Here is a 55896-nt window from a genome sequence, read left to right on the forward strand (position 1 = left end):
GCCGCATGGGCGGAGACGCGACCGCACCTGTTCGACGTACGGAGGGCGGTGCGGGATGCAGTTCGACGACGACGCCAGACTCGACAGCTCCGAGGTCGAGGACAGGCGCGGCGGCGGCCGCATCCCGGGCGGGAAGGCCACCGTCGGCGGCGGCATCGTCGGTCTCATCGCGCTGGTCATCGGGCTGCTGTTCGGGGTGGGGCCGGAGCAGCTGGGGCTGTCCTCCGGGGAGGAGGAGCCGGCGCCGGTCTCCTCGTCGCTCACCGAGGTGGATCGGGCCTGCAAGACGGGGCGGGACGCGAACACGCGGGAGGACTGCCGGCTGCTGGCGGTCACCCGGAGCACCCAGGCCTTCTGGAGGCAGGAGTTCGCCAGGCGCGGCGGCCGGTACAGCCCGACGACGACCGTGTTCTTCGAGAACCGGACGAGCACCGCGTGCGGGACCGCCAGCTCGGCGGTGGGCCCCTTCTACTGCCCCGCGGACCGGAAGGTCTATCTGGACCTGGGCTTCTTCAACGAACTGCGGACGAAGTTCGGCGCGGCCGGCGGCCCCTTCGCCCAGGCCTACGTCGTCGCCCACGAGTACGGGCACCACATCCAGAACCTGACCGGAACCCTCCAGCGGGCCCAGGACGGACGGCAGGGCCCGAACAGCAACGCGGTCAAGGTCGAGCTGCAGGCCGACTGCTACGCCGGGGTGTGGGCGCACAACGCGACGAACGTCACGGACGCCTCCATCGGGCGGCCGCTGATGAAGCTCTTGACCGAGGCGGACATCAGGGAAGGGCTGGACGCGGCGGCCGCGGTCGGCGACGACCGGATCCAGGAGAAGTTCCAGGGCCGGGTGTCCCCGGAGGCCTGGACCCACGGCTCGGCCGAGCAGCGTCAGCAGTGGTTCCACCAGGGCTACCGGACCGGTGACATGGCCCAGTGCAACACCTTCCGCTGACTGTCGGTGACGCCTGCCATGCTGGTGTGACGCGGGTCACCGTCACGAGAGGGAGTGATCGTCATGGCAGGCGTTCCGTCCATCTGTCCCACACTGGTCTACCGCGACGCGAAGGCGGCCATCAGGCTGCTGACCGAGGCCTTCGGCTTCAGCCAGGTCGCCGTCTACGAGGGTGAGGACGGTTCGGTGACGCACGCCGAGCTGGCGTACGGCAACGGCATGGTGATGCTGGGCAGTTCGGGCAGGGGCGGGGTCTTCGACAAGGCCATGGAGGGCGCCGGCCCCTCGGGGGTCTATGTCGTGGTCGACGACGTGGACGCCCACCACCGGCGGGCGGTGGAGCACGGCGCGGAGATCGTGATGGAGCCCACCGACCAGGACTACGGCTCCCGGGACTACATGGCCCGCGACGCCGAGGGCAACGTCTGGAGCTTCGGGACGTACGCGCCGCAGGTCTGACCCCGGCGGCGCGCCCGTCCCCGACCTCGTTCTCCTACGGAGTCACTCGCCGCCGGTGTGGACCTGGAAGGCGGCCCGGCGGACCGCCTTGGCCAGCGTCGGGTCGGGGTGGGCCGCGGCGAGCGCGACCAGCACCTGCACCGTGCGCGGATGGCCGACCGCACGGACCTCGTCCAGCAGCCGCGGGACGGTGGTCCGGACTGCGGAGTCGAGGTGGCGGGCCAGCAGCTCGGCCTCGCCGTGGTCGGCGATGGCGGCCGCGGTGTCCACCCAGAGCCAGGTCGACTCCTCGGCGGTCAGGACGTCCTGCGCCTCGTCGGGGTCGACTCCGTCGTGCTCGGCGAGCCACAGCAGGGCGTAGGGACGCAGGGCGGGCTCCCGCACGGTGGCGCGCACCTCGGGCTCGGCGGGGGCGCCGACCACGCGCAGCGCCTCGAAGGCGAGGCCGCGCAGCAGGGCGTCCTCGCCCCGGGCGGCCTGCAGCAGCTCGGCCACAGCATGGCCGACGGGCCGGGCGGCGAGCCAAGCCTGGTACTCGGCGCGGGCCGGGCCGGGGGTGAGCCGCGCGCAGCCGTGCAGCATGGCGGCGGCGGACTGCTCGATGTTCCCGGCGGGGCTCTGCGCCGCGACGCAGATCTGCTCCAGCTTGACCCAGACGGCCCAGCTGCCGAGCGGGGTGAGCGTGGCCCGGGCGGGGCCGAGGGTGACGGCGTCCACGGCGGCGAGTCCGCCGAGCGCCCAGCGCAGCAGCCGGGCGAGCGGGACGGGGCGGGTCTCCGCGGAGCCGGCGGCGGACGTCTGCGCCGCGGCGGGCTCGGCCTCGTAGGGGATCTCGCACCGCTCGTCGCGCAGTTCGGTGACGCGCTGCCCGAGCAGGTCGAGCAGGTCCGGGACGGTCACCGGGCCGGCGGACAGCTGGAGCAGGGAGAGGAGTTGGGGCATGGCCTCGACGACCTCGGCGACGGCCGAGGGGGCGATGTCGGCGGGTGCCGGATGGACCAGCGACCAGGCGTCGAAGAGGGCGACCCAGCCGCGCAGTACGGCGGTGTCGTCGCGGTCCCAGGCGCGCAGCCGCCAGCCGGGCCGGGCGTGGCCGCCGTGCACCTCGACCAGTCCGGCGAGCCGGGCGCGGTCCCAGCCGACCTGGATCTGGCCGTGCGTCAGGCCCAGTTCCGTGGCCGCGCGTTCGACGTCGGCCGCGGACAGGGCGCCCGTGGGGGCGGGCCGGCCGCCGTCTCCGGCGCCGAGATTGCGCTCGGCCCAGCGGGTCAGGCGTACGGCGTCGGCGAGCGAGGCCCGGGCCCGGTTCGCGAGGTCGGCCGTGGCGGGTGTACCCGCCGGGGGCCGGGGCGCGGGCCGGGTGCGTCGGTCGGTCACCGCCTTGCGGGCCGCGGCGACGGAGCGCGGCGAGACGAGTCGGAGTCTGGAGTCGCGAGCCAACTGCTCATCAGGCTTTCGGGACGTCACGGAAGCAGTCTCGCCCGTCACTGGCCGAAAGCCCAAACGGAACCGCTCGTTATCGCCGTTCACCGCAGCGCAGACCGGGACAAGCCGCCCGTGGGGGCCTGTCCGTCACAGGGCCTTCACATGACGACGCTTCACACAGGCCTTCACACCGGCCTTCACACGGGCGCTCACACTGCGCACGGGCCCCTCACGCCGGCCTTCACACGGGTCTTCACATGAGGGGGGTGAGGAAGCGGCGCAGGGCCTCCTCGTAGCCGGCCGGGTCGGCGTTCCACATCGCGCCGTGCCCGGCCCCGCCCACGGTGTGCAGCGTGGCGAGGTCGGGGCGGGCGGCGGCGAGTCTGCGCGAGGGCCCCCAGGGGGCGAGCGCGTCGTCCGGGCCGTGGAAGATCAGTACGGGGACGCGCAGCGCGCCGGGGTCGGAACCCGCCGGCCGGCGGTCGGCGCGCAGGCCCGTGAGGCCCTCGGCGGCCCGGACCGCCAGCGGCAGCACCACGCCGGGGACGCCGCGGGCCGCGGCGAGCCCGCGCAGGGTGGTGTGCCAGTCGAGCACCGGGGAGTCCAGGACCAGCCCGGAGATCCGGTGGGCGAGCGGCGAGCGCTCGTAGGCGTGCAGGGCCATGGTGGCGCCGGTGGACCAGCCGTACAGGACCACGCGGCGGGCTCCGTAGCGCAGGGCGTAGCGGATGGCGGCGTCCAGGTCGCGCCACTCCGATTCACCGAGGTGGCCGAGGCCGTCCGGGGAGGCGGGGGCGCCCAGGTCGCCCCGGTAGCCGAGGTCCAGGACGGGCAGCTGGTGGCGGTGCAGGAAGGGCATGACCACCATCGGGTGCTCGCGGCTGCTGCCGAGCCCGTGCACGGTGATCACCCAGGTGTCCCGGGCGGCGGGCACGAACCAGGCGGGCAGGGCGCCGAGCTCCCCGGGGACGTCCACGTCGGCGTGGTCGAGCCCGAGGGCGGTGCGCGGGTTGCCGACGTACACCTGGGGGGTGAGGGTGACCCGGGTGCCGGGGGCGAGGGTGCCGTGGGTGACGGAGACGAGCTGCCGCACGACGGCGTCCGGGCCGGGGTCGGCGTCGGGGAGCACGGGCCCGACGACGGCGTGCACGCCGGGTGCGACCAGGCCGTACGTGCCGGGTCGCAGGGAGGCGAGCGAGCGGGTCAGCGTGATCCGGCCGTCGACGGCGGAGTGGACGCCGAGCTTCGGTCCGCCGGGGAGCGGGCGGCCCGGTTCGGACCGCAGGGCCGCGTCGGCGGCGTGCCGGGCGACGGCGACGGCGGCCGCGCCGGCACCGATGAGGGTCGTCGTGACGGCCGCAGCCGTCGCTGTCGCGGTACGCACTGCTCCAGTGTCGGGTCGGGGCCTCGGGCGGGCCACCGGAGCGGATCGCTCCACGGTGGGCACGGAGCGAGTGATCTAGGTCTCATTCGAGGCCCGGGGGGCGGGATCGCACGCGCGGCGAGCCGCCTCCGGAGGGGTTCATTCACCCGACTTTGACGTGCATTAATAGCACTATCAACGTAAGAATCAGGACGAATGGCCCGATCGCACCCCGGGGCAGTACACCGCTCCGACCAAGTCAGTTCATCTTCCGTTCACCCAGGTTGCCTACGGTCGCCGAGCCACTGACGTCAAACAGAAGCCTGGGTAAATGGAGCACATAACGCTTCTCCTCGGGATCGTGATCATTACCGCTCTCGTGTTCGACTTCACGAACGGTTTCCACGACACAGCCAACGCGATGGCTACCACCATCTCGACCGGCGCCCTCAAGCCCAAGACGGCGGTGGCCATGTCCGCCGTGCTCAACCTCGTCGGCGCGTTCATGTCCGTGGAGGTCGCCAAGACGATCTCCAAGGGGCTCGTCAACGAGGAGGGCATCCAGCCAGAGGTGATCTTCGCCGCCCTGGTCGGAGCGATCCTCTGGAACCTCGTCACCTGGCTGGTCGGTCTCCCCTCCAGCTCCTCGCACGCCCTGATGGGTGGCCTCATCGGTGCCGCGGTCGCCTCCGCCGGCATCGGCGCGGTCAACGGCAGCGTCGTCGTCACCAAGGTCCTCATCCCCGCGATCGCCGCCCCGCTGGTGGCCGGCATCGCCGCGTACCTGGCCGCCAAGGTCACGTACAAGCTGGGGGACAAGGTCGGCGAGAAGACCTCCGCCAAGGGGTACCGCGCCGGTCAGATCGCCTCGGCCGGTCTCGTCTCCCTCGCGCACGGCACCAACGACGCGCAGAAGACGATGGGCATCATCACCCTGGCCCTCATCGCCGGCGGTGCGATCGCGCCCGACGCGAACCCGCCGGTCTGGGTCATCGTCTCCGCCGGTATGGCCATCGCGATGGGCACCTACCTGGGCGGCTGGCGCATCATCCGCACCATGGGCAGCGGCCTGACCGACCTGCACCCGCAGCAGGGCTTCGCCGCCCAGACCTCGGCCGCGTCCGTCATCCTGGCCTCCTCGAACCTGGGCTTCTCGCTCTCCACCACCCACTCGTGCTCCGGTGCGGTCATGGGTGCGGGCCTGGGCCGCAGGGGCGGTGTGGTCCGCTGGTCCACCGCGACCCGCATGTTCGTCGCCTGGGGCCTGACCCTGCCGGCCGCCGCGCTGGTCTCGGCCGGTGCCGAGCTGGTCATGCGCATCGGTGACGTCGGCATCGCCGCGGTCACGCTCTTCCTGATCGGCTCCTGCCTGGCCATCTGGTTCATCTCGCGCCGCCAGGTCGTCGACCACAACAACGTCAACGAGGTGGAGCCGGCCCGCGCCGAAGAGCCGGGTGTCGTCACCACGGCGATCGCCGCGGTCACCGTCCCGCCGACCGTCGCCGCCGCCGGTACCAACGCCGCGGCAACGACCGCCGAGGTTACGGACGAAGCCCTCAAGGCCACCATCCCGGCCGCGACGCAGACCCCGGCGGCTCCGGCCGCCGCGGTCTGACCGAGACAGAGACACAAGAGGAAACGGCAGTATGAAGATCGACTGGGAAGCACTCGGCTCCGTCTTCGGGGTCAGCCTCTTCGCCACCGTCGCCCTCGTGGCCCTCTTCACCCTGGGCCTGGTGGGCCTGTCCAAGCACGAGACCGCCACCGAGCAGGGCGGCACCGCCGCCCTCGCCCGCAGCGGCGCGTACGCCTGCTTCGCCGTCATCGCGGCGGCCGTTGGCTACGGGATCTACCTGATCGTCGCCTGATCCGCCGCCCCGCGGCCGACCGGGCGTGAAGGCTCCCTCCGGGTTTGTCCCGGAGGGAGCTTTTCGCATCCCCCGCCCCCTCCCGCGCTCCTGCCGCGTCCCGGCCGTGCCGCGACCGCGCCGCAGGTCAACGGCGAGTTGACGGGCCTTCGACGTGCGTGGTGGACTGCCCGAGCCAATACGGCGGCATGGAGAGGAAGTCCGGTGCGAATCCGGCGCGGTCCCGCCACTGTCACCGGAAGCGCACGCCGCGCGTGCGTCCCGGGAGCCAGGAACTCTCGCCGCCGGACACGTCGAACCAGGGCGCGGACCCTGAGTGAGGACATACCTGCCACCATGCGTGCCGATCGCGTCTTCGCGTACGGCGCCACGGCGGGCCTGATCGGCGACCGGATCCTCGGGGATCCGCGCCGAGGGCACCCCGTGGCCGCCTTCGGACGGGCCGCCGCCGCCGTCGAGCGCTCCCTGTGGCGCGACGACCGCGGCCGGGGCCTCCTGCACACCCTGGTGTGCGCCGGGGGCGCGACCGCCGTCGGAGCGCTGGGCGCCCGAGCCGTGCGTTCCCGGCCCGCGGCCGCCCGTATCGCCCTGACCGCCGCCGCCACCTGGGCCGTCGTGGGCGGCACCTCCCTGGGCCGTGAGGCCCGCGCCATCGGCGGCGCGCTCGCCGCCGGGGACATCGAGGTGGCCCGGGAGCGGCTGCCCCACCTGTGCGGACGCGACCCGCAGGCCCTGGACGGACAGCAGATGGCCCGCGCCGTCGTGGAGTCCGTCGCCGAGAACACCTCCGACGCGGTGGTCGGGGCACTCGTGTGGGGCGCCGTCGCCGGCGTCCCCGGACTGCTGGCCTTCCGCGCCGTGAACACCCTGGACGCGATGGTCGGCCACAAGTCCCCCCGCTACCTGCGCTACGGCTGGGCCTCCGCCCGGCTCGACGACCTGGCCGGCTGGCCGGGGGCCCGGCTGACGGCGGTCGCCGCCGTACTGGCCGGCCCCGACCGGCGGGGCGCCGTACGGGCCTGGCGCGCGGACGCCGCCGCGCACCCGAGCCCGAACGCCGGACCCGTCGAGGCCTCCTTCGCCGGGGCGCTGGGCGTCAGACTGGGCGGAACCCTCGCGTACGGCGGCCGGGTCGAGCACCGGGCCGTACTGAACGGCGCGGCGGGGCGGCCGGTGGAGGTCGATGACATCGAGCGGGCGGTCCGGCTGTCGCGGCAGGTGACCTGGCTGGCCCTGGGCGCCTGCGTGGCCGCCCGGCTGCTGGTCTCCCGTACGGCACGGAGAGGGCGGCGCGGATGAGCGGCGCGAAGCGCGGCGGCGGTCTGCTGGTCGCGGGCACGACGTCGGACGCGGGCAAGAGCGTGGTCACGGCGGGCATCTGCCGGTGGCTGGCCCGGCAGGGCGTGAAGGTGGCGCCCTTCAAGGCGCAGAACATGTCGCTGAACTCCTTCGTGACGCGGGAGGGCGCCGAGATCGGGCGCGCCCAGGCGATGCAGGCCCAGGCGGCCCGCGTGGAGCCGACCGCGCTGATGAACCCGGTGCTGCTCAAGCCGGGCAGCGACCGCAGCAGCCAGGTGGTGCTGCTGGGCAAGCCGGTGGGCGAGATGAGCGCCCGCGGCTACCACGGCGGGCGTCAGGAGCAGCTGCTCGGCATCGTCACGGACTGTCTGGAGCAGCTTCGGGGCACGTATGACGCCGTGATCTGCGAGGGGGCGGGGAGTCCGGCCGAGATCAACCTGCGCCGGACCGACATCGTGAACATGGGGATCGCGCGGGCCGCGCGGTTCCCGGTGGTCGTGGTCGGGGACATCGACCGCGGCGGGGTCTTCGCGTCCTTCTTCGGGACGACGGCGCTGCTCTCCCCCGAGGACCAGTCCCTGATCGCGGGATACCTGGTCAACAAGTTCCGCGGTGACGTGTCGCTGCTGGAGCCGGGCATGGAGATGCTCCGCGGCCTGACGGGCCGGGCCACGTACGGGGTGCTGCCGTTCCAGCACGGCCTGGGCATCGACGAGGAGGACGGCCTGCGGGTCTCCCTGCGCGGGGCGGTGCGCGAGTCGGTGGTCGCGCCGCCGGTGGGCGAGGACGTGCTGCGGGTCGCCGTGTGCGCGGTGCCGCTGATGTCGAACTTCACGGACGTGGACGCGCTCGCGGCGGAGCCGGGGGTCGTGGTGCGGTTCGTGGACCGGGCCGAGGAACTGGCCGACGCGGACCTGGTCGTCGTACCCGGCACCCGGGGCACGGTGAAGGCCCTGCAGTGGCTGCGGGAGCGCGGGCTCGCGGACGCGCTGGCGCGGCGGGCCGCCGAGGGACGGCCGGTGCTGGGCATCTGCGGCGGGTTCCAGGTGCTGGGCGAGCGGATCTCGGACGAGGTCGAATCGAAGGCGGGCGAGGTCGACGGCCTCGGCCTGCTCCCCGTACGGGTCCGCTTCGAGCGGGAGAAGACCCTGGCCCGACCGGTGGGCTCGGCGCTGGGCGAGGAGGTCGCGGGCTACGAGATCCACCACGGCGTGGCCGAGGTGCTCGGCGGCGAGGCCTTCCTGGACGGCTGCCGGGTCGGGTCGGTGTGGGGCACCCACTGGCACGGCTCGCTGGAGTCGGACGGCTTCCGCCGGGCGTTCCTGCGGGAGGTGGCCGCGGCCGCCGGTCGCCGCTTCGTCCCGGCGCCGGACACCTCGTTCGCCGCGCTGCGGGAGGAGCAGCTGGACCTGCTCGGCGACCTGATCGAAGAACACGCCGATACGCGTGCGCTGCTGCAGCTGATCGAGGACGGAGCCCCGGCCGCCCTCCCCTTCCTCCCACCGGGCGCCCCGTGACGGGCGCGGCCCCGCACCTTCAGCCCCGCCGGCGTTCGAGGCGCGGGGTCCGGGGCGGAGCCCCGGCAACGGCGCCGCACCCGCAGACCTCGTCCAGGCCCCCGGCACGGGCCCGCACTTTCCAAGGAGTGAGCAACGCATGAGCACCCCGTATCCGTTCACCGCAGTGGTCGGCCAGACCGACCTGCGGCTGGCGCTCCTGCTCAACGCCGTGAGCCCAGCGGTCGGCGGGGTGCTCGTGCGCGGTGAGAAGGGGACCGCCAAGTCCACCGCCGTCCGCGCGCTGTCCGCGCTGCTGCCGCAGGTCGACGTCGTGTCGGGCTGCCGGTTCAGCTGCGCGCCCACCGCGCCGGACCCGGCCTGCCCGGACGGCCCGCACGAGCCCGGCCCCGGCGGCCTGCGGCCCGCCCGCATGGTGGAGCTGCCCGTCGGCGCCTCCGAGGACCGCCTCGTCGGCGCCCTCGACATCGAACGGGCCCTCGCCGAGGGGGTGAAGGCCTTCGAGCCCGGACTGCTCGCCGACGCCCACCGCGGGATCCTCTACGTCGACGAGGTCAACCTCCTCCACGACCACCTGATCGACCTGCTGCTGGACGCCGCCGCGATGGGCGCCTCGTACGTGGAGCGCGAGGGCGTCTCCGTCCGGCACGCCGCCCGCTTCCTGCTCGTCGGCACGATGAACCCCGAGGAGGGCGAGCTGCGGCCGCAGCTCCTGGACCGGTTCGGGCTCACCGTCGAGGTGGCCGCCTCCCGCGAGCCCGCCCAGCGCGTCGAGGTGGTCCGCCGCCGGCTCGCCTACGAGGACGACCCCGCGGGCTTCGCGACCCGCTGGGCCGGGGACGAGCACGAGGTCCGCGCCCGGGTGGTGGCCGCCCGGGCGCTGCTCCCGAAGGTCTCCCTCGGCGACACCGCGCTCCTGCAGATCGCGGCGACCTGCGCCGGGTTCGAGGTCGACGGCATGCGCGCCGACATCGTGATGGCCCGGACCGCGACCGCGCTGGCCGCCTGGGCCGGGCGGACCGACGTACGCAAGGAGGACGTCCGGCAGGCCGCCCTGCTGGCGCTCCCCCACCGGCGGCGCCGCAACCCCTTCGACGCGCCGGGGCTGGACGAGGACATGCTCGACCGGATCCTGGACGGGTTCCCCGACGAGGAGCCGGAGCCCGACCCGGAGCCGGAGCCCGAGGGCCCCGACGACGGTGGACCCGGGGACGGCGGTCCCGACGGCGGCCCGGGCGGCACGCCCCCGCAGGACGGCGGCTCCGAGGACCCGGGCCCCCCGGCCGAGGCCCCCGAGGCCCCGGAGAGTCCCGGATGCGGCGAGGCCCCCGCGGAAGCCCCCGAGACCCCGCAGCCCGCCGCCCAGGAGAACGCCGGGCCCGAGCAGGCCGCGGTTCGCGCCGCCGAGCCGTTCCGGACCAAGATGCTCAGCGTGCCGGGCCTCGGCGAGGGCGCGTCCGGCCGCCGGTCCCGCGCCCGTACCGCCCACGGCCGCACCACCGGCGCCCAGCGCCCGCGCGGGCACCTGACGAAGCTGCACCTGACCGCCACCATCCAGGCCGCCGCCCCGCACCAGAAGGCGCGGGGCCGGGACGGGCGCGGTCTCGTGATCCGCAAGGACGACCTGCGGCAGGCCACGCGGGAGGGGCGCGAGGGCAACCTCGTCCTGTTCGTCGTCGACGCCTCCGGCTCCATGGCCGCCCGGCAGCGCATGAGCGCGGTCAAGGGCGCCGTGCTGTCCCTGCTCCTGGACGCCTACCAGCGCCGGGACAAGGTGGGTCTGATCACCTTCCGGGGGGCCACGGCCGAGCTGGCCCTGCCGCCGACCTCGTCGGTGGACGCGGCGGCGGCCCGGCTGGAGCAGCTGCCGACGGGCGGCCGCACCCCGCTGGCCGCCGGGCTGCTGAAGGCCCACGAGGTGCTGCGGATCGAGCGGCTGCGGGATCCTTCGCGCCGGCCGCTGCTCGTCGTCGTCACCGACGGGCGGGCCACCTCGGCCGGCAACGCCGGGGGCCGTACGGACAGCAGCCCGCGGGAGCTCGCGGGGCACAGCGCGCGGCTGCTGCAGGCCGGGGGCGTCGCCTCGGTGGTCGTGGACTGCGAGTCCGGGCCGGTCCGGCTGGGGCTGGCCGACGTACTGGCCCGTGACCTCGGCGGGCCCGCCGTCACGCTCGACGGCCTGCGGGCCGACTCGCTGGCCGGGCTCGTGAAGAACGTGCGTACCGCGGTGGCATCCACCGCTTCACCCCACAGCAGCAGCAACAGCAACAGGAGGGTCGCGTAATGCCTCAGGGACAGCCGTCCGTCGTTCCGGACGACGGGCTCACGACGCGCCAGCGCCGCAACCGTCCGCTGGTCTTCGTCCACACCGGCCCCGGCAAGGGCAAGTCCACGGCGGCCTTCGGGCTGGCGCTGCGCGCCTGGAACCAGGGCTGGCCGATCGGGGTGTTCCAGTTCGTCAAGTCGGCGAAGTGGAAGGTCGGCGAGGAGAACGCGCTCAAGGTGCTCGGCGCCTCCGGCGAGGGCGGCTCCGTCGTCTGGCACAAGATGGGCGAGGGCTGGTCCTGGGTCCAGCGGGACGCGCAGCTGGACAACGAGCAGGCGGCCAAGGAGGGCTGGGAGCAGGTCAAGCGCGATCTGGCCGCCGAGACGCACAAGCTGTACGTGCTCGACGAGTTCGCCTACCCGATGCACTGGGGCTGGATCGACGTCGACGAGGTCATCGAGGTGCTCCGCAACCGTCCCGGCACGCAGCACGTGGTGATCACGGGCCGCAATGCGCCGGAGAAGCTGGTGGAGTTCGCGGACCTCGTCACCGAGATGACCAAGGTCAAGCACCCGATGGACACGGGACAGAAGGGCCAGAAGGGCATCGAGTGGTGACTTCGTACCCGTTCAACGTGCCTCGGCTGGTCATCGCCGCTCCGTCGTCCGGCAGCGGCAAGACCACCGTGGCCACGGGCCTGATGGCGGCCTTCTCGGAGCGCGGCCTCGCCGTGTCCCCGCACAAGGCCGGGCCCGACTACATCGACCCCGGCTACCACGCGCTGGCCACCGGCCGGCCGGGGCGCAACCTCGACGCCTTCATGTGCGGGCCGGAGCTGGTCGCTCCGCTGTTCGCGCACGGGGCGGCCGGATGCGATCTGGCCGTGGTCGAGGGCGTCATGGGGCTCTACGACGGCGCCGCGGGCCGGGGTGAGCTGGCGTCGACGGCGCAGGTCGCGAAGTTGCTGCGGGCGCCGGTGGTGCTGGTGGTCGACGCCTCTTCGCAGTCGCGGTCGGTGGCGGCGCTGGTGCACGGCTTCGCGTCCTTCGACCCACAGGTGCGCCTCGGCGGGGTGATCCTGAACAAGGTCGGCTCCGACCGGCACGAGGTGATGCTGCGGGAGGCCTTGGAGGAGGCCGGGATGCCGGTCCTCGGCGTCCTGCGGCGGGCTCCGCAGGTGGCCACGCCCTCGCGCCACCTGGGCCTGGTCCCGGTGGCCGAACGGCACACCGACGCGCTGGCCTCGGTGTCGGCACTGGCCGCGCAGGTCCGGGCGGGCTGCGACCTGGACGCCCTGATGACGCTGGCCCGCACGGCTCCGCCGCTGGACTGCGAGGCGTGGTCGCCGGCTGCTGCGCTGACGCGCAGCGCGGGCCTCACTTCAGCCTCACCGGCGTTCGAGGCGCAGGGGTCCGGGGGCGGCGCCCCCGCCGACGGCGCCGCACCGGCAGACCTCGGCGGAGCCCCCGGCAGGCGGCCGGTGGTCGCCGTCGCGGGCGGACCGGCGTTCACGTTCTCGTACGCCGAGCACGCGGAGCTGCTCACCGCCGCCGGTGCGGAGGTCGTCACCTTCGACCCCCTCCGGGACGAGGCGCTCCCGCCCGGCACCACCGGCCTGGTGATCGGCGGCGGCTTCCCGGAGATGTACGCGCCCGAACTGTCCGCCAACGAACCGCTGCGGGCGGCCGTCGCCGCCTTCGCCGCGTCCGGCGGCCCGGTCGCCGCCGAGTGCGCCGGGCTGCTGTACCTCGGCCGGTCGCTGGACGGGAAGCCCATGTGCGGGGTGCTCGACGCCGATGCGCGGATGTCGGAGCGCCTCACCCTCGGCTACCGCGAGGCGGTGGCGGTGTCCGACAGCGCGCTCGCGCGGGCCGGGACCCGGCTGCGCGGGCACGAGTTCCACCGGACGGTGGTCGAGCCGGGCGCCGGGGCGGCCCCGGCGTGGGGGTTCACTCACCCGGAGCGCCGGGTCGAGGGCTTCGTGCAGCAGGGTGTGCACGCGAGCTATCTGCACACGCACTGGGCGGCCGAGCCGTCCGTCGCGCGCCGTTTCGCGGAAGCCGCGGCAGCACGGCGGTGACCTCCGTCCCCGGCCGGCGCTCAGTCCGCGATGCCCACCACGAGCCAGATCCCGGCCACCCCGCCCACCGTGCACATCAGCGTGGACAGGGCGGGGTGCTTGTGGTGCGCCTCGGGCAGGATCTCGGCGGACGCGAGGTACAGCAGGACGCCTCCGAAGAAGCCGAGGTACGCGCCGAGGGGTTCCTCCGGAAGGGTGAACAGCAAGGTGGACGCCGCGCCCACGACGGGGGCGACGGCGTCCGCGAAGAGCATCATCAGGGCCTTGCGGCGGTCGTTCCCGTAGAGGCTGGTGAGCGTGTACGTGTTGAACCCGTCGGCGAAGTCGTGGGTGATGACGGCCAGCGCCACGGCCACGCCCATCCCCCCGCCGACCTGGAAGGCGGCGCCCAGGGCCACCCCGTCGGCGAGGCTGTGGCCGACCATGGCCGCGGCCGCGGTGAGCCCGACCTGGGGGACGCGGGCGCCGTTCTCGGCGCCGTGCGCGGCCTGGCGGACCGCCAGCAGGCGTTCCACGACGTGCGCGACCAGGAACCCGGCCACGAAGAGCAGCAGGGCGAGCGGGACGCCGAACACCTCGTCGCCCGCCGCGTGGAGGGCCTCCGGGAGCAGGTCGAGGCCCACGACGCCGAGCATCAGCCCGCCGGCCAGGCCCAGCACGAGGTGGCGGCGGTCGGTGACGCGCTGCGCCGCCCATCCGCCCGCCAGGGTCATCAGGAACGCGCCCAACGCCACGATCACGGCCATGCGCCCCTGAATACAGACTCCTCGCCCCGCGCGCACGTCCGCGCGCGCGGGGCGGGCGGCGGAGTGTTGACGGCCGACCGGCCGGGCATGTGCCGGTGATGTGCCGGTGACGGTGACGGTGACGGTGACTACGGAGGGAAGGCCCCCGGTGGGCGAGTACGCGACGCAGGTGGTGGTCGGGGTCGGCGGACGCGCGGGGGTTTCCGTCGCGGAGGTCTGCGCCCTGGTCGAGGAGACGCTGCGGGGGGCAGGGCTGACCGTGGGGGCGGTGACGGCGCTGGCCACGGTGGAGTCGAAGGCGGGCGAGGCCGGGATCACGGGCGCGGCGGAACGTTTCGGCGTGCCCCTGCTGAGCTACCCCGCGGCCCGGCTGGCCGCCATCACCGTGCCGCACCCCTCGGAGGCGGCGCGCACCGCCACCGGGACCCCTTCGGTGGCGGAGGCGGCGGCCCTCGCGGGCGGCGGGGAACTCCTCGTGCCCAAGCGGCGATCGGTGGCGGCGACGTGCGCCGTGGCCACGGCGGCCGCGCACGACCTGCGCCACCACGGGGACGCCGAGGTGATCGACGCGGGCTCCGCGCTGGTGGACCTGGCGGTCAACGTACGCGCGGACACGCCCCCGGACTGGCTCAAGCAGCGGATCGCCGCCTCCCTGGGGGATCTCGCCGCATATCCGGACGGGCGGCGCGCCCGCGCGGCGGTGGCGGCCCGGCACGGGCTGCCGGTCGAGCGGGTGCTGCTGACGGCCGGGGCGGCGGAGGCCTTCGTCCTGATCGCACGGGCCCTGGGAGCCGTCCGGCCGGTCGTGGTCCACCCGCAGTTCACCGAACCGGAAGCGGCCCTGCGGGACGCGGGGCACCAGGTGGAGCGCGTGGTGCTGCGGGCCGCGGACGGCTTCCGGCTGGACCCGGCGGCCGTGCCCGAGGACGCGGACCTGGTGGTGATCGGCAATCCGACCAACCCGACGTCCGTGCTGCACCCGGCGGGAACCCTCGCCGCGCTGGCCCGGCCGGGCCGGATCCTGGTCGTGGACGAGGCGTTCATGGACGCGGTCCCGGGCGAACGGGAGGCCCTCGCCGGACGGATGGACCTGCCGGGGCTGGTGGTACTGCGGAGCCTGACCAAGACGTGGGGGCTGGCGGGGCTGCGGATCGGCTACGTGCTGGCCGAGCCCGAGGTGATCGCGGAACTGGCGGCCGCGCAGCCGCTGTGGCCGGTGTCGACCCCGGCGCTGGTGGCCGCCGAGGCCTGTGTGGCTCCGGCGGCGCTCGCCGAGGCGGAGGAAGCGGCCCGGCGGATCGCGGTGGACCGGGCGCACCTGCTGGCCGGGCTCGCGGAGTTCGACGAGGTGACGGTCGTCGGGGTGGCGGAGGGGCCGTTCGTCCTGATCCGGGTGGCGGGCGGGGCGGAGGTCCGCACCCGGCTGCGCGCCCTCGGCTTCGCCGTCCGCCGCGGGGACACCTTCCCGGGGCTGGACCACTCCTGGCTCCGGCTGGCGGTGCGCGACCGGGCGACGACGGGCCGGCTGCTCCAGGCCCTGGACCACGCCCTCGCACTGGCCGCGCGCTGACCGCACCTTCCGGCTTGCAGTCCTCACGGAGCGCCGATGGCGCCGTCACCCGAATGGCTCCCTACGATGGCCGCGGGGGCGGGGCCGGGTGAGGATCCCCGCATCGGTGCATGACATCGGGGGTCGGGAATGAAGTCGTCCGCCAAGACGGGCATGGCTCTGGCCGCACTGGCGGTCGTGGGCGGCGGGATCTACGCCGTACCGCAGCTGTTCGGCGACGGCGCGCCGCCCGCCGCGGAGCAGCAGCTCCGGGGCGAGCCGGGCCGGGGCCGGGCGGACGCGCCCGAGGGCACCTCCTCGGCCGCCGCGGCCGCCGCCGGGAAGCCGTTCACGCTGGTGGCGACCGGCGACATCATCCCGTACCCGTCGATCGTCCAGCGGTCGGCGGACGACGCGGGCAAGGCCGGGGAGTACGACTTCCGGAAGATACTCGCCGGGGTCAAACCCCTGGTATCCGCCGCCGACCTGGCGATATGCCACCACGAGATACCGTACGGGCGCCCCGGCGGCCCCTACACCGGCTATCCCACCTTCAAGGCCCCGCACCAGTTGGCGGACGCGCTCAAGGACGCCGGGTACGACAGCTGCTCCACCGCCTCGAACCACACCCTGGACGACGGCTACGAGGGCCTCGCCCGCACCCTGGAGCACCTCGACCGGGTCGGCATCCCGCACGTCGGCTCGGCCCGCAGCGCGGAGGAGGCCAAGGCCCCGGCGCTGCTCGCGGCGGGCGGGGCCAAGGTCGCCCAGCTCTCGTACACGTACGGCACGAACGGCATCCCGCTTCCCCCGGGCAAGCCGTGGGCCGTCAATCTGATCGACAAGGACCGGATCATCGCCGACGCCCGGGCCGCCCGGGCGGGGGGCGCGAACGTGGTGGTGGTCAGCGTCCACTGGGGTACCGAGTGGCAGACGGCGCCCGACGAACAGCAGAAGGCGCTGGCGCAGGAGCTGACCGCCGCCCGCTCGGCCGACGGGCTCCCCGACATCGATCTGATCATCGGCACGCACAACCACGTGCCGCAGCCCTACGAGAAGATCAACGGCACCTGGGTGGTCTTCGGGATGGGCGACCAGGTCGCCAGCTTCGTACCGGCCGACAAACTGCGCGGCAACCAGTCCTCGGTCCCCCGCTTCACCTTCTCCCCGGCGGCGGGCCGTCCGGGCCGCTGGGAGGTGGTGAAGGCCGAATACCTCACGCAGTACTCGGACATGGGGCCGCCGTTCCGCGTCGTCTGCGCCTCCTGCGCGGCCTCGGACACCTCGCTCCCGGCCGCGAAGCGGAGCGAGTACGCGCGGATCGACCAGCAGGTCACCGAGGCCGTGATGTCACGTGGCGCGGGCGCACAGGGCCTGGAGCACGCCACCCGCTGAGCCCCTCATCCCCTGAGCACCTCACCCTGAGCGGCCTCACCCGCTGCGTGCGTCACCCGCTGCGTGCGTCACCCCGCCGGGCACCTCGCCCGACGGGGCCCGCCGACCCGTGAGTCGCCGGGCACACCGCCCGTCCACGCCCGTCACCCGTTGAGCACTCCCCTCCGTGCGCTCCTCGGGGCGGGCGCGCCGGGCGGCGGCCCGGGGCTCCCGGCCGCCCTACGAGGCCCTGCCCCGCCGGGTGACCAGGAGCGCGCCCCCGCCGATGGCGAGCAGGGTCAGGGCCCCGCCTGCGACGTAGGGAGTCAGTGAACCGCCGCCGGTCTCGGCGAGGTTGGTACCGGTGGTGCCGCCGGACACGGCGGAACCGGAGCCGGTCCCCGTCGCCGCCTGTGACTTGATGTCCGGGTTCGCGGGCGGGTTCGACGCCGGCGCCGCGCCCGCCGGGGACTCGCAGTGCGCCTCGGCGAGCACGATCTCGCCGTCGACGTTCGCCACGTTCAGGTTCAGCGGGTTCACCGCCACCTTCAGGCGGAGCGCGGCCGCGGCGGCCGTGGTGGAGGTGGTCTCCGTCCCCGACAGCTCGAGTTCGATCTGCCCCACGCCGGGGACCTCGACCTTGGTGGGGCCGCCCGCCGACAGCGTGACCCTCTTGCCGAGCGCCGTCACCTTGCCGAGGGCGTTCGCGCTGGCCACCGGCTTCTTACCGGCCTCGCAGACGGCCTTGGAGGTGACCTTCTCCACCTCGATGAGGGAGAGCAGCGGCAGTCCGGGCACGTGGACGGAGGCCTTGGCGAGGTTCGCCTCCGCCTCGGCGCGGGTCTTGTCGGCGGTCGCCTTGGAGGTGGCCACCTCGGCACGCAGCACGCTGACCGGATTGTTCCCCTCGACCCCGTCCAGGGTGACGGTCAGCGCGGTCTTCTCGGCCGTCGCCGGGGCGCTGACCTCGTTGAGGCTCGTCTTCAGCGGGACGTGCACGGTCTTGTTGAGCAGGCCCACGTCCAGTCCGGCGCGCAGGACGACGGCGCCGGCCTTGCCCTCACCCCCGGCCGCGCCCCCTCCCGTGGCGAAGGCGGGCGGAGCTGCGAGCAGGGCCACCGCTCCCGTGGCGAGGAGGACGGCCGCGGGCCTGCGGAAGGTATGGCTGTTCACGGTGGTGGAACCCCCGGGGAGTTGGGTGCCGTCGCGCCGCCGATGGGGGACATCGCGGGCGCCGACGGACTCGACCCCGGAATCTTTACGCACTGCGGGTGAACGAGGGGCGACCTGACGTGAGTTCACCCCAAAGGGTGGTTTCCGGGTGCGCATTCGAATCGCTGCGCCTCAGGAAGAACGCGAGTTCTCTCCTTTCACGGAGATCGGGCCCGTTCGGTCGTCTTCAACGACCGACGGGCCACCGATGTCACGCGACGTCAACCGGGCGCCGCTGCAGCGCTCAGGCCCGGATCCCGCCGTTCACGACGACCCGCAGCGGCTGCGCCAGCACGCGTACGTCGGCCCGCGGGTCGGCGCCGTACACCACGAGGTCGGCGGGCGCCCCCTCGGTCAGGCCCGGCCTGCCGAGCCACTCGCGGGCCGCCCAGGCCGTCGCGGAGAGGGCGTCGATCGGCGGGATGCCGGCCTTGACGAGCTCCGCGACCTCCGCCGCGACCAGGCCGTGCGGCAGGGAGCCTCCCGCGTCGGTGCCGACGAAGACCTCGATGCCCGCGTCGTAGGCGGCCCGGACGGTGTCGTAACGCCGCTCGTGGAGCCGTCGCATGTGCGCCGACCAGTTCGGGAACTTCGCCTCGCCGCCCGCCGCCATCTTCGGGAAGTTCGCGATGTTCACGAGCGTCGGGACGATCGCGACCCCGCGGTCCGCGAACAGCGGGATGGTTTCCTCGGTGAGGCCGGTGGCGTGTTCGATGCAGTCGATGCCCGCCTCGACCAGGTCGCGCAGCGAGTCCTCGGCGAAGCAGTGCGCCGTGACGCGGGCGCCCAGCCGGTGCGCCTCGGCGATGGCCGCCTCGACCTCGGCGCGCGGCCAGCAGGCCGCGAGGTCACCGGCCTCGCGGTCGATCCAGTCGCCGACGAGCTTGACCCAGCCGTCGCCGCGCAGCGCCTCGCGGCCGACGTACTCGACGAGGTCGGCGGGTTCGATCTCGTGGGCGTAGTTGCGGATGTAGCGGCGGGTGCGCGCGATGTGCCGCCCGGCCCGGATGATCTTCGGCAGGTCCTCGCGGTCGTCGATCCAGCGGGTGTCGGAGGGCGAACCGGCGTCCCGGATGAGGAGCGTGCCGGCGTCGCGGTCGGTGAGGGCCTGGCGCTCGGCGGTCTCGGCGTCGACCGGGCCGTGGGCGTCCAGGCCCACGTGGCAGTGCGCGTCGACCAGTCCGGGCAGGGCCCAGCCGGTCACCGTGGTGATCTCGCGGGCGCCGGGCGGGCGCTCGTAGGAGATCCGCCCGCCGACCACCCACAGCTCGTCGCGCACCTCGTCGGGCCCGACCAGCACCCGCCCCTTGACGTGCAGCACCTCGCGCCCGTCGCGCCCCTCGCCGACATCGCCTGCACGGCTCACACCGCTCACACCGCTCACATCGCTCATGGCGGCACTGTACGCACGGGCCCTGCCGCCTCAGGAGGCGGAGAGGGCGTCCAGGAGCCGGTCCACGTCCGCCTCCGTGTTGTAGAGGTGGAACGAGGCCCGCAGGAGGCCCGCGCGGGCCGATGTGGCGATGCCGGCCGCCTCCAGGGCGGGCTGCCGGTCGGCGAGGCCCGGCACGGAGACGATGGCGGAGTCGCCGGGGACGGGCTCGTGGCCCAGGCTCGCGATTCCGGCCCGGTAGCGGGCGGCCAGGGCGGTGTCGTGGGCGTGGACGGCCTCGATGCCGATCCGCTCCAGCAGGGCCAGCGCGGGCTGGGACGCGTGGTAGGCGAGGAAGGCCGGGGACTCGTCGAACCGCCAGGCGCCGTGGGCGAGTTCCGTCATCGGCCCGTAGGTGGCGTCCCCCTCGGCCACCGCCGGAACCCATCCGGCGTGCAGCGGGGTGAGCGCGTGCTGGGCCTCCGGCGACACCGTCAGGTACGAGGCTCCGCGCACGCCGAGCAGCCATTTGAAGCCGGCGGCGACCGTGTACTCGTACGGCGAGGCGTCGAAGGGGAGCCAGCCGGCCGCCTGGGTCGCGTCCACGAGCATCCGGGCCCCGTGCGCGGTCGCCGCCGCGCGCACCGCCGTCAGGTCGGCCTTGCGGCCGTCCGCGGACTGCACGACGCTCAGCGAGACCAGGGCGGTGCCGGGGCCCACGGCCTCGGCGACGGATTCGAGCGGGGCGAAGCGCACCTTGAGGTCGCCGCGCGCCACGAAGGGGTTGATCACGGAGGAGAACTCGCCCTCCGGGCACAGCACTTCGGCGCCCGGTGGGAGCGAGGCGGCGACGAGGCCGACGTGGGTGGAGACGGCCGAGCCGATGGACACCCGGTCGGTGTCCACCCCGACCAGGCGGGCGAAGGCGGCCCGGGCCCCGTTCACGCGGTCGAAGTCACCGAAGCCGGTGGGGAGCCCGGCCCCCGCCGCCTCGGCCAGTTCCCGTACGGCCGCGACGGCGGAACGCGGGACGACCCCGCACTTGGCGGTGTTGAGGTAGGTGGTGGAGTGGGCGAACTCGGCACGGGTCGCTTCGGCGAGGGGAAGATCCATGGCTTCAACTCTGCGCCAGGAACGACCCGTAGTCCATCGCCCGATCCGCCGAGTCCCCCGGGTCTCCTCGGTCTCTTCGGTTTCCCCGGTCTCCTCGGGTGGTCCTTATGCCTGCGGGACCGCGCACGCGCCGTCGGGCTCGCAGGCCTCGGCGGCCGCGGCCGGTTCCTCGACCTCGCGTCCGGCCCACGCCTGCTCCAGGGCCCGGGTGAACACCTCGGCCGGCTGTCCGCCGGAGATCCCGTAGCGGCGGTCCAGGACGAAGAACGGCACGGCGTTCGCGCCCAGCTCGGCGGCCTCGCGCTCGTCGGCCCGGACCTCGTCGGCGTAGGCGGAGTCGTCGGCGAGGACCGCGCGGGCCTCGGCCTCGTCCAGTCCGGCCTCGACGGCGAGCGCGATCAGCACCTCGGGGTCGAAGACGGAGCGCTCCTCGGCGAAGTTGGCCCGGTAGGCGAGGTCGAGCAGCTCCTCCTGGCGGCCGCGGGCGGCGGCCAGGTGCAGCAGCCGGTGGATGTCGAAGGTGTTGCCGTGGTCGCGGCCCTCGGTCCGGTACGTGAGCCCCTCCGCGCGGGCGCTGGCGGCGACGTGCTCCTCCATGCCGCGGGCCTCGTCGAGGGTGCGGCCGTACTTCTTGGCGAGCATCTCCACGACGGGAGCGGTGACGCCCTTCGCCCCGCCCGGGTCGAGCTCGAAGGACCGGAAGACGACCTCCACCTCGTCGCGGTGCGCGAACTCGGCCAGCCCCTTGGTGAAACGGGCCTTTCCGATGTAGCACCAGGGACAAGCGATGTCGCTCCAGATTTCGACGCGCATGATCCTTCTTCTCTCCGGGTTCCAGGGGGGGGGTGAAACGGTTTGTGGTTCAACCATTCACCGCCCCGTCTCATTCCCCGGACGGGTCCGGCACCCGGCCCACCTGCAGCCAGAGGGTGCGGTGGGTGCCCGAGCGGGGGGCCGACGGGTCGGCGAGCCAGCCCTGGGTGGCGTAGAAGGCCTGGGCGCGGAGGTTGTGCTCGTAGACCTCCAGGCGGACCCGGCGGATTCCGGCCCGCCGCCAGGCGTCCAGGCAGGCGGCGTGCAGGGCGGCCCCGGTGCCGCGGCGCCAGTGGACGGGGTCGACGTGGAGCTGGGTGAGGGTGGTCTCGCCGTCCTGGGTGCGGAACGCGGCGACCCCGGTGAGCTCGCCGTCCTGCTCGGCGCAGAGCACCTCGCCCTCGGCCGCGTCCCGGGCTATGGCCCGCGACCAGCCCTCGCGGGTCCGCTGGAGCTCGGCGTCGCCCAGGTAGGCCTGCTCGGGGATGTGGCCCTGGTAGTAGGTGGCGCGGGCCCGGGTGTGCAGGGCGGCGATCGCGGGCAGGTCGGCGGGGTGCGCGGCTCTGATCATGGGAGTGGGAACGCGCCGGGAGCCTCGACGGTTCCCGGCGCGTCGGCGCGCGGCCTTCGTGGCTACTTCTTCAGCCACGCCGCCATCAGCTTCTGGGCGATGGGGGCGGCCAGCTTGCCGCCGCCGATCTCGGAGCGGTCGGTGTCGGAGTTCTCGATCACCACGGCCACCGCGATCTGCTTGCCGTTCGACTTGCCGTACGAGGTGAACCAGGCCAGCGGAGCGAGGCTGTTGTTGACACCGCGCTGGGCGGTACCGGTCTTGCCGCCCACCTCGGCGCCGGGCACCTGGGCCGGCTTGCCGCCGCCCTCGGTGGCGACCGTGCGCATGGCGTCGCGGATCATCGAGGCGGTCTTCTCTCCCATGACCTGCTGGGACTTCGGGTCCTTGAAGCTCTCCAGCACGTCGCCGCCCGCGTCGGTGACCTCGGAGACCAGGTGCGGGGCGACGAGCTTGCCGCCGTTCTCGATCGCGGCCGTCACCATCGCCATCTGCAGCGGGGTGGCCTGCACGTCGAACTGGCCGATACCGGTCTGCGCGACCTGGTCGACCGACATCTTCTTCGACGGGTACTTGCTGGGCGGGTTGATGCGGACCGGGGTGTCGATCTGGACGTTGAAACCGAGCTTCTCGGCGGTCGCGCGCATCTTGTCCTGGCCCAGCTTGGAGGCGAGCTCGGCGAAGACGTTGTTGCAGGACAGCCTCAGGGCGGTGCGCACCGAGACGTTGTTGCAGGCCGCGGAGCCCGCCTCGCTGGGCAGCGGGGTGCGGGTGCCGGGGATCGTGTACGGGTCGGCGATCCCGGTCTGCCGGTCGATGTCGGTGACGAGGCCGTTCTCGATCGCCGCCGCGAGGGTGACCAGCTTGAAGGTGGAGCCGGGCGCCTGGGGCTTGCGCAGCGCCACGTTCTCCATGGCCTTGCCCTTGTCCGCGGAGAGCTCCGCCCAGGCCTCCGTGTCGTTGGCGCCGGCGATGCGGCCCGGGTCGAAGGACGGGTTGTTCACCACGGCGAGGATCTCGCCGGTCGCGGGGTCCAGGGCCACGGCCGCGCCCTGCTTGCCCTGGAGCGCGTCGTAGGTGGCCTTCTGGACGTCCCTGTCGATGGTGGTCAGGACGTTGCCGGGGGAGGCCCGCTTGTTGGTGAGCATGTCCATCACCGTCTTCAGCCGGCTGTCGGAGCCGTTGAGGACGTTCTTGTAGATGCCCTCCAGCATGGTGGTGCCGTAGGCCTGGGAGCTGTAGCCCGTGACCGGTGCGTAGAGGGGGCCGTCGACGTACGTCCGCTTGTAGCCGAAGTCCTTGCCGCCCGTCTTCACCGAGCCGGTGATCGCCTCCCCGCCCACGATGATGTTGCCCAGCGGGTTCTCGTACTGCCCGATGAGATTCCGGCGGTTGTGCTTGTCGTCTGCGAGGGCCTGGCCTTGGTATGCCTGTACCCAGGTGACGCGGACCAGCAGGGCCAGCACCAGGAGCAGACAGAAGACCGACGCACGCCTGATCGTCTTGTTCATCCCCCAGAAGGACGTCCCAGCGCTCCCAGCCGTTCCGCTCTGCCCCGATTGTGGCGGGGTTCTCAGCCTTTCTTCATGATGAAGCCTCCCTCGTAGGCCGCGATCACCGCCTGGGTGCGGTCGCGGGAGCCGGTCTTGGTGAGGACCGCCGCGACATGGGTCTTGACGGTCTGCGGTCCGACGCCGAGGCGCTCGCTCATCTCGTGGTTGGACAGCCCGGTGGCCATCAGGCGCAGGACGTCGGCCTCGCGCTCGGTGAGCCGGGCCACCCAGGGCGCGGCGGCGGACGGGGCGCCGGCCGTGTGGGCGGCGGCGAGGGAGCGGACGGCGGCCGGGAAGAGCAGCGAGTCGCCGCGGGCGACGAGCCGGACCGCGCCGATCAGCTCGTCGGGGTCGGCCCGTTTGAGGAGGAAGCCGGCGGCTCCCGCGCGCAGCGCGTCGTAGACGTAGGCGTCGTTCTCGAAGGTGGTGACGACCACGATCCGGGGCGGCTCGGCCATGGTGGCGAGGATCTGTTCGGTGGCCCGGATGCCGTCGATCTCGGGCATCCGGACGTCCATCAGCACCACGTCGGGGGCCAGCGAGCGGACCAGCGGCACCGCCTCGGCCCCGGTGGCCGCCTCGCCGACGACCTCCAGGTCCGCTTCGGCCTCCAGGATGACCCGCAGCGCGGTGCGGACCATCCGCTCGTCGTCGCAGAGCACGATGCGCAGCGGCGGCCGCGGCGCGGGGACGGGCAGGGGCACGGGCAGGGGCAGGGGCAGGGGCAGGGGCGCGGGCGCGGGCATCGGCGTGGTCATCGGGGCTCCCCGGCGAGCGGGAGGACGGCCCGCAGCCGCCACCGGTCCCCGTGCGGGCCGGCCTCGACGCTGCCGCCGAGCAGTGCGGCCCGTTCCGCGGCGCCGCGCAGCCCGCGACCCCCGGTGGTACGGGTCTCCCGGTCCTCGGCGGCGGGCGCCGCCGGCGGATTGGTCATGGTGATCTCCACTTCACGGTGTGCGGTGCCGGGGCCGGCCTGGACGCGGATCCGCAGATCCACCGGGCCCGCCCCGTGGCGCAGGGCGTTGGTGAGGCCCTCCTGGACGATCCGGTACGCCTCGCGGGAGGCGATCGCCGGGAGGGCGGCCCAGTCCCCGGCGGGTCCGGGGTCCTGGTGCGCGGTGACGGTGGTGCCGGCGGCCCGGGTACGGGCCAGCAGCCCGTCGAGGTCGGCGGCGAGGGTGGGCGCGGGCGCGGCGTCCGGCCGGGCCGCGTCCCCGTCCCGCAGCAGGCCCAGTACGGCGTCGAGCTCGCCCACCGTCCGCCGCGTGGTGTCCTCGATCGCGGCCAGCGCCTCCCGTACGAAGTCGGGGTCGCGCTCCAGCATCCGCCGGGCGGCGGCGGCCTGGAGGGTGACCGCGCTCAGGGCGTGCCCGACCGCGTCGTGCAGCTCACGGGCCAGCCGGTTGCGCACGGCCAGGTCGGCGGCCCGCTCCTCGGCCGCGGCCAGCCGGTCCGCCGCCGTGGGCCCGAGCAGTACGGGCGCCATCCTGGCCAGCAGGTTCCCGGCCCCGACCGCGCACAGGGTGAGCCCGGCCAGCAGCCCGATCCCGAGCAGGGGGGCGACGTACGGGTCGGCGTCCGTGGCGAACCAGCCGTACCCCAACTGGACGTCGTGCAGCCGCCCCACGACCGGCACCGCGATCAGCAGGAGCGCCATGGGCGGCACCGCGAGGGTCATTCCGCTGATCAGCGCGCCGGTCCCCAGGTGCAGGGTCCACCAGGCCGAGGCCCGCCCCCGGGCGGCCCAGGACCTGGCCGGCCCGTCGGCCAACCGCTCCCCCGGCACCTCGCACATGGCCCGGACGGCGGCCACCGACATCGGCCGGACCGGCCCGACCAGCGCGGTGACGGCGACGAGGGGCAGGCAGGCGGCGTAGGCGAGGAAGGTGAGCGGCCCGGAGTCGAAGGCGTTGACCCCGCCGACGACGACACCGACCACCACCTGTGCGAGCAGGAAGTACGGCATGAGCAGGGCGCCGCCGAGGATCAGGTGCACCCAGCGCCACCGGGCCCGCGCCACCGGCGACCGGTTCACCCCGGGCGGCGGGTGCCGAGGAACCGTATGAGGACGGTGCCGGTGAGCAATCCGGTGATCATCTGACCAGCGTAGATCAACACGGTTGTGCCGGGGGGCCCTTCGCCGCCGTCCAGCTGCGGTCCCAGCCCGGCGATCACCATCCATGCCCCCCAGCTCAGCGTGGCCGCCCCGCCGATCCAGGCGAGGCCCAGCGGCCACCGTGCCCGCAGCGTCCCGCCACGGGCCAGCAGCACCGCCCCCGCTCCGGCCGCGAGCGCGCACATCGCGTGGACCGCGGACACCACGGCCGTGTCCGTGGAGTACTCGGCCGCCCGCTCGGCCCCCAGACCGGCGGCACCTCCGCAGGCCCAGTACAGCAGCACCCCCGCGACCGCCAGGCCGACGGCCGTCGCGGCTGCCGCCACCACCCCCGTGGACGACGGCAGCCGCTCCCCCGTCACGCCCCGCCAGGCCCGCCCCCAGCGCTCCCGCGCGTAGGGCACGAACAGAGCTGCCAGGGCGAGTCCTTGGACCGTGAATCCGGTGTAGACGACGTGGAACACCCACGGGTCCAGGAACGGCGCCCGCGCCGCCCGCACCACCGGGTCCGCCCCGAAGCCGACGGCCCGCAGGAGCAGTTGGCCCGGGAAGCCGAGGAGGATCGGGGTCAGCAGCCCCGTGGCCACGAAGACCGGAACGGTCAGCAGCAGGCCCGGCACCCGTATGCCCCAAGGCCTGGTGAACACCAGCACGAGCAGGATCACGCAGGCGTCCATGGCCAGCGTGACGGAGTTGGCTGCGATCAGGAACGAGCCCGGCTCCCGCAGCACACTGCCCTCGGGTATCCCGAGGTGACTCCCGCACAGCCAGGCCGCCTTGAGCCCCAGATACGGCACGGTGGCGGTCAGGGCCACCGCCCGCAGGACCCGCCGCCCGGTCCCCGGCCGGGAGGGCGACGGCCGCTTCACTTCCGTCAGGTCACTCGGGTGCGTCTCTCGCGTGTTCATGACTCAACGGTCGCGGCTGCCCGGCCCCGCCACCTCCCCCTGGAAGGGGAACCGCCTCCCCCACGCGGGGGAGGACCGGCGCCCGCCCCACCGGCGCCCGCCCCACCCGCGGTGCCCCACCCGCGGTGCCCCACGGCGTCCCACACGCGGCGCGTCGCATACTGCGCCTCACATCCGGCGCGTGACCACCGACAGCCGGTCCCGCGCCTCGAACAGCGCCGCCTTGATGACCTGCTCGTGCTCCCCCGTCAGCCGGGCCACCGGCACCGAGCAGCTCACCGCGTCCCGCGCCGGCGTCCGGTACGGCACGGCCACCCCGAAGCAGCGCAGCCCGAGCGTGTTCTCCTCCCGGTCCAGCGCGTACCCCTGTTCCCGTACCAGCGCCAGCTCCTCGATGAGCTGCTCCCGGTCGGTGATGGTGTGCTCGGTGACCGCCTCCAGCCGCCGCGGCAGCAGCCCCCGTACCTCCTGGTCCGTGTGCGTGGCCAGCAGGGCCTTGCCCAGCGCCGTCGAGTGCACGGGCAGCCGCCGCCCGACCCGGGTGAAGGGACGCAGGTAGTGCTGGGACTGCCGGGTGGCGAGGTAGACCACGCTCGTCCCGTCCAGCCGGGCCAGGTGGATGGTCTCCGTCGTGTCGTCGGAGAGCCGGTCCAGGGTGGGCCGGGCCGCGGCGACCACCTCGTCGCCGTCGATGTACGAACTGCCGACCAGCAGGGCCCGTACGCCGATGCCGTACCGGGTGCCCGTCGCGTCCGTCTCCACCCACCCCAGGTTCACGAGCGTCCGCAGCAGCATGTAGAGGCTGGACTTCGGCAGGGAGAGGTCGTTCTGGATGTCGGCCAGGCTGTGCAGCCCCGGCCGCGCCGCGAAGTGCTCCAGCAGCAGGACGGTCCGCACGGCCGATTTGACCGGCGCCGCCTGGGCAGGGATCCCCGACTCGGTCGTCGTCATACGCCTGCTTCCCCTCTGATCGCCTCTTGTCACGCCGAGGACGCGGAAATAGAGTCCACAGCAGATGTGATCATTCATCCACCGGAACTGCGTTCAGAATACTGAACGATCCAGGAGGCAGTGGGCCATGACAACGACACCAGTCTGGAGTGTGGACCCCCGCACCGGGAAGCAGCGCGAACAGGTTGCGGTGGAGGCCACACCCGGTGAGGTGGACGAAGCCGTACGGGCCGCCCACGCCGCCCGGGGCCCGCTCGCCGACGCCACCGTGCGCGCCGCCTTCCTGCGCGCCGCCGCCGCGCTGCTGGACGAGAGCGCCGCCCACGTGATCGAGGCCGCCGACGCCGAGACCGCGCTCGGCCCGGGCCGGCTCACCGGCGAACTGGCCCGCACCACCGGCCAGCTGCGCGCCTTCGCCGACGCCGTGGACGCCGGGGCCTACCTCGACATCCGGATCGACCGCGCCGACCCCTCCCTCAGCCCGCCGCGCCCCGAGCTGCGCCGCTACAAGGTCCCGCTGGGCGTGGTCGCGGTCTACGCCGCCTCCAACTTCCCGCTCGCCTTCTCCGTCCCCGGCGGGGACACCGCGAGCGCGCTCGCCGCCGGCTGCCCGGTGGTCGTCAAGGCGCACCCCGACCACCCCGCCACCTCCGAGCTGTGCGCCTCGCTGCTGCGCCGCGCCGCGGCCCTGACCGGGCTCCCGGCCGAAGTGGTGAGCGTGGTCCACGGGTTCGACGCCGGTCTGGAGCTGATCCGCCACCCGCTGGTGACGGCCGCCGGATTCACCGGTTCCATCCGGGGCGGGCGAGCCCTGTTCGACGCGGCCGCCGCCCGGCCCGTACCCATCCCCTTCCACGGCGAACTGGGCTCCCTCAACCCGGTCGTGGTCACCCCGGCCGCCGCCGCCGAGCGCGCCGAGGAGATCGGCGCCGGGCTCGCGGGCTCGGTCACCCTCGGCGTCGGCCAGTTCTGCGTGAAGCCCGGCCTGGTGCTGGTCCCCGAGGGCGCGGACGGCGACCGGGTCACCGGCGAGCTCACCAAGGCGCTCGGGGAGACCGAGCCCGGAGTGCTGCTCGACCACCGGATGCGGGAGAACTTCGTCTCCGGGGTGCGCGAGCGGGCCGCGCTGCCCGGCGTCGACGCGCCCGTGACCCCCGGGTCCGGCGGGGAGCACACCGTCGGGGCGGGCTACCTGACCGTACGGGCCGAGAACCTCCTGGAGGGCGGCGCGTACGACGTCCTCCTGGAGGAGTGCTTCGGTCCGGTCACCGTCGTCGTGCGGTACGCCGACCAGGGCGAGGCGGGCGCGGTCCTCGGGCGCCTCGGCGGGAACCTGAGCGCCACCCTGCAGCTGTCGGCCGCCGAGTCCGAGGGCGCGCCCGGCCCGGCCGCCGAGCTGATCGGGCAGGTCACCGGGCTGGCGGGCCGGATCGTGGTCAACGGCTGGCCGACCGGGGTCGCGGTGGCCCCGGCCCAGCACCACGGCGGCCCCTACCCGGCGGCCACCTCGCACTCCACCTCGGTGGGCGGCACCGCGATCGAGCGCTGGCTGCGGCCGGTGGCCTACCAGTCCGTGCCGGACGCACTCCTTCCGGCGGAGCTGCGCGAGGCCAACCCGCTGGGGCTGCCGCGTCAGGTCACCGGGGGCTGAGCGTCCCGGTGTCCCGGCAGGTGCCGCCGCCCGCCGGGACACCGGAAATCCCGTTGCCCGCCCCGAGTCCGTCGCGGCAGGCTGCGCCGCATGCCGAAGCCGCACGGGTTCACCTACGAACGCCACCGGGACGACTCCGTCGTCATCACCCACCGGGGCCGCACCGCGGCCACCCTGCGCGGGAGCCGCGCCGAGAAGTTCCTGGCCGAGGTGGAATCCGGCGACGCGCAGCTCGTGATGGCCCGCTGGACCGGCTCGTACAAGTTCGGCAACGAGCGCGTCGCGCGCGCTCACCCGCGCAATCAGCGCTGACATCCCGAACGCCCCGAAATATCCCGCGAGGGTAAGGGAACGGCAAAGCACCTCCGGTCGTTCTCCGGGCATGACCGCTATGACCCCTGGATCCAACCTGCCGCTCAACGCCGTCCGCGTGACGGTCGACGTGGCTGCGCCGGTACGGCTCGACGTATCGGCCCTGCTCCTGACGGCGGACGGCAAGGTGCGCTCCGACGCCGACTTCATCTTCTTCAACCAGCCCTCGGGTCCCGGTGTCAGCTACCGGTCCGGCGGGGGTACGGCACCGGACTCGATCACCGTGGACACGGCCGCGCTGCCCCCGGGCATCGAGCGGATCGTGGTCACCGCCAGCCCCGACGCCGCCGGGCAGTCCTTCCAGGGCATCGAGCCCACCGGCACCGTGCGCAATGCCGACGGCGGCGCGCTGATCGCGTCCTTCACCCCGCCGCGGCTGGGCACCGAGACCGCGCTGGTCGTCGTCGAGGTCTACCAGCGCGGCGGCGTGTGGAAGGTGCGCGCCGTCGGCCAGGGGTACGCCAATGGCCTCGCGGGCATCGCCACCGACTTCGGGGTCTCCGTGGACGAGGAGCCCGCGGCGCCCCAGGCCGTGACCCCGCCCGCGCCCCCGGCGCCCCCCGCGCCCCCGGCCCCGCCGGCCTCCTACCCGGCCTCCCCCTGGCTCGGCGGCCCCACCACGCCCGCGGCTCCCGCCCCCGTCGCGCCGCCCGCACCCGCGGCCCCCGCGCCCGGCTCCGGGAAGATCAACCTCGACAAGGGCCGGGTCAGCCTCCAGAAGAACCAGACCGTCTCCCTCGTCAAGGGCGGCCGCCCGCTGCTCTCCCAGGTCAAGATGGGGCTGGGCTGGGAGCCCGCCTTCCGCGGCAAGGACATCGACCTCGACGCCTCCGTCATCGCGTACGGCCCCCAGCGCAACCACATCGACAGCTGCTACTTCGGCAAGCTGTCCATCCTCGGCGGTGCCATCAAGCACTCGGGTGACAATCTCACCGGCGAGGGAGCGGGCGACGACGAGGTGATCGTCGTGGACCTCGGCCGGATCCCCGCCGAGGCCACCGGCCTGGTGTTCACGGTCAATTCCTTCTCCGGCCAGAAGTTCACCGAGGTGGCCAAGGCCTACTGCCGTCTCATCGACGCGGCGAGCGGCGAGGAGCTGGTGCGCTTCGACCTCACGAGCGCCGAGCCCCAGACCGGCGTGATGATGGCCAAGCTGATCAAGCAGTTCTCCGGCGAGTGGGAGATGACCGCCATGGGCGACTTTGTGAAGTCGCGCACAGTGCGCGGCATGGTCAAGCCCGCCGCGCAGGCACTCTGAGCAGGTGGGCGGGCACATGCGGCCACCGGTGCGCGTTCCGGGTGATGGATGCCACGCGTAATCCGTAGGTGGCTGTCAGTGCCCGCCCGTAGCCTTGAAACCATGCACGAGACACTCACCCCCGCGGGGCCCGCCCGCCCGTCCGCCGCCGAGGCGAACGAGGCGATACGGCACCTTGTCGAGACCCGGGTGGACGGCGAGTGGCCTTCGGAGGCGTATGAGTTCCTGCTGGCCGAGTGGGCCGAGGCCTCGCGCGCGGAGGTTTCCCCGGCCCTGTAGGCGGCACGTGCGCCGCGGCGGTGCCGACGGTCAGTGCCCGCGCCGCCACGGCCCGGTGATGGCCAGCATGATGCCCGGGTCCTGGATGTTGGCGTACAGCGTGCGCCCGTCCGGGGAGAAGCAGACACCGGTGAATTCGGAGTACTCCGGTGCCTCGGCCGACCCGTTGTTCAGCTCGTTGCGCGCCAGCGGGTAGGTGCGTCCCGACTCGGTCGCGCCGAACAGGTGCTGCAGCCCCGAGCCGTCCTCCGCGATGATCAGGCCGCCGTACGGGGACACGGTGATGTTGTCGGGGCCGTCGTAGCCGCCGTCGGCCGACGGGTCCGCGTTGATCCCGATGAGGACGGTGAGCCGGACGGTGCGCCGCTTGGGGTCGTAGAACCAGACCTGGCCGTCATGGGCCGCGCCCGGGCTCTCCGCACGGGCGTAGGACGAGACGAAGTACGCGCCGCCGTCCGCCCACCACATGCCCTCCAGCTTGCGTCCGCGCGTCACCACACCGTCCGCGAACTGCTTGCGCACCGGTACGGTCCGGGCATCGCGGTCGGGCACGTCCACCCAGTCCACCCCGTACACGGTGCCGATCTTCGTGGCGCGCGAGAAGTCGTCGACGAACCGGCCCGAGCTGTCGATGCACTTGGCGGCCTGGAGCACACCGGCGTCGGCCGCGAGCGTACGGAGCCTGCCGCGCCCGTGGTGGAAGCCGCGGGGCGGGGTCCAGCGGTAGAGCAGCCCGTTGGGGCCGGAGGCGTCCTCGGTCAGGTAGGCGTGGCCCTGGCGCGGGTCGATGACCACGGCCTCGTGGTCATAGCGCCCGAAGGCCTTGACCGGCTGCGGGTCACGGTTGGCGCGCCGGTCGTGCGGGTCGACCTCGAAGACGTAGCCGTGGTCCTTCGTCATGCCGTTCTTGCCGGCCAGGTCCGAGTTCTCCTCGCAGGTCAGCCAGGTGCCCCAGGGGGTGGCGCCGCCCGCGCAGTTGGTCGACGTACCGGCGATGCCCACCCATTCGGCGACCTCGCCGCCGCGCCGGACCTCGACGACCGTGCACCCGCCGGCCGCGGCCGGGTCGTAGACGAGGCCCTCGGTGAGCGGGACGGGGTGGGCCCAGTTCTCCCGCTTGCCCTTGAGCTCGTGGTTGTTGACGAGGAGGGTGACCCCGCGGTGGCCCTCGAAGGCGGCGGTCCCGTCGTGGTTGGACGGGGTGGTCTCGCCGGAGTCCAGCTTGGTGACCCCGCTGTGCGTGATGACGCGGTACGTGAACCCGGCGGGCAGCGCCAGCAGTCCGGCCGGGTCGGGGACGAGCGGGCCGTAGCCGGGCTCGCAGGGCCGCCCGTGCTCGTCGCGTTCGGTGGTGTCCTCGGCGGCGAGCGCCCCGGGGGCGGTGGCGAGGGCGCCGACCGTCCCGGTGAGCGCGACTCCCGCTCCGGCGATGACGGTACGAGCGGTGAAGTCTCTACGGCTGAGCGGCATCGGGTCTCCAGGGGTGGGGAGGTGGTGCGCCTGTCGTGCGGTCGTCGGCGCACACGCTCCCGCCCGCACGTGAACGGCGGCTGAACTACCCGCCACGAGGAACCGACCCCTTGCCCAGCCTCGGAATGGCCAACTCCGGCCGCAGGAACGGCGCATTGTCGCCGCCCTTCCCGGGCACCTTCCGGGCACCCGACCCCAGCACCCCACTCGGTCTGCGTTCGGGGGCCACGGGTTCTGACAGGCTGCGCCCGTGGAAGAACTCATAGGAACCCAGAAGCCGGTACGCCGCATCCTTGACCCCGACGAGGCGATCGCCGCCTTGGAGCGCGTGGTGCCCGGGCTGGTGGAGCTCCGTCGGAGGGAACGGGCCGTTTTCGACTGGCATGCGGTCGAGGAAACGATCGGAACGGCTCTGCCGTCCGACTTCAAGGCGCTCACCGAGTGGTATCCGGCATTCGAACTGGATGACTTCCTGGGCCTCTCCGCCCCTTTGCCAGGAGAGGAAGGCAGGCGGGCCAGGGGGTGGGCCAGGGAACTCGAAGGAGAGGGCCCCGAGCTGCGTCCCGCCGAGCTCGCCTCGACGGTCCTGATGCTCTGGGGGGACTCGAAGGAGGGCGACGATTTCTTCTGGAGTGTGCTCGGGGACGATCCGGACCATTGGCCCGTCACCATCGGCTCCCGCAACAGCGCCTGGTGGCACTACGAGGGCGGAATGGTCCAGTTCCTGGCGGAGCTCTGCGACGGAACCCTGGATCCCTGGGCGCTCCCTCCGGTCAAACCCGAACTCACCGGGTGGGGCGTTGCGGGCGGCGGGTGGCACACAACGGTCTGAGTCGTCCCTGCCGGACCTTGTCGGGCGGTGTGGGCCGGGCGAGATCCGGCAGCGACGACCTGCGGGCTCTGGATCAGGCCGGGCGGCGGGAGCGGGCCTTGAACGCGGCCTTGCGGGCCTCCTTGGCCGCCTTCCTGTCCGGGTGCAGCCGGCCCATCGCCTCCAGGACGTACGCCGTCGCCGGGTGCTCCACCCGCCACACCTGCTCGAAGAAGCCCGCGTGATGGGCGGTCAGGGTTTCCATCAGGAGCGGCAGCTCCTCCGTCTCCCCGTCGGCGGCGAGCTGCGCCGCGATCGTGTCCACCGTCAGCCAGAACACCATCTCCGGGTCCGGCGCCGGTACGTCGCTCACCCCGCGCTCCGCCAGCCAGACCCGGGCGAGCCCGCCGAGCTCCGGGTCGTCCAGCACCGAGCGGACCGCGGGCTCGGCCTCCGGCCCGGCCGGTGCCAGGGCCTGCTGGCACCGGAGCCGGCGCAGCGGGCCGCCCTCGTCGTCCCCGCGGGCGGCGGCCAGCAGCTCGGCGGCCGCGGCGGACGGTTCCCGGCCGGCCAGCCACTGCTCGATCTCGGCTTGGGCGGCGTTCTCGGAGTAGAAGGAGACCGCGTCGAGGAGGGCGTCGGCGCCCTTCTCGGCCAGCTCACCGACGGCGGGGGCATCGATCCCGGCCTCCAGCATCCGGGCCCGGATCCCGTACAGGCCGAGGGGGGTCAGGCGGACCATCCCGTAGCGGGAGACGTCCTCGTCGTCCGCGGCGTTCGCGGTCCCCGGTTCCCGGGGGCCGTCGGCCTCCGCCATCAGCTCCTCGTCGACGGGCCGGAACTCCACCAGCCCGATCGGCTCCAGCTGCCGGAACTGGTCGTCGAGGCGCATCATCGCGTCCGAGACCTGTTCCAGCACGGCATCGGTCGGCTCGCCCATGTCGTCGGGCACGACCATCGACGCGGCGAGCACCGGCAGCGGAACCGGCTCGTCCGCGGCCCCGCCCTCGGTGACGGTGAGCAGGTAGAGGTTGGCGAGGACCCCGTCGAGGAAGTCCGCCTCGCGCCCCGGGTTCCAGTCCAGCCGGTCGAAGTCGATCTCGCCGCCCGCGTCCAGCGCGTCGACGAGGTCGTCCAGGTCGGGCACCGCCGTGTCGGCGATCACCGTGTCCAGCGCCGCCAGCCAGAGGTCGAGTACGTCGCCGGGCGCGCCGCCCGTCACCAGCGCGAGGTCCTCGCCGGGCGCGGCCGTGCCGAAGCGCTCCTCCTCTCCCTGCACACCGCCGCCCTCCCCGCCGTCGTCCTCCCCGCCGCCGCCCTCCCCGCCGTCGTCCTCCGGCTCGGTCACGTCGACGAGGCCGGTGTCCACGGCCACGCGCCAGGCCTGGCTCGCGTACCCGACGGAGTCCGCGTCGGCGGCGTCGAGGCCGAGCAGCGCGGCGGCCTCGGGCAGCTGGGCGGCGGCGAGCTCGCCACCGACGCCGACGCGGGTGTCGGGTCCGGCCCAGCGGGCGAGCCGTACGGCGCGCGCGAACAGCGGGGCGCCGAGGGCGTCGCGGGCCAGCTCCGCGTCGGAGTGCAGCCGTACGGGCGGCAGCGTGGGGTGCGAGTCTGCGGACATGGGGCGGTTCTCCTCGCGGACGCGGTGGGGCGGGGTACGACGGGGTGTGGCGTTGGTGACACGGGCCGCATTGTCGGCCGGACCGTCATGTGCGCCCGGATTTCGATGACATGGCCGACATGACGGGCAGTGCGGGCATGCGGATGTGGCGCAGATGACAGGCGTGGCCTTCGTGCGGCGCTCCAGCGTAGACGCATTTCGGGCGCGTCCGGCGGGCCATCCCCTTTGGTTCATCCCACAGTCAGCTGCCGTATTCCCTGGAGGGCTTGACAACTTTGCTGGCCACACAGGAAATTGACGCGCGTAGATGTACAGGGAGCGGCATGCCTCCCGCAGATCTCACTGCCGCACCCCCCACCTTTTCCCTCTCCCACACCGGAGTTCCTGCCCATGCGCTCCTCGCATCCCCGTTCCGCCGCCGTCGCGGCCCTCGTCGCCACCGCACTGGCCACCGGCCTGCTCGCGGGCTCCGCCGACGCGGCCGAAGGCGCCGTGTCCGCCGATCCGATACGCATCCACGACATTCAGGGCACCACCCGGATATCCCCGCTCAACGGCAAGCAGGTCGCGGACGTCGAGGGCATCGTGACGGGCGTGCGTACGTACGGCTCGCGCGGCTTCTGGATCCAGGACCCGAACGCCGACGACAACGACGCCACCAGTGAGGGCATCTTCGTCTTCACCAACGCCGTCCCGACCGTCGCCGCGGGCGACGCGGTCAAGGTCTCCGGCACCGTCGGCGAGTACATCCCCGGCGGCGTGAACTCCGGCAACCAGTCGGTGACCCAGATCTCCAAGCCGACGGTGACCGTGGTCTCCTCCGGCAACGCGCTGCCCGAGGCCACCGCGATCAACGAGTACTCGGTGCCCGCCGAGTACGCCCCGGCCGGCGACCCGGCCGCCGGCGGCAGCATCAACGGCCTGACCCTGGAGCCCTCGCGCTACGCCCTCGACCGCTACGAGTCGCTGGAAGGCATGAACGTCAAGATCGGCACCTCCCGCGTGGTCGGCGCCACCGACCCGTACTCGGAGCTGTGGGTCACTGTGAAGGGCTGGGAGAACACCGCCAAGCGCGGTGGCACCATCTACGGCTCGTACGAGTCCCAGAACACCGGCCGCCTGCAGATCCAGCAGCTCGCGCCCATCTCGCAGCAGCCCTTCCCGGTGGCCAACGTCGGCGACCGGCTGACCGGCACCACCGAAGGCCCGCTGGACTTCAACCAGTTCGGCGGCTACACGCTGGTGGCCCGCACCCTCGGCACCGTCAAGGCGGGCATCCTCGCCCCCGAGAAGACCAAGCCGCAGGCCGAGCAGGAGCTCGCGGTGGCGACGTACAACGTCGAGAACCTCGACCCGACCGACCCCCAGGAGAAGTTCGACGCGCTGGCGAAGGCGGTCGTCGAGAACCTGGCCTCGCCCGACGTCCTCGCCCTGGAGGAGATCCAGGACGACAACGGCGCCAAGAACGACGGCACCGTCTCGGCCGAGCAGACCCTCGCCAAGTTCACCGCGGCGATCTCGGCCGCCGGCGGCCCGGCCTACCAGTGGCGGACCGTCAACCCGGAGGACAAGAAGGACGGCGGCGAGCCCGGCGGCAACATCCGCCAGGTGTTCCTCTTCAACCCCGCGCGGGTCTCCTTCACCGAGCGCGCCCCGGGTGACGCGGTGACCGCGACCGGTGTGACCAAGGTGAACGGCAAGGCCGCCCTGACCCACTCCCCCGGCCGCATCGACCCCGCCAACCCGGCGTGGGCGGACAGCCGCAAGCCGCTGGCCGGCGAGTTCGTCTTCCGCGGCAAGACGGTCTTCGTGATCGCCAACCACTTCGGCTCCAAGGGCGGCGACGAGGGCCTGACCTCGCACCACCAGCCGCCGGTCCGCTCCTCGGAGGCCAAGCGACTGCTCCAGGCGCAGGCCGTGAACGGCTTCGTGAAGCAGCTCCTGGCGGAGGAGAAGAACGCCAACGTCCTGGTCCTCGGTGACATCAACGACTTCGAGTTCTCGGCGACGACGGACGCGCTGGCGGACGGCGGGGCGCTGTACCCGGCGATCAAGTCGCTGCCGAAGGCGGAGCGTTACTCGTACGTCTACCAGGGCAACGCGCAGGTGCTGGACCAGATCCTGACCAGCCCGGCGATCAAGAAGTTCACGTACGACAGCGTGCACATCAACGCGGAGTTCTCGGCGCAGAACAGCGACCACGACCCGCAGGTGCTGCGCTTCCGCCCGTAGCCTCTCGGGGCCCGCAGCCGAAGGGGGTCCGGTCGCCGTCGCGGCCGGGCCCCCTGCCACAATCCCGCCATGATCTTCCGTGAGGCCACCCGCCAGGACCTGCCCGCCGTGCTCGCCCTGCTCGCCGACGAGGACTCGGTCGTCGACCCGGCGCAGGTCGTGATCGGCGAGGCGCACGAGCGGGCCTTCGCCGCGATCGAGGCGGACCCGCGCAACGAGATGCTGGTCCTCACGGACGGGGCGGGCGGGACCGGCGAGGGGGTCCTCGGCTGTCTCCAGCTCACGTACATCCCGGGCCTGGGCCAGAACGGGCAGGAACGGGCGCTGGTGGAAGCGGTACGGATCCGTGCGGACCGGCGGGGCTCGGGGCTCGGCGCCGAACTGATGCGGCTCGCGGCCGAGCGGGCCCGCGAGCGCGGCTGCGGCCTGGTCCAGCTGACCAGCAGCAAGCGGCGCACGGCCGCGCACCGCTTCTACGAGCGACTGGGCTTCGCGCGCAGCCACGAGGGCTTCAAGCTGCACCTGGAGCCGTAACTGGGCCTTCTCGGACAAGGTAGGGACTTTCGGCCCTGGCGTGACGCTCGACACATCCCTACCGAATCGCCCGGTTGGGTGGTTGAGTATTTCCACGCTCGATCTTGTTACCGGCTCGTACCGACCGCACTCCCGGAGGATCCTCGTGCTCCCCTCCATCTCCCTCGCTCAGGAAATCGGCCTCGCCGTCCTGCTCGTGGCCGCGTTCGTCTGGTTCACCGGCCTCCGCCACGTGCGGGAGGAGAGCCGCTTCGCCCACCCGGATCCCGCCGCCGCCGAGGGCCTGCCGGTGATCCCGGCCCAGCGCGGCTCCGCGGCGCACCCGATGGAGTCGGTGGAGCTGACCGAGGCGGAGAAGCAGGCCTTCGCGGGCCTGATCCGCACGATCTCCCTGACCTGATCCGACCCGACCGTCGGCCCCGCGCGGCTGTCAGGCCCTGGCGGACGACGAGGCGGCCCCCGGGCGGCTGCCCGGGGGCGGCTGAGGCTCACGGCCGCGGAACCGTGCTGTTCGAGTGCGGGGACCTCACGGCGAGCCGGGCGCCGATCCGCAGCCGGCGAGGCGGGCCCCTTCCGTGCCCGATCGAGCGGGAGACCACGGGGAGCGACGGTCACGCGCAGGCAGGCAGCGCAGCGACGGCTCCGGGACCGTCATGAGCCGGCCAGGCCATGGACGCTTCACGGACCCTCAGGCGTGAGGCACATCACCCTGTGTGGCGAATCTGTTACAAAGGGCGCGTTGGCCTGAATGGGTGGGCGGGAAGAACCCAGTCCTGCAGTTCTGGGGGTGGGGCTCACATGGACGGAATGGGGGTTCCGTGTCCGAACCTGCAAGCAGTCCACGGGAGCCGGGACTTGACGAGCTCGGCCACGCCCCCTTGGAGGGAGAGCCGAGGGTGCCCCCTCTCGCACCTTCTCCTCCCGGATCGGAGTAGCCCTGGATGAGCAGCCTCCACGACCTCGCCGTGAATCTGCTTGCCACAGCCCTCGCCTTCACCTTCGGCAGGTCCTACGAGCGGATGCGAACCCTTTGGCGCTTCCGGAGCGTGCGGGCTTTCTGGAAGCCGTTCGTCACGGGCGATCTCAAGGTGATCACCTCGATCTTCATCCAGCAGGAGCATTACATCTGGGAGCGTTCCGGACTGGTCGGCGTAGGCGATGTGATGGCACTGAACGAGCTGCGGCAACAACTCCAAAAGGCCGGGATGAACCAGCTGCCCCTGACCCCCAGCCACCAGCTCACCGGGCTGGAACGTCGCGGCAACCTCGTGCTGGTCGGCGGACCGCACTCCAATCAGGTGACGGCCGAAGTCATGCAGCGGCTACCGCTCACCTTCCACTTCGGCTCGGCCGAAACCCACGACGCAAATATCTACGACGCCTCTTCAGGCGACGTCATGCAGTGCATGGTCGGCGAATCGGATCAACTCCTCGTCGACCAAGGCATCTTGATTCGGGCAGCCAATCCGTTCAACCCTGAAAGAAACGTCATAATCCTGGCCGGAAGCTTCGGGTTCGGCACCAGTGCGGCCGCTCAGCTCCTGGCCGGTCCAGAGCTGCTCGCACACCCCATCGCCTCAGCGGGGCTTCCCTTTGAAGCCACCTTCTCCGTTGAGATAGCGGGCGGAACACCCCAGCGGATCGAGCTGAGAGCCGTACGGCGTCTGGACTCCAGAGTTATTCGGACAGGACAGCCGTAGGCACCTGACGCGGAACGTTGCACCCCGGGAAATCAATCATCAGCACGAGCATCAGCACGAGCGCCCTCCCGGTCCGTTCCGGGACCGGGAGGGCGCTCTCCTCGACGCGGTGGGGCGTCAGTTGTGGCTGTGCAGGACCTCGTTCAGGCCGCCCCAGGCCGCCTTGTACGGGCGGGCCTCGACGGCGCCGGTCACCGAGTTGCGGCGGAAGAGGATGTTGTTGGCGCCGGAGAGCTCCAGGGCCTTGACGATCTGGCCGTCCGGCAGGGTCACGCGGGTGCCCGCGGTCACGTAGAGGCCGGCCTCGACCACGCACTCGTCGCCCAGTGCGATGCCCACGCCCGCCTCGGCGCCGATCAGGGTGCGCTCGCCGATCGAGATGATCTGCTTGCCGCCGCCCGAGAGGGTGCCCATGGTGGAGGCGCCGCCGCCGATGTCGGAGCCGTCGCCGACCACGACGCCCGCGGAGATGCGGCCCTCGACCATGGAGGTGCCGAGGGTGCCGGCGTTGAAGTTGACGAAGCCCTCGTGCATGACGGTGGTGCCCTCGGCGAGGTGCGCGCCGAGGCGGACGCGGTCCGCGTCGGCGATGCGCACGCCCTTGGGGGCGACGTAGTCCGTCATCCGCGGGAACTTGTCGATCGAGGTGACCTGGAGGTGCAGGCCCTCGGCGCGCGCGTTGAGGCGGACGGTCTCGACCTGGTCGACGGCGACCGGGCCCAGGGAGGTCCAGGCGACGTTCGCGAGCAGGCCGAAGACGCCGTCGAGGTTCTGGCCGTGCGGCTTGACCAGGCGGTGGCTGAGCAGGTGCAGGCGCAGGTACGCGTCGTGCGCGTCCAGCGGCTTGTCCTCCAGGGAGGAGATGACCGTGCGGACGGCTACGACCTCGACGCCGCGGACCGCGTCCGTGCGGATCGCCTTGGCCGCGGCGGCGCCCAGCAGCTCCACGGCCTGGTCGGCGGTGAGGCGCTCGGTGCCGGCCGGGCCGGGCTCGGCGACCAGCTCGGGGGCGGGGAACCAGGTGTCGAGGACGGTGCCGTCGGCGGTGAGGGTGGCAAGTCCGGCGGCGACGGCGCCGGTGGTACGCGTAGCAGTCATATCCGAAACCTAACCGGCGACGGCCTTCGGTCGCGAACCGGTCTCATGTGCCGGTCGCGCGGGTCGCCGCGTCCCCCGCGCACCCGTGACCAGCACGATCCCCCCGGCGGCCGCGCCGAGTACCGCGCACAGCGGCCACAGCAGCCCCGGCGCGGTGTCGTACAGGGCTCCCCCGAGGGGCGCGGCGAGCACGGTGCCGCTGATGGAGACACCCGCGTACAGGCTCTGGAACCGGCCGATGGCGTGCTCGGGCGACTCGTCCGCGACGTACGCCGTGGCGGTGGTCTTGTAGAGGATCTCGCCGAGGGTGAGCAGCAGCATCATCGCGACGGCCGTCGCGGTACCGACCCCGAGCATCAGCATCGCGTAGCCGCCGCCCACCAGCACGAGCCCGCTGCCGATGACGTGCAGCGGGGAGCGTCGACGCAGGACGAGGGCGGCGGGGATCTCCAGGAGCAGGATGACGCCGCAGTTGACCGCGATGAGCCAGCCGTACGCGCGGGTGTCCATACCGTGGTCGGCGAGGTAGACGGGGAAGGTCGTGAGGTGCTGCCGGTAGACGATGTCGATGACGACGATCGCACCGAGCAGGACCAGTACGGCCGGCCGCGCACGCAACTCCGCCCACAGCCCTCCGCGGCCCAGACCCCCGTCCGGGGCCGCGGAAGGGGCGGTGGCGGCCCTGGCCGGGACGACCCGGGCAATCCAGAGGGCGAAGCAGAGAGTGCCGAGGCCGTCCGCGACGAAGAGCCAGTCGTACGAGAGTCCGGTCGCAATGAGGGCCCCGACCGGTCCGCCCACCGCGAAGCCGCCGTTGGACAGGCAGCGGGTGACGGCGAAGGCCTGGCGGCGCGAGCCCTCCGGCACGGTGACGGCGACCAGCGCGGAATTGGCTGCGCGAATCACCCCGGAGGCGTACTGGGCGACCGGCAGAAGGAGGGCCAACAGGCCGATGGGGACCACCGGCAGAGCGACGAGGGCGGATCCGGCGAGGGCCGAGGCGGCCAGGAGCACCCGGCGGTGGCCGAAGCGGTCGCCGTACCAGCCGCCGGTGAAGTTGCCGGCGACCAGGCCGATGCCACCGATGCCGACGATCAGGCCCGCCTGGGTGGTGTCGAGACCGCGCGGGCCGGTCAGGTAGAGGAAGACGAAGACGAAGGTGAAGCTGGCGACGGTGTTGACGAAGACCCCCGCAGCCAGCAGCCACACAACCCTCGGTACGGCCTTGAACCCCTGCAGCACACCCGTGCCCCCTTGCCCGATTAGTAAGTTCCCTTTGGGAACGGACTATGTCAGCATGACAGCCTTGGGTCAACGGACGAAGGAGTTCCCATGGCCCAGCGCACACACCTCGGCGACGCGGACTGCGCCATCGCCCAGGCCCTCGATGTGGTGGGCGACTGGTGGACGCTGTTGATCGTGCGCGACGCCGCGCGCGGTCTGCACCGCTTCGACGAGCTCCAGCGCGAGTTGGGGGTGTCCCGCAAGGTGCTGGCGGAGCGGCTGAAGCTGCTCGTCGACGCCGGGGTGCTGTCGCGCGAGCCGTACCAGGAGCGCCCGGTGCGGCACGAGTACCGGCTGACCCCGCGCGGGCGGGGGCTGCTGCCGGTCCTGGTGGCCCTCCAGGACTGGGGAGACACCTGGGTCCTGGGAGAGGGAGAGATGACGGCGACGACCGACAAGGCCTCGCGCGAGGCGGAACGGGTGCACGCGCTGCGCGGCACGCGGGTGCCGCCGCTGCTGCTGCCGGACCGTTTCGGCGAGCTGAGCGACCCGGTGGCAGACACCCCGTTCACGGTCCTGTACTGCTTCCCGGGCGCGTACGCGCGCGCCGAGTCCTACCCGCCCGGCTGGGCCGGGATCCCGGGCGCCCGGGGCTGCACGTTCGAGTCGTGCACCTACCGCGACCAGCTCGCGGAGTTCACCGCGGCCGGCGCCACCGTGCACGGGGTGTCGACCCAGCGTCCGGACGAGCAGGGGGAGTTCGCGGAGCAGGAACGACTGCGGTTCCCGCTCCTGTCGGACGCGGATCTGGCGCTGACGGCCGCGCTGCGCCTGCCGACGTTCCGCGCGGCGGGCACGAGCCGGATCAAGCGGCTGACGCTCGTCATCGACCGCGACCGCACGGTCCGCGAGGTGATCTACCCGATCCAGGACATCGAGGCGAGCGTGCGGACGGCTCTCGCGGCGGTGCGCTCCGCGGGCTGAGCGGGCCGGCCAGGCCGGGCAGCGGGCCGTCGGGCCATCGGTCCGTCGCGAACCCAGCGGCGCGGTCCGCACGGCAGCGGCGCCCCTGGGGCGGGTGTCCGCACAGCAGTGCCGACCGACCGGAGGGCGGGCCCCGCGGCGTCTGGCGCCATGGGGTCTTCCCGGGCCCGCAGGGCCGAGGGGAAGCATCGCAAGGCGGAGGGCCGCCCGTGTACTGGACGTACTCGGGCGGTCCGACAATCTGGGGGTCCCCGAACGGAGTCCGGGGGATGAGGTGCGGTGCCAGGCGTCGCGGGGCAGGCGGGACTTTGCGGATACCCCCTACGACGGCCGCAGCACCCGCCGCAGGACCTCTCGGGCGTACTCCTCGTCGTACGCGGCGTCCGTCAGCAGGACCTGCAGGCCGATCCCGTCCATGGCCGCCACCAGCGCCCGTGCGGTCACCGGGTCGGTCCGCGGCATCAGCGCCGCCGACACCGCCTCGCACCACTGCGCCGCCACCGGCCTCAGCGCCGGGCGGCGCAGGGCCGCGAGGTAGAGCTCGTACTCCAGCTCGACCCGGCCCCGGTCCCCCGCCAGGAACTCCCCGAGCAGGCCGGCCAGGGCCCCGGCGAGGTCCGCGTCCGGGTCGGCCAGTGCGGCCGAGCGGGCCACCGCCTGCGCGAAGCCCTCGTTGGCCTGGCGCAGGGCGGCGACCAGCAGGTCGTCCAGCGTCTTGAAGTGGTACGTCGTCGACCCGAGCGGTACGTCGGCCTCCGCGGCGGCGCTGCGGTGGGTCAGCCCCGCGATGCCCCGCTCGCCCACCACCCGCAGCGCCGCGTCGATGATCCGCTGCCGCCGGTCCGGGTCGTAGCGCCGCACACCGGGGGTCATCAGTGGGCCCCGCCGAGATTCAGCAGGACCACGCCGCCGATCACCAGGGCGATCCCGGCGATCTTGGCGGCGGTGGCCGCCTCCCCCAGGAACACCATGCCTATGGCGGCGATCGCGGCGGTGCCGACGCCGGCCCATATCGCGTACGCCGTGCCGACCGACATCGACTTCAGCGTCTGCGCGAGCAGGGTGAAGGCGATGACGTAGCCCAGCAGGGTGCCCAGCGAAGGCCACAGCTTCGTGAAGCCGTCGCTGTACTTCATGGCGGTGGTTCCGGCGACCTCGGCGGCGATGGCCGCGGCAAGCATGACGTAGGGCATGCGTACAACTGTACACATCAATGCGTACGGACGTACACAAGCTGACGGGGAAACTGTCGCCATGCCCCTGACATGCTGGGATACGGTGTGCGTTCGATGGGGGAACGAACAGACGGAGCACACGCATGACGCAGCACACAGGGTGGGGATCCACGGGGGCGCCCGGGCCGGGAGGCCCGGGAGGCCCGGGAGGCCCGGGAGGCGCGCCGCAGTGGGGAGGATGGGCCCCGCCGCCACCGCCGCGGCCCGGGACGGTGCCGCTGAAGCCCCTCGGCCTCGGGGACGTCGTCAGCGCCTCCTTCGCCACCTTCGGCCGCTACTGGAAGCAGCTCGCCGGTGTGATGCTGGCCGTGCTGGGCCTGTGCCTGCTGGTCATGGCCCTGCTGGCGGGCATCGCCGTCGCCGCGGTGTACGACCACATCGAGCCGGTCTTCGACCCGCCCTTCGGGCAGGACCCGGCGGCCGAGCACCTCACCCCGATCATCGTCGCGGGCGTCACGCTGTTCGTGCTGCTGTCCGCCGTGGGGCTGCTGAGCATGGCCATGCTCACCGCCGTGTGCCCGGCGGTCCTCCAGCAGGCGGTCCTCGGCCGGCCCGCCACGTTCCGCGCGATGTGGCGCACGGCCCTGCGGCGGACTCCCTCCGTCCTGGGCACGCTGGTGCTCACGGGGCTGATCGCGGGCGCTCCCGTGCTCGCCGCCATGGCGGTGTGGATTCCGGTGATGGTCGTCTCCGTCTCCGGCGACGACCCGTCACCCGCGGCCCTGGCCCTCCTGCCCCTGCTCATGCTGCCCGCCATCCCGGTATCCGTCTGGCTCGGCACCCGGCTCAGCCTGGCCCCCGCCGTGGCGGTCATGGAGAAGGCCGGCCCCGTCACCGCACTGCGCCGCTCGGCCGCGCTGGTCAAGGGCGACTGGTGGCGGATCTTCGGCATCACCCTGGTCGGCAGCATGATCGCGATGAGCATCGCCTACATGATCCAGATGCCCTTCCAGCTCGTCGGCATGTTCGGGATGGTCCCGCTCATGGCCGCGGCGGGCGAGGGGGCCGAGGGGACCGACCCGTCGACGGGCATGATCGTCGCCCTCGTGTTCGGCTTCCTGTGCATCATGGTCGGCGGCGCCGTGAGCCAGATGTTCCAGATCGGGTACACCCAGCTGTTCAGCAATCTGCTGTACGTGGACCAGCGGATCCGGCGCGAGAACCTCGCCCAGGCCCTCCTCGCCGAACTCGCCGATCAGGCCCCCGCCGCCGGACCCGTGCCCACGCCCTCGGACCCGCCCTCGGACCCGCCCGCGGACCCGCCCTCGGACCCGCCCGCGGACACGCTCGCGCACACGCTCACGGACGCCGACGCACCCACCGTGGCGCACCCGGACCGGCCGGAACCGCGACCCGAACCGGAGCCGGACACGCTGCCCGACGGGCCGAAGGACGACTGAGCGGCCCGACGGGCCGCCCTGCGGACATGAGGAAGGGCCCCCGGCACGATGCCGGGGGCCCTTCCTCGTTCACCACCGCTCAGACGTTGAAGCCGAGCGCGCGGAGCTGCTCGCGGCCGTCGTCCGTGATCTTGTCCGGGCCCCACGGCGGCATCCAGACCCAGTTGATCCGGAGTTCGCTGACGATGCCGTCCGTCGCCGACTTCGCCTGGTCCTCGATGACGTCCGTCAGCGGGCAGGCCGCCGAGGTCAGCGTCATGTCGAGGGTGGCGATGTTCGCGTCGTCGATGTGGATGCCGTAGATCAGGCCCAGGTTGACGACGTCGATGCCCAGCTCGGGGTCGACCACGTCGTAGAGGGCCTCGCGGACCTCCTCCTCGGTGGCCGGCTTGATCGACGCCTCGGGCGTCGCGTTCTCGGTCATGCCGTCTTCCTCTCCGCGCCGCCCAGAGCCTGGGCGGTCGCGTCCTTCCACGCCATCCAGCTCAGCAGAGCACACTTCACACGAGCCGGGTACTTGGAGACGCCGACGAACGCGACCGCGTCCTCCAGCACCTCCTCCATGGCCTCGTCGGGCTCGATCTTGCCCTTGGACTGCATCATCTCCAGGAAGACTGCCTGGATCTTCTGCGCCTCGGCCAGTTCCTTGCCCACGAGCAGCTCGTTCAGCACGGACGCGCTGGCCTGGCTGATGGAGCAGCCCTGGCCCTCGTAGGAGACGTCGGTCAGCGTCTCGCCGTCGTACTTCACGCGCAGCGTGATCTCGTCACCGCACGTCGGATTGACGTGGTGCACCTCGGCGTCGCCGTCGCGCAGGCCACGCCCGTGCGGGTGCTTGTAGTGGTCCAGGATCAGTTCCTGGTACATCGAATCCAGCTTCACTGCGTCCTCGTCGCCTCGTCCGTCAGCCGAAGAAGTTCCGTACGTGCTCCAGCCCGTCGATCAGCGCGTCGACCTCGGCCGGAGAGGAGTACAGGTAGAAAGACGCTCGCGTCGTCGCAGGAATTCCGTAGCGCAGGCAGACGGGGCGCGCGCAGTGGTGTCCCACGCGGACCGCGATGCCCTGCTCGTCGAGTACCTGGCCGACGTCGTGCGGGTGGATGTCACCCAGGACGAAGGAGATCGCGGCGCCGCGGTCCTCGGCCGTGGTGGGGCCGATGATCCGCAGGTCGGGCACCTCCGCGAGGCGCTTGATCGCGTACTCGGTGATCGCGTGCTCGTGCGCGGCGATCTTGTCCATGCCGATCGCGGTCAGGTAGTCCACGGCCGCACCGAGGCCGACGGCCTGGGCGATCGGGGGCGTACCGGCCTCGAACTTGTGCGGCGCGGGAGCGTAGGTCGAGGCGTGCATCGACACGGTCTCGATCATCTCGCCGCCGCCGAGGAACGGAGGCAGGTCCTCCAGGAGCTCCTGGCGGCCCCAGAGGACGCCGATGCCGGTCGGGCCGCACATCTTGTGACCGGTGAAGGCCACGAAGTCGGCGCCGAGCGCCTGCACGTCCAGCGGCATGTGCGGGGCGGCCTGGGAGGCGTCGATCAGCACGAGGGCGCCGACGTCCTGGGCGCGCCGGACGATCGCCTCGACCGGGTTGACCGTGCCCATGATGTTGGAGACCAGCGTGAAGGAGACGATCTTCGTCTTCTCCGTGATGACCTCTTCGATGTTGGACAGGTCGAGCCGGCCGTCGTCGGTGAGGCCGAACCACTTCAGCTTCGCGCCGGTGCGCTGCGCCAGCAGCTGCCACGGCACGATGTTGGAGTGGTGCTCCATCTCCGTGATGGCGATCTCGGTCTCGCGGTCGACCCGGTAGGGCTCGTCCGCCCAGCCGAGCATGTTCGCGACCAGGTTGAGCGACTCCGAGGCGTTCTTGGTGAAGATCACCTCGTCGCGGCTCGGCGCGTTGATGAAGGCGGCGACCTTGTCGCGGGCGCCCTCGTACAGCGCCGTGGCCTCCTCGGCGAGCACGTGCACGCCACGGTGGACGTTGGCGTTGTGCTGCTCGTAGTACTCGTTCAGCGCGTCGAGCACCTGGCGCGGCTTCTGCGAGGTCGCCGCGTTGTCCAGGTAAACGATCTTCTTCCCGTCGTGGACCACACGATCCAGAAGGGGGAAGTCCTTTCGGATCGCCTCGATGTCGAGGAGGCCAGGCAACTGTGTCACGCGGTCGCGCCACCCTTCGTGCTGTAGGACTCGTAGCCTTCGGCCTCCAGCTTGTCGGCGAGCTCGGCGCCGCCGGACTCGGCGATGCGGCCCTCGGAGAAGACGTGGACGAAGTCGGGCTTGATGTAGCGGAGGATCCGCGTGTAGTGCGTGATCAGCAGCGTGCCGACCTCGCCGGTCGCGCGGACGCGGTTGACGCCCTCGGAGACCTGGCGCAGGGCGTCGACGTCGAGACCGGAGTCGGTCTCGTCGAGGATCGCGATCTTCGGCTTCAGGAGCTCCAGCTGCAGGATCTCGTGGCGCTTCTTCTCACCGCCGGAGAAGCCCTCGTTGACGTTGCGCTCGGCGAAGGCCGGGTCCATCTGGAGCTGCTCCATCGCGGACTTGACCTCCTTCACCCAGGTACGCAGCTTCGGCGCCTCGCCGCGGATCGCGGTGGCCGAGGTGCGCAGGAAGTTGGAGACCGAGACACCGGGGACCTCGACCGGGTACTGCATCGCGAGGAAGACGCCGGCGCGGGCGCGCTCGTCGACGGACATCTCCAGGACGTCCTCGCCGTCGAGGGTCACGGTGCCACCGGTGATGGTGTACTTCGGGTGACCGGCGAGCGAGTAAGCCAGGGTGGACTTGCCGGAGCCGTTCGGACCCATGATGGCGTGCGTCTCACCCTGCTTGACGGTGAGGTCGACGCCCTTGAGGATCTCGCGGGCGCCGTTCTCGGCCTCGACGGAGACGTGCAGGTCGTGGATTTCAAGCGTTGCCATGGATACCTCAGGACTCCTGGGTGAGGGAGACGAGCACGTCGTCCCCTTCGATCTTTACGGGGTATACGGGTACGGGGCGCGTCGCGGGCAGACCCGAGGGCTTGCCGGTACGCAGGTCGAAGGCCGACCCGTGCAGCCAGCACTCGATCATGCAGTCTTCGACCTCACCCTCCGAGAGCGAGACGTTCGCGTGCGAGCAGATGTCGTTGATCGCGAACACCTCCCCCTCGGTGGAGACGATGGACACCGGCGTGCCGTCGAGTTCCACCCGCTTCGGGGTGTTCTCCTCCAGCTCGCTGAGCGCGCAGGCCTTGACGTAATTCATCAGACGGAACCCTGGAGCTCGGTCTCGATCTTGGCGAGCAGACGCTCCTCGATGTCGTCGACACCGATCTGCTGGACGAGCTCCGCGAAGAAGCCGCGGACGACCAGGCGGCGGGCCTCGTCGGCCGGGATGCCACGGGCCTGCAGGTAGAAGAGCTGCTCGTCGTCGAAGCGGCCGGTCGCGGAGGCGTGGCCGGCGCCGACGATCTCACCGGTCTCGATCTCCAGGTTCGGGACCGAGTCGACCCGCGCGCCGTCCGTGAGGACGAGGTTGCGGTTCATCTCGTAGGTGTCGGTGCCCTCGGCGCTCTTCTGGATGAGCACGTCACCGATCCAGACCGCGTGGGCGTCCTGGCCCTGGAGCGCGCCCTTGTAGACCACGTTCGACTTGCAGTGCGGGGCGTCGTGCGTGACCAGGAGGCGGTGCTCCTGGTGCTGGCCGGCGTCCGTGAAGTACAGGCCGAAGAGCTCGGCCTCGCCGCCGGGGCCGGCGTAGCTGATGCGCGGGTGGAGGCGCACGACGTCGCCGCCGAAGGTGACCACGACCGACTTGAAGGTCGCGTCGCGGCCGACAAGGGTGTTGTGCTGGGAGCAGTGGACGGCGGTGTCGTCCCAGTCCTGCACGGACACGACGGTGAGCTTGGCGCCGTCGCCGACCAGGAAGTCGACGTTGGCGGCGCGCACGCCGTCACCGGTGTGGTCGATGACGATGACGGCCTCGGCGAAAGCCTGCACGTCGAAGACGGTGTGACCGAAGGTGGTGCCGCCCTCGCCGTGCAGCGACACGCGCACCGGCTCGGTGAGGACCGTCTCCTTGGGCACCGTGACGACCGTGGCCTTGGCGAACGAGGAGAACGCCTGGGCGGCGATCCGGTCCACCGGGGTGCCGGCCTTGCCGATGCGCGCGTCGCCGCGCTCCACCGACTCGACCGTGACGCCCTCGGGCGCGTCGATCTGGGCCTTCATGGTGCCGTTGGCGACCGCGGTGCCGTCGTGCAGGCCCTTGAGGCGGGCGAGCGGCGTGAACCGCCACTCCTCCTCGCGGCCGTTCGGAACCGGGAAGTCCGCCACGTCGAAGGACGGGGGCGCACTCATCCGGGTGGCGACGGTGGACTCGGCGGCCACCGCGATCGCGCCGGCGGTGGTCGAACCCGCCGGAATGTTCTGAGCCTCAGCCATGGCTGTCGTCTTGCTCACTCTCTTTGAAAGAACACTGCCTACGTCGATGGATGTGCGGCGGGGGACGCCGCGCGGCCGGCGGTCAGCCGACCGATCCCTCCATCTGCAGCTCGATCAGCCGGTTCAGCTCCAGTGCGTACTCCATGGGCAGCTCACGCGCGATGGGCTCGACGAAGCCGCGCACGATCATGGCCATCGCCTCGAACTCCGTCATACCGCGGCTCATCAGGTAGAAGAGCTGGTCGTCGGAGACCTTGGAGACCGTGGCCTCGTGGCCCATGGAGACGTCGTCCTCGCGGACGTCCACGTAGGGGTACGTGTCCGACCGGGAGATGGTGTCGACGAGGAGCGCGTCGCACAGCACGTTGGACTTGGAGCCGTGGGCTCCCTCGCCGATCTCGACCAGGCCTCGGTAGGAGGTGCGGCCGCCGCCCCGGGCCACCGACTTGGAGACGATGTTCGAGGAGGTGTTCGGCGCCATGTGGACCATCTTGGAACCGGCGTCCTGGTGCTGGCCCTCGCCGGCGAAGGCGATGGACAGGGTCTCGCCCTTGGCGTGCTCGCCCATCAGGTAGACGGCCGGGTACTTCATGGTGACCTTGGAACCGATGTTGCCGTCGATCCACTCCATGGTCGCGCCCTCGTACGCCACGGCGCGCTTGGTGACCAGGTTGTAGACGTTGTTCGACCAGTTCTGGATCGTCGTGTAGCGGCAGCGGCCGCCCTTCTTGACGATGATCTCGACCACGGCGCTGTGCAGCGAGTCCGAGGAGTAGATCGGGGCGGTGCAGCCCTCGACGTAGTGGACGTAGGCGTCCTCGTCGACGATGATCAGCGTCCGCTCGAACTGGCCCATGTTCTCCGTGTTGATACGGAAGTAGGCCTGGAGCGGGATGTCGACCTTCACGCCCTTGGGGACGTAGATGAAGGAGCCGCCGGACCACACCGCGGTGTTCAGCGACGCGAACTTGTTGTCGCCGACCGGGATGACCGTGCCGAAGTACTCCTGGAAGAGCTCCGGGTGCTCCTTGAGCGCGGTGTCCGTGTCGAGGAAGATGACGCCCTGCTCCTCCAGGTCCTCACGGATCTGGTGGTAGACGACCTCGGACTCGTACTGGGCCGCGACACCGGCGACGAGGCGCTGCTTCTCCGCCTCCGGGATGCCGAGCTTGTCGTACGTGTTCTTGATGTCCTCGGGCAGGTCCTCCCACGAAGCGGCCTGCTTCTCGGTGGAACGCACGAAGTACTTGATGTTGTCGAAGTCGATGCCCGAGAGGTCGGAACCCCAGTTCGGCATGGGCTTCTTGTCGAAAAGCTTCAGGCCCTTGAGGCGGAGCTTGAGCATCCACTCCGGCTCGGACTTCTTCGCCGAGATGTCGCGGACGACATCTTCGGACAGACCCCGCTTGGCAGCGGCACCGGCCGCGTCGGAGTCGGCCCAGCCGTATTCGTAAGTGCCCAGGCCATCGAGCTCAGGGTGAGCGATCTCCGTGGTCATGCGGGGTTCCTCCCGGCCGTACTTGCAGATACTGATGTGTCGGTCTGTGTGGTGCTCGCGCCGCGCGGAATGAACGTCGTGCACACCCCGTCGCCATGGGCGATCGTGGCGAGGCGCTGCACATGGGTCCCCAGCAGACGGGAGAAGACCTCGGTCTCCGCCTCGCAGAGCTGCGGGAACTGCTCGGCGACGTGCGCGACCGGGCAGTGGTGCTGGCAGAGCTGTTCACCGCTGTGCGGACCGGGAGCGCTCTTCGCCGTAGCAGCGTACCCGTCCACGGTCAACGCCCTGGCAAGGGCCTCCGTGCGCTCCTGCGGGGCGGCGGCCTCGACGGCCTCCTTGTAGGCCCGCGCCTGCGCTTCCATCCGCGATCTGGCGAAGGCGGCGACGGCCACCTCGCCCTGCTCGCCGCCGCCGACCGACTGCGCGATCCAGCGCAGGGCGTCCGCGGCGAGCGTGTCGTAGGACTGGTCGAAGGCGTCGCGGCCGCAGTCGGTGAGCGCGAAGACCTTGGCGGGCCGACCCCGGGTGCGCGCACCGTACACACGCTGCTCACGGGGTTCGACCACGTCGTCGGTGACGAGCGTGTCGAGGTGGCGGCGGACGGCGGCCTGGGTGAGGCCGAGGCGCTGGGCGAGGTCGGCGACGGTGGACGGACCGTGGTCCAGGATCGAGCGCGCCACGCGGTTGCGGGTTGACCGCTCCCCGGTGCCGAGCTCCCCCTGAGGGGTGTCGATCTGCCGTTCGCCGTATTTCACAACGCCATTGTTGCGTAATTAACCGAGCGGCGACAAGCCGTGATGGACGCCACCCCTGGTGGCCTCCATCACTAAGGGTTACCTTATTTATCGACGGAGAGTTATTTGGACGGCAGCATTCCGCCATCTTCCCGGATGCCTCCGAAGAGCCCGCACACCGCTCCCACCAGCACACCTGTGCCCGCGACGGCTCCCCGGCACCGGGCAGACCGGCACCCGGAAAAGATCACGGAAACATGCCGACGCCTCCAGGACCGATCGACTGAAAAGAACCGTATTCGCGACGCGGCGTTCGAATCCCCGGCGATGAAGAGGGGGCGACGGGCGGACGAAGAGGCCCCGACCCCGGGACCCACGCCCCCTTCCCGGGCTCCGTAGACTCACCCCTCATGAGCAACGACCCCGCCGTGGAGATCCGCGGACTGGTGAAGCGGTACGGCACCAAGACCGCGGTGGACGGCCTGGACCTCACCGTCCGGAGCGGCTCCGTCACCGCGGTCCTCGGTCCCAACGGCGCGGGCAAGACGACCACGGTGGAGACCTGCGAGGGCTACCTCCGCCCCGACGCCGGCACCGTCCGCGTCCTCGGCCTCGACCCGGTCGCCCGGGCCGAGGCCCTGCGCCCGCGGATCGGCGTGATGCTGCAGTCCGGCGGCGTCTACTCCGGAGCCCGCGCCGTCGAGATGCTCCGCCACATGGCCAGGCTCCACGCCGACCCGCTCGACGTCGACACCCTGGTGGAACGCCTCGGACTCGGCGGCTGCGGCCGCACCCCCTACCGCCGGCTCTCCGGTGGCCAGCAGCAGCGCCTGGCCCTGGCCATGGCCGTGGTGGGCCGCCCCGAGCTGGTCTTCCTCGACGAACCGACCGCCGGCCTGGACCCGCAGGCCCGCCGCGCGACCTGGGACCTCGTACGGGAGCTGCGCACCGACGGGGTGACCGTCGTCCTCACCACCCACCACATGGACGAGGCCGAGCAGCTCGCCGACGAGGTCGCCATCGTGGACGCGGGCAAGGTCATCGTCCACGGCAGCCCCGAGCAGCTGTGCCGCGGCGGCGCCGAGAACACCCTGCGCTTCACCGGCCGCCCCTCCCTCGACCTCGCCTCCCTCCTGAAGGCGCTGCCCGACGGCACCGAGGCCGCCGAGCTCACCCCGGGCACCTACCGGGTCACCGGCGACGTCCACCCGCAGCTGCTGGCCACCGTCGCCTCCTGGTGCGCGCAGCACGGCGTGATGCCGAGCAGCCTCACGGTGGAGCGGCACACCCTCGAGGACGTCTTCCTCGAACTGACAGGCAAGGAGCTGCGCGCATGAGCGCCGGTACGTTCACCCCCCGCCCGGGGGCCGCGCCCGTGTCCCGCATGATCCTCGCGCAGACGGCACTGGAGACCCGGATGCTGCTGCGCAACGGGGAGCAGCTGCTGCTGACCGTGATCATCCCGGCGCTGCTGCTGACCCTCTTCTCGGCGGTCGACATCGTCACTGTGCCCATTCGAGAGGGGGGCGGCGAGAAGTCGGTGGACTTCCTCGCGCCCGGGATCCTGGCGCTCGCCGTGATGTCCACCGCCTTCACCGGCCAGGCCATCGCCACCGGCTTCGACCGCCGCTACGGGGTCCTCAAGCGGCTCGGGGCCTCCCCGCTGCCGCGCTGGGCCCTGATGGCCGCCAAGACCCTGTCGGTGCTGATCACCGAGGTGCTGCAGATCGTCCTGCTGACGGTGATCGCCCTGGCCCTGGGCTGGTCCCCGCAGGGCGACCCGCTGTCGGTGGCCGCGCTGATCCTGCTGGGCACCGCCGCCTTCTCGGGCCTCGGACTGCTGATGGCGGGCACCCTCAAGGCCGAGATGACCCTGGCCGGAGCCAACCTGGTCTTCCTGCTGCTGCTGGTCGGCGGCGGGGTGATCGTGCCGCTGGAGAAGTTCCCGGACGCCGTGCAGTCGGTACTGGGGCTGCTGCCGATCTCGGCCCTGTCCGACGGGCTGCGCGAGGTGCTCCAGCACGGGGCTTCGCTCCCGTGGGGCGACGCGGCCGTCCTGGCGGGCTGGGCCGTACTCGGTCTGGGCGCCGCCGCGCGGCTCTTCCGCTGGGAATGAAATCCTTCCCCTCGCGGCGGCGATGCCGCGAGGATGGGCCCCTCACACATGAAGCCGGGGGGCGGACATGGTGCAGCGGGACGCCGTTCTACGGCTGGACGACCAATGGGCACGGGTGCGGTCGGGGGCGGAGCACACGGAGCCCGGGGAGCGCGAGCGGCTCCTCGACGAGCTGATCGGCGCCCTGCGCCCGTTCACGGACGACCCGCAGTGCACCGCGCTGCTCGGGCTGCGCCTCGCCGACCGGGCCGCCGCACGGTTCGCCGCGGGGGACCGGGCCGGCGCCCTCGCCACGATCGAGGAGGCGCTGCGCAGCTCCGAGCGCGCGGCCGGGCACTCCCCCGAGTTCGCCCGCTGGTACGCCCGCGGGCTGATCAACCACGGGGTCTGGCTGTCCTGGCCGCTCAGCGACGGGGCCCGGCTGCCCAGGCACCCGCTGGGCCCGGCCGCCGGCGAGGGGCCGAGCGCCATGGAGCGGGCGGCCGGTGAGCGGGCCCGCGATCTGACGCGGACCGCGGTGGAGGTGTGGGCGGGACTGGACCAGCGGGATCCCGTCAACCGGCGGGGCCTGGCCCAGGCCAAGGTGTTCCTCGGGGACCGCCTCGCCGAGCTGGGGTTCGCCGAGGAGGCCGTGGCCTGGGCCGTGGCCGCCGAGTCCGACTTCCGGCAGCTGCTGCTCGGGGACCCGGCCGCGCAGGAGTCGGCGGAGGCCGAGGAGGCCCTCGACCACATCGGCCGCCAGCTGGAACTGCGGCTGCGCTTCCTGACCTTCGGCTCGCTGGTCAGCCTGCGCACGCAGGGGCTGCTGCCCGAACGGCTGCTGCCCCGGGCCGTGGTGGCCGCGCGTATCCAGGGGGTGGCGGAGCCGGCCATCGCGACCGGGCTGGGTCTCGACGCCGAGCAGGTCCGCACGATGCTGGAGGTCACCCCCTGGCTCGCGGTGTGGCGCTTCGAGGTGCGCGGACCTGACGGCCTGTGGAACGTACTCGAACATCCCTGGCACAGCACCACAGAAGTAAGGAATCGGACGGCCAAGGATGTAGCGGGCGAATTACTCCGCGGGTTCGTCGGCTCGGCGGACCACCCGGGCGACGCCGCCCATTGGCGCATCCTGCTGTGGTGGCAGGAGGAGGGCGACCCCGCGGGGGCGCGGTACCGGCTGACCGTCGGGCCGGACGCACCCCTGGCCACCCCCTCGTGAAACTTTGCACAAGTGGTCGCCTACGATATGGGGCGTGTTGAACCCCCTCGCCCACATCGCCAGCCGCTGGACCCCGCCACCCCGGATCGTCCAGCGGGCCGCACTCGCCGCGCTCGTCATGAGCGTGGCCATCGTCGTCACCGGCGGCGCGGTACGGCTGACCGGATCCGGCCTCGGCTGCGACACCTGGCCCAAGTGCACCGACGACAGCCTGATCGTGACGCAGGAGCAGGGCTTCCACGGCGCCATCGAATTCGGCAACCGGATGCTGACCTACGTGCTCAGCGCGGCCGTCGGCTGGGCGATCATCGCCGCCCGCTCGGCCAAGCCTTGGCGGCACTCCCTGACGAAGCTCGGCTGGGTGCAGTTCTTCACCGTGATGGCCAACGCCGTACTGGGCGGCATCACCGTCCTGACCGGGCTCAACCCGTACAGCGTGGCCGGGCACTTCCTCCTCGCCACCGCGCTGATCACGGTGACGACGGTCACCTGGCAGCGCACCCGCGAGGGCGACGGCGCCCCCCGGCCGCGCGTGCCCGGCCC

The 55896-nt window shown here is 72.5% G+C and carries 53 protein-coding genes and 1 riboswitch (1 of these 54 cut by a window edge); of the genes, 26 read left to right on the forward strand and 27 right to left on the reverse strand.

The features are described from left to right. Nucleotides 1-55 precede the first annotated feature (55 nt). Entirely contained in the window at nt 56-949 is an 894-nt protein-coding gene (gene ypfJ, locus JYK04_RS12490; protein ID WP_189735837.1) for a KPN_02809 family neutral zinc metallopeptidase, read from the forward strand. A 63-nt stretch (nt 950-1012) separates the two neighbouring features. Beyond that, complete coding sequence (locus JYK04_RS12495) at nt 1013-1408, forward strand: VOC family protein (protein WP_189735839.1); 396 nt, start codon at nt 1013-1015, stop codon at nt 1406-1408. 42 nt (nt 1409-1450) lie between these two features. Here JYK04_RS12495 and JYK04_RS12500 read toward each other — a convergent pair whose 3' ends face one another. Continuing rightward, the gene (locus JYK04_RS12500) at nt 1451-2875 is read right to left on the reverse strand and encodes a hypothetical protein (RefSeq protein ID WP_373297401.1); all 1425 of its coding nucleotides are present in this window, start codon (nt 2873-2875) and stop codon (nt 1451-1453) included. A gap of 211 nt (nt 2876-3086) precedes the next feature. Then, nucleotides 3087-4217: an alpha/beta hydrolase family protein gene (locus tag JYK04_RS12505; protein ID WP_189735841.1), complete on the reverse strand. Its 1131-nt coding sequence runs from the start codon at nt 4215-4217 to the stop codon at nt 3087-3089. A gap of 310 nt (nt 4218-4527) precedes the next feature. On the opposite strand from JYK04_RS12505, the gene JYK04_RS12510 reads away from it, so the two are divergent. From JYK04_RS12510 to JYK04_RS12540, 7 genes are all read left to right on the forward strand, one after another. After that, nucleotides 4528-5811, forward strand: a complete 1284-nt coding sequence (locus JYK04_RS12510; RefSeq protein ID WP_189735843.1) for an inorganic phosphate transporter — start codon at nt 4528-4530, stop codon at nt 5809-5811. Nucleotides 5812-5842: 31 nt separating this feature from the next. Then, nucleotides 5843-6064 carry a hypothetical protein gene (locus tag JYK04_RS12515; RefSeq protein ID WP_189735845.1) on the forward strand — a complete coding sequence of 74 codons (222 nt, stop codon included), beginning with the start codon at nt 5843-5845 and terminating at the stop codon, nt 6062-6064. A 145-nt stretch (nt 6065-6209) separates the two neighbouring features. Beyond that, nucleotides 6210-6364, forward strand: a riboswitch (cobalamin riboswitch). 36 nt (nt 6365-6400) lie between these two features. Continuing rightward, nucleotides 6401-7363 carry a cobalamin biosynthesis protein gene (locus tag JYK04_RS12520; RefSeq protein ID WP_189735847.1) on the forward strand — a complete coding sequence of 321 codons (963 nt, stop codon included), beginning with the start codon at nt 6401-6403 and terminating at the stop codon, nt 7361-7363. Further along, nucleotides 7360-8880: a cobyric acid synthase gene (locus tag JYK04_RS12525; protein WP_189735849.1), complete on the forward strand. Its 1521-nt coding sequence runs from the start codon at nt 7360-7362 to the stop codon at nt 8878-8880. Before JYK04_RS12520 ends, JYK04_RS12525 begins: the two co-directional genes overlap by 4 nt. A gap of 139 nt (nt 8881-9019) precedes the next feature. Continuing rightward, a complete protein-coding gene (locus JYK04_RS12530) occupies nt 9020-11164 on the forward strand; it encodes a putative cobaltochelatase (protein WP_189735851.1) in 2145 nt (714 codons plus the stop codon). Next, nucleotides 11164-11763: a cob(I)yrinic acid a,c-diamide adenosyltransferase gene (cobO, locus tag JYK04_RS12535; protein ID WP_030013115.1), complete on the forward strand. Its 600-nt coding sequence runs from the start codon at nt 11164-11166 to the stop codon at nt 11761-11763. Before JYK04_RS12530 ends, cobO begins: the two co-directional genes overlap by 1 nt. Next, nucleotides 11757-13226 carry a cobyrinic acid a,c-diamide synthase CobB gene (locus tag JYK04_RS12540; protein WP_189735853.1) on the forward strand — a complete coding sequence of 490 codons (1470 nt, stop codon included), beginning with the start codon at nt 11757-11759 and terminating at the stop codon, nt 13224-13226. Before cobO ends, JYK04_RS12540 begins: the two co-directional genes overlap by 7 nt. Before the next feature lie 20 nt (nt 13227-13246). Here the strand turns inward: JYK04_RS12540 and JYK04_RS12545 are convergent, their stop codons facing one another. Next, nucleotides 13247-13972, reverse strand: coding sequence for a ZIP family metal transporter (locus tag JYK04_RS12545; RefSeq protein WP_189735855.1), 726 nt, complete (start codon nt 13970-13972; stop codon nt 13247-13249). A gap of 148 nt (nt 13973-14120) precedes the next feature. Here JYK04_RS12545 and cobC point away from each other — a divergent pair, with 148 nt between their 5' ends. Both cobC and JYK04_RS12555 read left to right on the forward strand, forming a co-directional pair. Further along, entirely contained in the window at nt 14121-15542 is a 1422-nt protein-coding gene (gene cobC / locus JYK04_RS12550) for an Rv2231c family histidinol phosphate aminotransferase CobC (RefSeq protein WP_229875133.1), read from the forward strand. Between the two features lie 129 nt (nt 15543-15671). After that, complete coding sequence (locus JYK04_RS12555) at nt 15672-16916, forward strand: CapA family protein (RefSeq protein WP_229875134.1); 1245 nt, start codon at nt 15672-15674, stop codon at nt 16914-16916. Nucleotides 16917-17135: 219 nt separating this feature from the next. Here the strand turns inward: JYK04_RS12555 and JYK04_RS12560 are convergent, their stop codons facing one another. The 10 genes from JYK04_RS12560 to JYK04_RS12605 all read right to left on the reverse strand — a co-directional run bounded on the left by JYK04_RS12560 (nt 17136) and on the right by JYK04_RS12605 (nt 27504). Then, nucleotides 17136-18068, reverse strand: a complete 933-nt coding sequence (locus JYK04_RS12560) for an SCO1860 family LAETG-anchored protein (RefSeq protein WP_189735857.1) — start codon at nt 18066-18068, stop codon at nt 17136-17138. A gap of 283 nt (nt 18069-18351) precedes the next feature. Then, the gene (locus JYK04_RS12565) at nt 18352-19500 is read right to left on the reverse strand and encodes an amidohydrolase family protein (RefSeq protein WP_229875135.1); all 1149 of its coding nucleotides are present in this window, start codon (nt 19498-19500) and stop codon (nt 18352-18354) included. Nucleotides 19501-19530: 30 nt separating this feature from the next. Beyond that, nucleotides 19531-20592, reverse strand: a complete 1062-nt coding sequence (locus tag JYK04_RS12570; RefSeq protein ID WP_189735859.1) for an aminotransferase class V-fold PLP-dependent enzyme — start codon at nt 20590-20592, stop codon at nt 19531-19533. Between the two features lie 105 nt (nt 20593-20697). Next, nucleotides 20698-21405 carry a DsbA family oxidoreductase gene (locus JYK04_RS12575; RefSeq protein ID WP_189735861.1) on the reverse strand — a complete coding sequence of 236 codons (708 nt, stop codon included), beginning with the start codon at nt 21403-21405 and terminating at the stop codon, nt 20698-20700. 70 nt (nt 21406-21475) lie between these two features. Further along, the gene (locus tag JYK04_RS12580) at nt 21476-21976 is read right to left on the reverse strand and encodes a GNAT family N-acetyltransferase (RefSeq protein ID WP_189735863.1); all 501 of its coding nucleotides are present in this window, start codon (nt 21974-21976) and stop codon (nt 21476-21478) included. A 62-nt stretch (nt 21977-22038) separates the two neighbouring features. Further along, nucleotides 22039-23487: a peptidoglycan D,D-transpeptidase FtsI family protein gene (locus tag JYK04_RS12585; RefSeq protein WP_189735865.1), complete on the reverse strand. Its 1449-nt coding sequence runs from the start codon at nt 23485-23487 to the stop codon at nt 22039-22041. A 62-nt stretch (nt 23488-23549) separates the two neighbouring features. Beyond that, nucleotides 23550-24200: a response regulator transcription factor gene (locus JYK04_RS12590; RefSeq protein ID WP_268254142.1), complete on the reverse strand. Its 651-nt coding sequence runs from the start codon at nt 24198-24200 to the stop codon at nt 23550-23552. A gap of 83 nt (nt 24201-24283) precedes the next feature. Beyond that, complete coding sequence (locus tag JYK04_RS12595; RefSeq protein WP_189736559.1) at nt 24284-25495, reverse strand: sensor histidine kinase; 1212 nt, start codon at nt 25493-25495, stop codon at nt 24284-24286. A 65-nt stretch (nt 25496-25560) separates the two neighbouring features. Then, on the reverse strand, nt 25561-26553 hold the full coding sequence (locus JYK04_RS12600; RefSeq protein ID WP_189735867.1) for a hypothetical protein: 993 nt from the start codon (nt 26551-26553) through the stop codon (nt 25561-25563). A 168-nt stretch (nt 26554-26721) separates the two neighbouring features. After that, nucleotides 26722-27504, reverse strand: a complete 783-nt coding sequence (locus tag JYK04_RS12605; protein WP_189735869.1) for an IclR family transcriptional regulator — start codon at nt 27502-27504, stop codon at nt 26722-26724. 127 nt (nt 27505-27631) lie between these two features. Here JYK04_RS12605 and JYK04_RS12610 point away from each other — a divergent pair, with 127 nt between their 5' ends. The 4 genes from JYK04_RS12610 (at nt 27632) to JYK04_RS12625 (ending at nt 31064) form a co-directional block, all read left to right on the forward strand. After that, nucleotides 27632-29155: an aldehyde dehydrogenase (NADP(+)) gene (locus JYK04_RS12610; RefSeq protein ID WP_189735872.1), complete on the forward strand. Its 1524-nt coding sequence runs from the start codon at nt 27632-27634 to the stop codon at nt 29153-29155. 90 nt (nt 29156-29245) lie between these two features. Then, a complete protein-coding gene (locus tag JYK04_RS12615; protein ID WP_189735874.1) occupies nt 29246-29467 on the forward strand; it encodes a hypothetical protein in 222 nt (73 codons plus the stop codon). Nucleotides 29468-29537: 70 nt separating this feature from the next. Then, nucleotides 29538-30785: a TerD family protein gene (locus tag JYK04_RS12620; protein WP_189735876.1), complete on the forward strand. Its 1248-nt coding sequence runs from the start codon at nt 29538-29540 to the stop codon at nt 30783-30785. A 102-nt stretch (nt 30786-30887) separates the two neighbouring features. Beyond that, nucleotides 30888-31064, forward strand: a complete 177-nt coding sequence (locus tag JYK04_RS12625) for a hypothetical protein (RefSeq protein ID WP_189735878.1) — start codon at nt 30888-30890, stop codon at nt 31062-31064. Nucleotides 31065-31094: 30 nt separating this feature from the next. Here JYK04_RS12625 and JYK04_RS12630 read toward each other — a convergent pair whose 3' ends face one another. Next, on the reverse strand, nt 31095-32534 hold the full coding sequence (locus JYK04_RS12630) for an alkaline phosphatase PhoX (protein WP_189735880.1): 1440 nt from the start codon (nt 32532-32534) through the stop codon (nt 31095-31097). A 250-nt stretch (nt 32535-32784) separates the two neighbouring features. On the opposite strand from JYK04_RS12630, the gene JYK04_RS12635 reads away from it, so the two are divergent. After that, complete coding sequence (locus JYK04_RS12635) at nt 32785-33366, forward strand: hypothetical protein (RefSeq protein WP_229875136.1); 582 nt, start codon at nt 32785-32787, stop codon at nt 33364-33366. 73 nt (nt 33367-33439) lie between these two features. Here JYK04_RS12635 and JYK04_RS12640 read toward each other — a convergent pair whose 3' ends face one another. Next, nucleotides 33440-34966 (reverse strand): hypothetical protein, encoded by a 1527-nt coding sequence (locus JYK04_RS12640; RefSeq protein WP_189735882.1) that lies wholly within the window; start codon nt 34964-34966, stop codon nt 33440-33442. 390 nt (nt 34967-35356) lie between these two features. On the opposite strand from JYK04_RS12640, the gene JYK04_RS12645 reads away from it, so the two are divergent. From JYK04_RS12645 to JYK04_RS12660, 4 genes are all read left to right on the forward strand, one after another. After that, nucleotides 35357-37198 carry an endonuclease/exonuclease/phosphatase family protein gene (locus JYK04_RS12645; protein ID WP_189735884.1) on the forward strand — a complete coding sequence of 614 codons (1842 nt, stop codon included), beginning with the start codon at nt 35357-35359 and terminating at the stop codon, nt 37196-37198. A 69-nt stretch (nt 37199-37267) separates the two neighbouring features. Beyond that, entirely contained in the window at nt 37268-37732 is a 465-nt protein-coding gene (locus JYK04_RS12650; RefSeq protein ID WP_189735886.1) for a GNAT family N-acetyltransferase, read from the forward strand. A 145-nt stretch (nt 37733-37877) separates the two neighbouring features. Then, nucleotides 37878-38132: a hypothetical protein gene (locus JYK04_RS12655; protein WP_189735887.1), complete on the forward strand. Its 255-nt coding sequence runs from the start codon at nt 37878-37880 to the stop codon at nt 38130-38132. Between the two features lie 541 nt (nt 38133-38673). Next, entirely contained in the window at nt 38674-39432 is a 759-nt protein-coding gene (locus tag JYK04_RS12660) for a hypothetical protein (RefSeq protein WP_189735889.1), read from the forward strand. 117 nt (nt 39433-39549) lie between these two features. Here the strand turns inward: JYK04_RS12660 and dapD are convergent, their stop codons facing one another. Continuing rightward, on the reverse strand, nt 39550-40530 hold the full coding sequence (dapD, locus tag JYK04_RS12665; RefSeq protein WP_189735891.1) for a 2,3,4,5-tetrahydropyridine-2,6-dicarboxylate N-succinyltransferase: 981 nt from the start codon (nt 40528-40530) through the stop codon (nt 39550-39552). A 9-nt stretch (nt 40531-40539) separates the two neighbouring features. Beyond that, complete coding sequence (locus tag JYK04_RS12670) at nt 40540-41769, reverse strand: MFS transporter (RefSeq protein WP_189736562.1); 1230 nt, start codon at nt 41767-41769, stop codon at nt 40540-40542. Between the two features lie 93 nt (nt 41770-41862). Between JYK04_RS12670 and JYK04_RS12675 the strand changes: the two genes are divergently transcribed. Then, a complete protein-coding gene (locus JYK04_RS12675; RefSeq protein WP_189735893.1) occupies nt 41863-42738 on the forward strand; it encodes a winged helix-turn-helix transcriptional regulator in 876 nt (291 codons plus the stop codon). A gap of 321 nt (nt 42739-43059) precedes the next feature. Here JYK04_RS12675 and JYK04_RS12680 read toward each other — a convergent pair whose 3' ends face one another. Beyond that, on the reverse strand, nt 43060-43611 hold the full coding sequence (locus tag JYK04_RS12680) for a TetR/AcrR family transcriptional regulator (RefSeq protein ID WP_189735895.1): 552 nt from the start codon (nt 43609-43611) through the stop codon (nt 43060-43062). Continuing rightward, the gene (locus tag JYK04_RS12685; protein WP_189735897.1) at nt 43611-43931 is read right to left on the reverse strand and encodes a DMT family transporter; all 321 of its coding nucleotides are present in this window, start codon (nt 43929-43931) and stop codon (nt 43611-43613) included. The genes JYK04_RS12680 and JYK04_RS12685 overlap by 1 nt, the downstream gene beginning before the upstream one ends. Nucleotides 43932-44185: 254 nt before the next feature. On the opposite strand from JYK04_RS12685, the gene JYK04_RS12690 reads away from it, so the two are divergent. Continuing rightward, entirely contained in the window at nt 44186-45373 is a 1188-nt protein-coding gene (locus JYK04_RS12690; RefSeq protein WP_189735899.1) for a hypothetical protein, read from the forward strand. Between the two features lie 79 nt (nt 45374-45452). Here the strand turns inward: JYK04_RS12690 and JYK04_RS12695 are convergent, their stop codons facing one another. From JYK04_RS12695 to JYK04_RS12730, 8 genes are all read right to left on the reverse strand, one after another. Next, nucleotides 45453-45797: a metal-sulfur cluster assembly factor gene (locus JYK04_RS12695; protein ID WP_030009139.1), complete on the reverse strand. Its 345-nt coding sequence runs from the start codon at nt 45795-45797 to the stop codon at nt 45453-45455. After that, a complete protein-coding gene (sufU, locus tag JYK04_RS12700) occupies nt 45794-46255 on the reverse strand; it encodes a Fe-S cluster assembly sulfur transfer protein SufU (RefSeq protein ID WP_030009138.1) in 462 nt (153 codons plus the stop codon). The genes JYK04_RS12695 and sufU overlap by 4 nt, the downstream gene beginning before the upstream one ends. Before the next feature lie 22 nt (nt 46256-46277). Beyond that, nucleotides 46278-47534, reverse strand: coding sequence for a cysteine desulfurase (locus JYK04_RS12705; protein WP_189735901.1), 1257 nt, complete (start codon nt 47532-47534; stop codon nt 46278-46280). Beyond that, nucleotides 47531-48298, reverse strand: coding sequence for a Fe-S cluster assembly ATPase SufC (gene sufC, locus JYK04_RS12710; RefSeq protein WP_030720347.1), 768 nt, complete (start codon nt 48296-48298; stop codon nt 47531-47533). Before sufC ends, JYK04_RS12705 begins: the two co-directional genes overlap by 4 nt. A gap of 7 nt (nt 48299-48305) precedes the next feature. Next, complete coding sequence (locus tag JYK04_RS12715) at nt 48306-48623, reverse strand: bifunctional 3-phenylpropionate/cinnamic acid dioxygenase ferredoxin subunit (RefSeq protein WP_030009135.1); 318 nt, start codon at nt 48621-48623, stop codon at nt 48306-48308. Beyond that, on the reverse strand, nt 48623-49801 hold the full coding sequence (gene sufD / locus JYK04_RS12720) for a Fe-S cluster assembly protein SufD (protein ID WP_189735903.1): 1179 nt from the start codon (nt 49799-49801) through the stop codon (nt 48623-48625). The genes JYK04_RS12715 and sufD overlap by 1 nt, the downstream gene beginning before the upstream one ends. 82 nt (nt 49802-49883) lie before the next feature. Next, nucleotides 49884-51299, reverse strand: coding sequence for a Fe-S cluster assembly protein SufB (gene sufB, locus JYK04_RS12725; protein WP_030762516.1), 1416 nt, complete (start codon nt 51297-51299; stop codon nt 49884-49886). After that, complete coding sequence (locus JYK04_RS12730; RefSeq protein ID WP_189735905.1) at nt 51296-52057, reverse strand: helix-turn-helix transcriptional regulator; 762 nt, start codon at nt 52055-52057, stop codon at nt 51296-51298. Before JYK04_RS12730 ends, sufB begins: the two co-directional genes overlap by 4 nt. A gap of 389 nt (nt 52058-52446) precedes the next feature. Between JYK04_RS12730 and JYK04_RS12735 the strand changes: the two genes are divergently transcribed. The 4 genes from JYK04_RS12735 to JYK04_RS12750 all read left to right on the forward strand — a co-directional run. Then, nucleotides 52447-53373, forward strand: coding sequence for an ABC transporter ATP-binding protein (locus JYK04_RS12735; protein ID WP_189735907.1), 927 nt, complete (start codon nt 52447-52449; stop codon nt 53371-53373). Then, on the forward strand, nt 53370-54152 hold the full coding sequence (locus tag JYK04_RS12740) for an ABC transporter permease (protein WP_189735909.1): 783 nt from the start codon (nt 53370-53372) through the stop codon (nt 54150-54152). Before JYK04_RS12735 ends, JYK04_RS12740 begins: the two co-directional genes overlap by 4 nt. A 67-nt stretch (nt 54153-54219) precedes the next feature. Then, on the forward strand, nt 54220-55353 hold the full coding sequence (locus tag JYK04_RS12745) for a hypothetical protein (protein WP_229875137.1): 1134 nt from the start codon (nt 54220-54222) through the stop codon (nt 55351-55353). A 25-nt stretch (nt 55354-55378) separates the two neighbouring features. Beyond that, nucleotides 55379-55896: the 5' portion of a COX15/CtaA family protein gene (locus JYK04_RS12750; RefSeq protein WP_373297412.1), read on the forward strand. Its footprint extends 451 nt past the window's final position; only the first 518 of its 969 coding nucleotides appear in the window; its start codon is at nt 55379-55381; its stop codon lies beyond the right edge, outside the window.

The organism is Streptomyces nojiriensis (assembly GCF_017639205.1).
Classification (GTDB): Bacteria; Actinomycetota; Actinomycetes; order Streptomycetales; family Streptomycetaceae; genus Streptomyces; species Streptomyces nojiriensis.

Excerpts from the sequence above, each read along its gene's own strand:
- JYK04_RS12510 (WP_189735843.1), top strand. The coding sequence starts at position 4,528 with ATGGAGCACATAACGCTTCTCCTCGGGATCGTGATCATTACCGCTCTC.
- JYK04_RS12735 (WP_189735907.1), top strand. The coding sequence starts at position 52,447 with ATGAGCAACGACCCCGCCGTGGAGATCCGCGGACTGGTGAAGCGGTAC.
- sufD (WP_189735903.1), bottom strand. The coding sequence starts at position 49,801 with ATGGCTGAGGCTCAGAACATTCCGGCGGGTTCGACCACCGCCGGCGCG.
- ypfJ (WP_189735837.1), top strand. The coding sequence starts at position 56 with ATGCAGTTCGACGACGACGCCAGACTCGACAGCTCCGAGGTCGAGGAC.
- dapD (WP_189735891.1), bottom strand. The coding sequence starts at position 40,530 with ATGACTGCTACGCGTACCACCGGCGCCGTCGCCGCCGGACTTGCCACC.
- JYK04_RS12675 (WP_189735893.1), top strand. The coding sequence starts at position 41,863 with ATGGCCCAGCGCACACACCTCGGCGACGCGGACTGCGCCATCGCCCAG.
- JYK04_RS12530 (WP_189735851.1), top strand. The coding sequence starts at position 9,020 with ATGAGCACCCCGTATCCGTTCACCGCAGTGGTCGGCCAGACCGACCTG.
- JYK04_RS12745 (WP_229875137.1), top strand. The coding sequence starts at position 54,220 with ATGGTGCAGCGGGACGCCGTTCTACGGCTGGACGACCAATGGGCACGG.
- JYK04_RS12580 (WP_189735863.1), bottom strand. The coding sequence starts at position 21,976 with ATGATCAGAGCCGCGCACCCCGCCGACCTGCCCGCGATCGCCGCCCTG.
- JYK04_RS12570 (WP_189735859.1), bottom strand. The coding sequence starts at position 20,592 with ATGGATCTTCCCCTCGCCGAAGCGACCCGTGCCGAGTTCGCCCACTCC.
- sufB (WP_030762516.1), bottom strand. The coding sequence starts at position 51,299 with ATGACCACGGAGATCGCTCACCCTGAGCTCGATGGCCTGGGCACTTAC.
- JYK04_RS12715 (WP_030009135.1), bottom strand. The coding sequence starts at position 48,623 with ATGAATTACGTCAAGGCCTGCGCGCTCAGCGAGCTGGAGGAGAACACC.
- JYK04_RS12545 (WP_189735855.1), bottom strand. The coding sequence starts at position 13,972 with ATGGCCGTGATCGTGGCGTTGGGCGCGTTCCTGATGACCCTGGCGGGC.
- JYK04_RS12520 (WP_189735847.1), top strand. The coding sequence starts at position 6,401 with ATGCGTGCCGATCGCGTCTTCGCGTACGGCGCCACGGCGGGCCTGATC.
- JYK04_RS12740 (WP_189735909.1), top strand. The coding sequence starts at position 53,370 with ATGAGCGCCGGTACGTTCACCCCCCGCCCGGGGGCCGCGCCCGTGTCC.
- JYK04_RS12600 (WP_189735867.1), bottom strand. The coding sequence starts at position 26,553 with ATGAACACGCGAGAGACGCACCCGAGTGACCTGACGGAAGTGAAGCGG.
- JYK04_RS12625 (WP_189735878.1), top strand. The coding sequence starts at position 30,888 with ATGCACGAGACACTCACCCCCGCGGGGCCCGCCCGCCCGTCCGCCGCC.
- JYK04_RS12620 (WP_189735876.1), top strand. The coding sequence starts at position 29,538 with ATGACCGCTATGACCCCTGGATCCAACCTGCCGCTCAACGCCGTCCGC.
- JYK04_RS12585 (WP_189735865.1), bottom strand. The coding sequence starts at position 23,487 with ATGAACAAGACGATCAGGCGTGCGTCGGTCTTCTGTCTGCTCCTGGTG.
- JYK04_RS12685 (WP_189735897.1), bottom strand. The coding sequence starts at position 43,931 with ATGCCCTACGTCATGCTTGCCGCGGCCATCGCCGCCGAGGTCGCCGGA.
- JYK04_RS12640 (WP_189735882.1), bottom strand. The coding sequence starts at position 34,966 with ATGTCCGCAGACTCGCACCCCACGCTGCCGCCCGTACGGCTGCACTCC.
- JYK04_RS12495 (WP_189735839.1), top strand. The coding sequence starts at position 1,013 with ATGGCAGGCGTTCCGTCCATCTGTCCCACACTGGTCTACCGCGACGCG.
- sufC (WP_030720347.1), bottom strand. The coding sequence starts at position 48,298 with ATGGCAACGCTTGAAATCCACGACCTGCACGTCTCCGTCGAGGCCGAG.
- JYK04_RS12515 (WP_189735845.1), top strand. The coding sequence starts at position 5,843 with ATGAAGATCGACTGGGAAGCACTCGGCTCCGTCTTCGGGGTCAGCCTC.
- JYK04_RS12630 (WP_189735880.1), bottom strand. The coding sequence starts at position 32,534 with ATGCCGCTCAGCCGTAGAGACTTCACCGCTCGTACCGTCATCGCCGGA.
- JYK04_RS12565 (WP_229875135.1), bottom strand. The coding sequence starts at position 19,500 with ATGAGCGATGTGAGCGGTGTGAGCGGTGTGAGCCGTGCAGGCGATGTC.
- JYK04_RS12660 (WP_189735889.1), top strand. The coding sequence starts at position 38,674 with ATGAGCAGCCTCCACGACCTCGCCGTGAATCTGCTTGCCACAGCCCTC.
- JYK04_RS12555 (WP_229875134.1), top strand. The coding sequence starts at position 15,672 with ATGAAGTCGTCCGCCAAGACGGGCATGGCTCTGGCCGCACTGGCGGTC.
- JYK04_RS12595 (WP_189736559.1), bottom strand. The coding sequence starts at position 25,495 with ATGCCGTACTTCCTGCTCGCACAGGTGGTGGTCGGTGTCGTCGTCGGC.
- cobO (WP_030013115.1), top strand. The coding sequence starts at position 11,164 with ATGCCTCAGGGACAGCCGTCCGTCGTTCCGGACGACGGGCTCACGACG.
- JYK04_RS12650 (WP_189735886.1), top strand. The coding sequence starts at position 37,268 with ATGATCTTCCGTGAGGCCACCCGCCAGGACCTGCCCGCCGTGCTCGCC.
- JYK04_RS12525 (WP_189735849.1), top strand. The coding sequence starts at position 7,360 with ATGAGCGGCGCGAAGCGCGGCGGCGGTCTGCTGGTCGCGGGCACGACG.
- JYK04_RS12615 (WP_189735874.1), top strand. The coding sequence starts at position 29,246 with ATGCCGAAGCCGCACGGGTTCACCTACGAACGCCACCGGGACGACTCC.
- JYK04_RS12610 (WP_189735872.1), top strand. The coding sequence starts at position 27,632 with ATGACAACGACACCAGTCTGGAGTGTGGACCCCCGCACCGGGAAGCAG.
- JYK04_RS12605 (WP_189735869.1), bottom strand. The coding sequence starts at position 27,504 with ATGACGACGACCGAGTCGGGGATCCCTGCCCAGGCGGCGCCGGTCAAA.
- JYK04_RS12645 (WP_189735884.1), top strand. The coding sequence starts at position 35,357 with ATGCGCTCCTCGCATCCCCGTTCCGCCGCCGTCGCGGCCCTCGTCGCC.
- JYK04_RS12575 (WP_189735861.1), bottom strand. The coding sequence starts at position 21,405 with ATGCGCGTCGAAATCTGGAGCGACATCGCTTGTCCCTGGTGCTACATC.
- JYK04_RS12695 (WP_030009139.1), bottom strand. The coding sequence starts at position 45,797 with ATGACCGAGAACGCGACGCCCGAGGCGTCGATCAAGCCGGCCACCGAG.
- JYK04_RS12680 (WP_189735895.1), bottom strand. The coding sequence starts at position 43,611 with ATGACCCCCGGTGTGCGGCGCTACGACCCGGACCGGCGGCAGCGGATC.